Below are 56,861 nucleotides of genomic sequence, written 5' to 3'. Positions count from 1 at the left end.
ACGGGTGTACCAGCCGTGGTCGTGCGAGACGTACGCGCCGGAGCGCAGCAGCTTCAGGACGGGCCGCGACAGCTCCGGGATCGCGGCGAAGACGTCCGCGACGGCGTCGAACCAGGCGGAGCCGCCGGCGCTGACGACGATCTCCTCGACGTCCGGGGCGAACCGGCCCGCCTTGTCGAACTCGACCGCGAGGCCGGTGAGCCGGCGCAGGTAGGCGTGGACGCGGTCGGGGTCGGCGTCCGGGACCTCCGCCTCGTAGCCGGCGACACCGACGAGGCGCAGCGTGTCGGTCTGCGCGACGGCGTCCGCGACGGCGCGGCAGTCCTCGTCGGTGCGGGCGCCGGTACGGGCCCCCTCGCCGGCGCCGAGCTCCACGACCACGTCGACGACGGCCGGCCGGCCGCGCAGGGCGCGGTCCATCAACTGGACGCCGCGCACGGAGTCGACGTAGCAGACGAACCGGAAGTCGGAGTCGGCGGCGAGTTCGTCGGCCACCCAGGCCAGGGCCGCGGGGTCGACGAGCTCGTTGGCGAGGAAGATCCGCCCGATGCCGAAGGCGCGGTAGACACGGGCCTGGTGGGGCACGGCGGCGGTGATGCCCCACGCGCCGTGGTCCAACTGGCGTTGGAACAACTGGGGGGCCATGCAGGTCTTGCCGTGCGGGGCGAAGGCCAGGTGGTGGCGCTCGGCGTAGGTCTCCAGCGCCGCCAGGTTGTGGGCGAGGGCATCCGCGTCGAGCGTGAGGACGGGGGTGGTGAACCCGCCGGTGTGCAGGTTCCGGCGTTCGGCCGCGAGCTGCCCGACGGTGAGGGAGGCGCGTTCGGCGTCCGGGGGGAGACCCTTGAACCGGTGGTCGACCGGCTCGTCGGCCAGACGTCGGACTGCTTCGCTGCCCATGCGGAATCCTCTCGCGTTGCGTGTGACGCAACGTGCGTTGCGGGTGGTGCCTGTCGCTGTCTAACATCCCGGATGACGACGGGTCAACGGTGTCGGTTCCGTTCCCCTTCCGTTCCCCGCCGCGGGAGCCCGCGACGGCGGCCCGCTGCGAGAGGACACGGCGTGAGCCAATCGGTGGAGCGGGCCCTGCGGATCCTCCCCGCGCTGGCCCGGGGCCCCGCCGGCCTCGGCGAGGTCGCCGAGGACCTCGGCGTGCACAAGAGCACCGCCCTGCGACTGCTGCGCACGCTCCACGAACAGGGCTTCGTCTACCGGCAGCAGGACGGCCGCTACCGCCTCGGCGCCCGCATCTTCGCGCTCGCCGCCGAGGCCATCGAGAACCTCGACATCCGCGGGATCGCCCACCCGCACCTGGTCGAGCTGAACCGGCTCACCGGCCACACCGTGCACCTCGCCCTCCACCAGGACGACGAGGTCGTGTACGTCGACAAGGTCGACAGCCGCTACCCGGTGCGCATGTACTCCCGCATCGGCAGGCCCGTCCCGCTCACCGTCGCCGCCGTCGCCAAGCTCCTCCTCGCCGACCTGCCCGAGGCCGAACGGCGGGCGCTGGCCGGCCGGATCGAGTACCCGGCCTACACCGCCCGCTCCACCCCGGACGCGCAGGCCTTCCTGCGCGAACTGGACCTCGTGCGGGAGCAGGGCTGGGCCACCGACTTCGGCGGTCACGAGGAGTCCGTCAACTGCGTCGGCGCGCCCGTGCGCGGGCCGGACGGGCGGGTCGTCGCCGCCATGTCGCTCTCCGCCCCCACCGTGGTGGTCGGCGCCGACGCGCTGCTCGAACTGCTGCCCCTGGTGCGCCGCGGCGCCGACGCGATCAGCCGGGAGTACTCGGGCGCCGCCCGGGACCCGGACCCGGACGCCGACCGGGACCCGGACCCGGACGCCGACCGGGGCCCGGCACAGGAACCCGTACAGGACCCCGCACAGGAGGACACGCAGTGACCGACAAGATCGCCATCACCCCCGACACCCACACGACCCCGCCCGCGAGGTTCTCGCACGGCGTGCGCAAGGGGAACCTGCTCCAGGTCGCCGGCCAGGTCGGCTTCCTCCCGCACGTCGAGGGACAGCCACCGACCCCCGCCGGGCCCACCCTGCGGGCCCAGACCCTCCAGACGCTGGAGAACGTCCGTTCCGTGCTGGAGGCCGGCGGCGCGACCTGGGACGACGTGATGATGATCCGCGTCTACCTGACCGACACGGACCACTTCGGCGAGATGAACGCGCTCTACAACGCCTACTTCGAGGAGCAGGGTCTGAAGCAGGCCCCGGCCGCCCGCACCACCGTGTACGTGGGCCTGCCCGCCGGGCTGCTGATCGAGATCGACGCGCTGGCCGTCCTCGGCTGACGTCGGGCCGCCGGAGGGCCGAGGGGCGCCGACCACCGACGCGCGGGGCCGCCGCGCCGGAGGGGCGCGGGAGGGGCGCGGGAGGGGCGCCCCCCTGGCGGTGGGGCGCCCCCGTCGGGGTGGACCGGCGCTCACGTCACTGCGTGCAGTACTGCGCTTCCTTGCCGATCGAGCGGTACATGCAGTCCGCGTTCTCCAGGAGTTGGAGCACGGCGTCCTTGTTGCGCGCCGTCTCGCGGTCGATCACCTCGTCGGGCGGGTAGAAGCCGCCGCCGCCCCCGAACTCGGACGGGTACATCTCGAAGGTGTAGGAGAAGATCCGCTGGTTGCCCCACAGCCAGTCGTCGATCGTCCCGTCGGTGATGTACAGGTCGCTCGACTGCTCCGGCGTGTAGCCGTTGCTGTTGGCCATGCTCGTGCCGATCTTCTTGTACACCGCCAGGTCGTCCGCGTTCAGGCCGGGCGCGGTGTCGTTGTACGTCCACCCGAACGGCCACAGCACGAGCTCGCTGTAGGTGTGGAAGTCGATGGCGGCCTTGATCTGTTGCTTGCCGCCCACGATCCGGCTGCGGACGAAGTCGGAGACCACCTTGACCTCGGGCGCGGAGGACGCCGCGGCCCCGCGGTAGGTCTCGGAGCTCTTGCTGCCGCTGGAACCGCCGCAGCAGCCCCACTTGTAGTCCCAGTTGCGGTTCAGGTCGGTGCCCACGTACGAGGAGCCGGAGTTCGGCTGCCGGTTCTTGCGCCAGGAGCGGTAGGAGCCGGTGGCGATGTCGTACTCGCCGCCGTCCGGGTTGAGGTCGGGGATGATCCAGATCTCGCGGCCGTTGACGGCGTTGGTGACCCGGGAGTCGGTGCCGTACTTGGAGCCGAACTCCTTGAGCAGGTACAGGGCCATCTCGACCGTGAGGTGCTCACGGGCGTGCTGGTGGTGGGTGAAGAGCACCTCGGGTTCGGCCTCGTCGGTCGCGACGTTGTCACTGATCTTGATCGCGATCAGGTCCCGGCCCTGGTACGACTTCCCGATGACCCTCTTGCTCATGATCCCGGGGTACTGGGCGATGCGCTGGTCGATCTCCGCGTTCGCCTCGGCGTAGTTGTGGTACTTCGAGTCGGCGGACGGGAAGTCCATCGGGCTCGCCGCGACGCCGCGCTCGGAGCGGTCGGGCGGACCGGGCAGCGCCGTGAGCCGGTAGCCGAGCGCGCGCAGGCTCTTGGCCTGCATGGGGTCGGCGCTGACGACCACCGAGCGGGCGTCCACCTCGTCGATGGAGACGCCCGTGCGGAGCAGGGCGGTGCGCTCGACGGCCGTGGACGGCCCCTGGATCTCGTACTGGACGATCGCCTCGTCCTGGGTCGCGGTCGACGGGGTGGGTGGGGTGGACGCCGTCGCGCTCAGGCCGTAGGCGGGTGCGCCGAGGGCGAGCGCCAACAGGGCCGCCGTGACGGCGGCCCTTCGGCGGGTGTGGAGCCGCATGCGTTCTCCTGGGTGGGGAGGTGGGGGTGCCGTGCGGACGCGCACAGCGTGCTCTCATGGCATGTCCGGGTCAAGAATTCGAAACCGGCCAATGTGACCGCGGTCCACGGCCACCCCCACCCCTACCGCCTACGGCAGGCTGTGGACCTTCGGACCCACCGCGTTCGACCAGGTGCCACCCGCCTTGGCGTCCCAGTTGGTCGACCAGGTCATCGCGCCGCGCAGCCCCGGGTAGGTCTTCGACGGCTTGAACGAACCGCAGTTCGTGCCCCGGGCCAGGCAGTCCAGGGCGTTGTTCACGATGGTCGGGGAGACGTAGCCGCTGCCCGCGCCACTCGGGGACGCCGGCACGCCGATGCCCACCTGGGAGGGGTCGAGGCCGCCTTCGAGCTGGATGCAGGCCAGCGCGGTCAGGAAGTCCACCGAGCCCTGGGAGTAGACCTTGCCGTCACAGCCGTTCATCGCGCCGCTGTTGTAGTACTGCATGTTGACGACGGTCAGGATGTCCTTGACGTTCAGCGCCGTCTTGAAATAGCCGCCCTGCGTGGACTGCATGTCGATCGTCTGCGGAGCCATGGTGAGGACGAGCGAGGGGCCCGCCTTCGCCGACAGCGAGCGCAGCGCCTGCGTCATGTACGTCGGGTTGAGGCCGTTCTCCAGGTCGATGTCGATCCCGCTGAAGCCGTACTCCCGCATCAGCGCCCAGGCCGAGTCGGCGAGGTTGTTGGCGGACGCGGAGTCGTTGACCGAGATGGTGCCCTTCTCGCCGCCGATGGACAGGATGACCGACTTGCCGGCCGCCTTCTTCGCGGCGATGTCCGCCTTGAACTGCGGCACGGTGTAGCCGCCGAGGCCCGCCGAGTCGAGGTTGAAGGAGATGCCGCCGGGCGTGGTCGTGGCGTCGGCGAAAGAGACGGCGATGATGTCGTACTGCGCCGAGACGTCCGAGAGCTTCTGGACGGTCGCCCCGTTGTTGAAGTTCTGCCAGTAGCCGGTCAGGGCGTGCTTGGGGACGCCCGGGTTCGGGTTGCCGCCGCCGCCCGTGGTGGTGCCCGTCACCGCTGCGGACCGGGGCCCTTCGCCGGCCGCGTTGTACGCGCTCACCTGGAAGGAGTACGAGGTCGAGGCGGTCAGGCCCGAAATCTGGGCGGAGGCCGAGGACACCGTCTGGACGCGGACGCCGTCCTGGTGGACGTGGTAGCCGGTGGCGCCGGCCACCGCGTTCCACGAAAGAGTGAGGGCGTTCGCGCTCTGGCCGGAAACGGCGGCCCCGGCGGGGGCGCCCGGGACGCTCGGGCCAGGGTCGGTGCCGCCGCCCCCGTCCGGGCCGAAGACGCTGAACTCGTCGACGAGGAAGCCCGGCTGGCCGTACCAGCCGTGCGTGTAGACGGTCACCCGGGTGGTGCCCGGGCCGGTGGAGAAGGTGGTCGACAGCTTCTGCCAGCCGCCGCCCGAGCCGGGGGTCCAGGTGGACACGTCCTGGGTGCCGGTCCCGGTCGCGCCGAGGTACACGTACGAGCCCTGCACCTGCGTGCTCAGCGTGTACGTGGAATTCGGCTTGACCGTGACGGTCTGGCTGCACCGGGCGTTGTCCGAGCCCGCCGGGGTGGCCTTCAGGGCGCCCGCCCCGGCGAAGACGGGGGAGGACACGACGGCGCCGGTGCCGCCGGTGCACGACCAGTCGGACAGGCCGGACTCGAAGCCTCCGTTCCGGGCGACGTTGACGTCGGCGGCTTGCGCCGTACCGGCGGTGAGGGCCGTCAGGCCTCCGGCGGCGAGGGTGGCGGCGCCCAACAGGGCGAGGGAGCGTATGCGGTTCACGAAGGCTCCGGTGGGGGGAGAAGGGGATGTGGAAGGCGTGACAGGGGCAAGTGGGGGACCCCGCAGCCAAGTTGGTCCAGACCAATCCCGGTGTCAAGGGTCTTGGCAATGTGGCTTGAAATGACCTCTACGTCGCCCGTGTGCCGATCCCCGATGTCCGGATTTCTCGCCACCTGCGCCCTCTGCCCCCGGGCACAGGAATCCGCAAGGCCCTGCCCCGCCAGGGGGGACGCGGATATGGTGCTGAGGCAAGGGGGAGCTGCGCGGATCGTTTGCGGTCGCGCAGCCGTGCGCGTACGTGGGGACTGCGTGACGGGGGTGGAACGCCCGTGGCGTACAGGGTGAACGGGGGGATTCGCGTGCCGACCGCCATTGCTGTCACCAGTGTCGATCTGGTGCTGCCGGCCCCCGACCGCCACACCCCGACCGCCGCCGTCCTGCGCCCGCCCGACCAGGTCGACCTCGACGGAGCCCTCGCCGAGACCGCCGCGCTCCTGGAGCGCCACGGCCACCTCGTGGTCGTCGTGCCGCCCTGGCTGCCGCCCGCCACCATCCGCCGGCTGCACACCGTACGGGCCATTCTCGAAACCGACCGGATCGCGCTCCTCGACATCGATCTGCCGCCCCTGGGAACGGCCCTGCTGGTACGTCAGCTCCGCCAGCTCAGCGTCTGCGACTTCAGCCCCGGAGTCCTGGCCTCCGCGGCCCGCCTGCTGCCGCACTACATCTACGCGGGCGCCCTGCTCGGCAGCGTCGCCAAACTGGACCGGGTGCCGGTCGGCCTCAAGGCCCACGCCAGATCCTGGTCACCGAGCGCCCAGTTCGCCGTACTCGCCCACCCCACCCCGCACCTGGCCAGGCTGGGCGCCTCCGGATCCTCCGGCGCGCACAGCGCGGGCGGCGCCGCCGCGGGACTCCCCGCCGGCCCCGGCTTCGCGACGCACCTCACCTTCGCCCGCGGCCAACTCGCCTCCGACTGGGTGACGGCCGAACTGGCCCCCGCCTGGCAGGTGCAGGGCGTCATGGAGAACCCGCTGCCCGCCGACTCGCCCGTCTGGTGGGCCACGTCGAAGCTCGTCGAGTTCGCCGCCGCCATCCCGGACCTGTCCGTCCTGTACCAACTGGTCGCCTCCGTGCGCCGCGAGCAATGCCGATGGTGCGGCTTCGAACTCATCGGCGACCGCTGCGGCTTCTGCTCAGCCCCGCTGACGGCCCCACCGCCCACGGCCGCGACATCCCGATCCAGACCCTGACCACCGGCCCGAACGAACGAAGAACGGCGAGGTAGTACGGCCCATGAACTCACGCCAGCGCCGCGGCGTCATCCTGCTCCTCCTGTCGATCCTGTGCGCCCTCGCGGCGTTCGCCGGGGTGCTCGTGGTGATCGGCGACGTCAACTCCAAGGTCGGCGCCGAGGTCGTCGCCTACCGCGTGAAGGGCGACATCGCGCCGTACAGCGCGCTCACGGAAGGCCAGTTCGAGCAGGTCACGGTCCCCAAACGGTGGCTGTCCGAGACGGCCGTCACCGACCTCGACGGGCTCAGGAACAAGATCGCGCTCACCACGCTCAAGAAGGGTTCGCTGCTCCAGAGCGACATGTACGTCGACAAACCGCAGCTCCAGCCCGGTGAGCAGGAGATCGCCATCATGATCGACGCCGCCACGGGCGTGGCCGGCAAGATCACCTCCGGCGCCAAGGTCAACATCATCGCCACCTTCAAGGGCGTCAAGGAGACCGAACCCTCCCGATCGGTGATCATCGTCGCCAACGCCCGCGTCCTGGGCGTCGGCAAGCTCACCGCCCTCGACAAGGACAGCGACCGCAAGGGCCCCGCCGAGGCCGTCCCGATCACCTTCGCCCTGAACACCAAGGACACCCAGCGCGTCGCGTACGCCGAATCCTTCGCGGAACACGTCCGGCTGGCCCTGGTGGCCCCCGGCACCGATTCGGCGCCCGGCCCCGCCGACCGCACGTACACCCTCGACGGGGACAAGTGAGGCCCGGATGACCACCCGAATCCTCCCCGCGTCCGGCGACCCGGACGCCGCCCGCGCCATCTCCACCCTCCTCGGCCGGCTCCCGGACGCCGAGCCGGCCGCCCCGGTCCCCGATTCCACCGCGCTGCTCGACACCCTCGCCCGGCTGGCCGCCCAATCCCTCGACGACCTGCCCGAGGTGGTCCTGGTCCACGAGCGGATCGGCCCGCTGCCCGCGCTGGAACTCATCCGCGAAGTCGCCCTCCGGTTCCCCGCCGTGGGCGTGGTCCTGGTGTCCTCCGACGCCGCACCCGGGTTCTTCGCCGCCGCCATGGACTCCGGCGCGCGCGGCCTGATCGTGCTCCCCCTCGCCTACGAGGAACTCGCCGCGCGCGTCCAGGCCGCCGCCCAGTGGGCCGTCGGCGTACGCCGCCACCTGGGCCGCGGCCCGGACCTGCCCGCCGGACCCGGCGGCCGGGTGGTCACCGTCGCCGGCGCCAAGGGCGGGGTCGGCACCACCTTCACGGCCGTCCAGTTCGCCCTCGCCGCGGCCGCCTCCGGACGACGTACCGCCCTGGTCGACATGGACCTCCAGGGCGGGGACGTGGGCTCGTACCTCGACGTGCAGTTCCGCCGCTCCATCGCCGACCTCGCCGGGATCCAGGACATCTCGCCCCGGGTCCTCCAGGACGCGGTGTACGACGACCGGACCGGACTCGCGCTGCTGCTGGCCCCCGCCGACGGCGAACGCGGCGAGGAGGTCGACGAACGCGCCGCCCGACACGTCGTGACCGCCCTGCGCGGCCGCTACGAACTCGTCGTCATCGACTGCGGCACCCAGGTGACCGGCGCCAACGCGGCAGCGGTGGAAATGGCCGACATCGCCGTGCTCGTCACCACCCCGGACGTGGTCGCCGTCCGCGCGGCGAAGCGACTGGTCCGCATGTGGGAACGCCTCCAGGTCCGCAAGGCCGAGGACACCACCATGGTCGTCAACCGCTGGAGCAAGCACACCGAGATCCAACCCGCCCTCATCGAGAAGATCACCAAGACCCGCCCCACCCGCACCCCCGTCCCGGCCGCCTTCAAGGAACTCCAGGCGGTCGTCGACGCGGGCCGGGTCCAGGACCTCGACAACCGCTCCACCGTGAAACAGGCCCTGTGGACCCTGGCCGGCGAACTCGGCCTGCTCACCGCCCCCACCACCGCGGCGTCCGCCGACGGCGCCGTCCCGCCGCCGCGCTCCGCCGAACTGGCGGTCCGTCCGTCCGGGCCGCTGGCCCGGCTGCGGCGCGGCCGGGAGGGCTGACCGGTGCCCGCGCGGAGACGGGGACGGGGACGAGGACGGGTGTGCGGATCGGTGCGGGGACTGGCCCGGGGACGGGTGCGGGGACCTGTGCGGTCGTGGGGTCGGGTGCGGGGGCCCGGTCGGGACCGGGGGCAGGTGGCCGTCGAGTTCGTCGGAATGGTCCCGTTGATCCTGCTGCTCGTGGCGGCGGTGTGGGAGTGCGTGCTGATCGGGTACGCGTTCTCGCTGGCCGGCAACGCGGCGGACGAGGCGGCCCGGGTCGGGGCGGTACACGGGGACGCGGCATGCGTGACGGCGGCCGGCAAGTACATCGGGGGCGCCTGGAACATGAAGGCGGACTGCAAGGAGGCCGGCGACATCTACAAGGTCACCGTCGACCTCAACGTCCCCGTGTTCTTCCCAGGCCTCGACATCGGAGTCCCCATCACGGGCGAGGGCGGCTCCGCGCTGGAGAAGGAGGACTGACGTGAACCGGCACCCTGATCCGCATCCCGATCCGCACTGTGGCCACGGCCGTGACCCTGGCCGTGCCCCTGGTCGATTCCGTGGCCGTGACCGGGGTCAAGTGGCCCTGGAGTACATCGGGTTCATCCCGATCCTGCTCTTCGTGGCACTGTGCGGCATCCAGTTGGGCTGGGTCGCCTACGTCCACCAGCAGGCGGAGACCGCCGCCCGCACCGCCGCACGCGTCGAGGCCCGCAAACCGGGCGCCGGATCGGCCGCGGGCGCGGCGGCGGTGAAGTCGAGCCTGGGCGCCCGGGTGGCCGTGTCCACGACCTCCGACGCCGTCACCGCGACGGCGACCATCACCATCAACTCCATCGTGCCCGGACTCGACATCGACCCCGCCACCGCCACCGCCACCATGCCCAACGACGACCCGAAGGTGACCGGACCATGAGCCTGCGTTCCCGGGTCAACACCCCCGACGACCGCCACAGCCACGGCGACGACGGCCGACTGGTCTCCTCGTACCGCGCCAAGCTGCTGGAGGAGATCGACCTCGCCGAGATGTCCGCGCTCGCGCCCACCGAGCGTCGGGCCCGCCTGGAACGCGTACTCGGTCACATCATCAGCCGCGAGGGCCCCGTCCTCTCCACCGTCGAACGCACCCAACTGATCCGCCGCGTCGTCGACGAAGCCCTCGGCCTCGGCGTCCTCGAACCGCTCCTCGAAGACCCCTCGATCTCCGAGATCATGGTCAACGGCCCCGACCAGATCTTCGTCGAACGCGCCGGCCGCGTGGAGCGACTGCCGCTGCGCTTCGCCTCGCACGAACAACTGATGCAGACCATCGAGCGCATCGTCTCCACCGTCAACCGGCGCGTGGACGAGGCCAATCCGATGGTCGACGCCCGCCTGCCCAGCGGGGAGCGCGTCAACGTCATCATCCCGCCGCTCTCCCTGACCGGCGCCACCCTCACCATCCGCCGCTTCCCCCGCGCGTTCACCCTGCACGAGATGATCAGCCTCGGTTCGCTGGACGAACAGATGCTCATGCTCCTGTCGGGCCTGATCCAGGCGAAGATGAACGTGATCGTCTCCGGCGCCACCGGTACCGGCAAGACCACCCTCCTCAACGCCCTCTCCGGCCTGATCCCCGAGGGCGAACGCATCATCACCATCGAGGACTCGGCCGAACTCCAACTCCAACAGGCCCACGTGATCCGCCTCGAATCCCGCCCCCCGAACGTCGAGGGCAGCGGCCGGATCACCATCCGCGACCTCGTACGCAACTCCCTGCGTATGCGCCCCGACCGCATCATCGTCGGCGAGGTCCGCGGCGGCGAGACCCTCGACATGCTCCAGGCCATGTCCACCGGCCACGACGGCTCCCTCGCCACCGTGCACGCCAACAGCTCCGAGGACGCCCTGATGCGCCTGCAGACCCTGGCGTCCATGTCGGAGGTGGAGATCCCCTTCGAGGCGCTCCAGGACCAGATCAACAGCGCCGTCAACGTCGTCGTCCAACTGACCCGCTTCGGCGACGGCTCGCGCCGCATCACGGAGATCTCCATCCTCGACTCACACGGCCGCGAGCCGTTCCGGATCACCACCGTGTGCCGGTTCGCGGCCCAGCCGATGGCAGCGGACGGCCGTGTCCACGGCCACTTCGAGTACTACCCGCTGCCCCGCCGGATCGCGGACCGCCTCTACATGAACAACCAGCCGATTCCGCAGGCCTTCGGGGTCGCCATGTCGGACGACCAGTTGGCCACCCGGACCGCACGGACCACTCGGACCACTCGGACGACCCTGTGAACACAACCGTCTCCCTCACCCTCGGCGCCACCCTGCTGGCCGGCCTCCTCGTCGTCTGGGGCGTACACGCCTACTCCGCCGGTCGCGCCCAACACGCCGCCCTGGTCGAACGCCTCGCCGCGAGCGGCGGCCCCGAGCCCCAGGGGCGCAGACGCCGCTTCCGGGAGATCGACCGCCGGCTGCGCCGCACCCGACTGGGCCGGCGCATCGAGGTCAAGCTGGCCACCACCGGCCTGGACCTCACCCCCGGCGAGTTCTTCGTCTACATGCTGCTGTCCGTGGCCGGGGTCTGGCTGGTCTTCGCGTCGTTCCTCGCCCCGTTCTTCGGCCCGGTGGCCGCACTCATCGCCCTCTGGTCCGCCAACGCCTTCCTCAACTGGCAGCGGGCCCGCCGCACGGAGCGGTTCATCAACCAGCTCCCCGAACTGGCCCGCATCCTCGCCAACGCCACCCAGGCCGGCCTGGCCCTGCGCACCGCCATCGGCATGGCCGCCGAGGAACTGGAGGCCCCGGCCGGAGAGGAACTCGCCCGAGTCGCCGACCGGCTCGCCATCGGGCACTCCATCGAGGAGTCCCTGGGCGAGCTGACCGAACGCCTGCCCTCGCGGGAACTGGTCGTCCTCGTCTCCACCCTGGTCCTGTCGGCCCGGGCCGGCGGCGCCATCGTGGGCAGCCTGCGCAACCTCACGGTGACGCTGGAGCAACGCAAGGAGACACGGCGGGAGATCCGCACCCAGTTGTCGCAGGTGACCGTGACCGCCTACCTGGTACCGGCCATCGGGCTGGGCTCCCTGCTGCTCGTGGACATGATGATGCCGGGCGCGCTGGACCGGATGACGGGGGCGTTCATCGGGCAGACGGCCGTCCTCGTCGCGCTGGGCCTCTTCGCCCTCGGCTTCGTACTCATCCGGCGCCTGTCGAAGATCGACGTGTGAGGGGCTCCGACCGATGACCGCACTCCTTCTCGCCCTGGCCCTCGGCCTGTCCGTCTTCGGCGCCCTGTACGGGCTGCGCCTCTACCGGGCCGACGTCAAACTCCCCAGCGACCTCGCCCTGGCCCTGGAGGTCGGCGCCACCCGCACCACCGCCGTCGGCTCGCTCGTCGACCGCCTCGGCATCCGCTGGGCCCCGCTCGTCCTGCGCCTGATGGGCCGGGACCGCGTCGCCCGCAAGCGCCGCCAGATCGACATGGCCGGCAACCCGGCCGGCCTGACCATCGACCGCTACGCGGCCCGCCGGGCCGTGTACGCCGTCCTGGGCGGGCTCGGCGCCTTCTCCCTGCTCATCAACGACCAGTTCGTACCCGCGCTGCTGATGGTCGCGTTCGGTCTGTTCTGGATCGAGGTCGGCCTGTGGTCGGCGATCCGCGTGCGACGCGACCACATCGAACGCACCCTGCCCGACTTCCTGGACGTCCTCGCCGTCGTGGTGAGCGCCGGACTCGGCTTCCGGCAGGCACTGGAACGGGTGGCGGGCAAGTACGAGGGCCCGTGGTCCGACGAGATCCGCATCACCCTCCAACAGATGGACATGGGCGTCAGCCGCCGCCAGGCCTTCGACGAACTCCGCCGACGCAACGACTCCGAACAGGTCGCCCAGTTCGTGACCGCCCTCCAGCAGGGCGAGGAACTCGGGTCCCCGATCGTCGAGACCCTGATCGCCATCGCCGAGGACATGCGCCGCACGGACGCCCAGAACGCCCGCCGCCGAGCCGCCCGCGCCGTCCCGAAGGCCACCTTCTCCGTCACCATGTTCATGCTGCCGGGCACACTGATCCTGCTCGTCTGCGGATTCGTGTACGGGGCGAACATCGACTTCGGCGCGCTGTTCGGGGGCGGCTGAGCCATGACGCCCACCCGCGTACTGATCGCCGACGACAACCCCGTCATCCGCGCCGGCCTGGCCGCCCTGCTCGCCGCCACCGAGGACCTCCGGGTCGTCGCCGAGGCCCGCGACGGCCGCGAGGCCCTGAGCCTGACCCGCCTCCACACCCCGGACGTCATCCTGCTGGACGTCCGCATGCCGGGCGTCGATGGCATCTCCGCCCTCCCGCACCTGGTCACCCTGGCCTCGGTCCTGATGCTGACGTACAACCGCGAACCGAGCACGGTACGAGAAGCCCTGCTCCTGGGCGCGGGAGGCTACCTGGTCCATGGCGAGTTCACGGCGGACGACCTGACCCGCGCGGTACGCGACGTCCGCGCGGGCCGCGCCCACCTGACCACCTCGGCGGCGACCGCCCTCCTCGAAGACCTGCGCACCTCTTCGCAACCGCAACGTTCTGTGGCATCCTCGACAGACCGCATGCACAACTCGGTTGCATACAGGCTGAGTTCTCGGGAGGTGGAGATCATGGAGCTGATCGCGTCCGGGATGAACAATCAGCAGATCGCGAGTGCGTGCTTCATCAGCGAGAAGACGGTCAAGAACCACATCAACCGCATCTTCGCGAAGCTCCACACGGCCACCCGCAGCGAAGCCATAGCCCGCTGGCTGGGAACCGCCCGCCCGGGGGTGGCCGGCCATGGGTAGACAGTCTGCGCAGTGGGTCCGTAATTGGGCCCCGGGACCCTTGGTTATCGCCGGTGACTCCCCGTACGGTCCGCAAATCGACAGCGGCACCGGCCCGGGAGGAACCCCTCATGTCACACAACACGCTGCTGAAGGCCACCGTGCAGACGTCCATCCGCCTGCGCGGATGGACGGACACGGCGATGACGAGCATGCGCAAGCGCTACACGACCACGGACCGAGGCCAGACGGCCTTCGAGTACCTGGGCATCATCCTGGTCGTGGTGGTCATCATCGGAGCGTTGGTAGGCACAGGAATCGGACAAGGCATCACGAACAAGATCAAGGATCAGATTGCCGCGATTACCGCAGGAAAGTGACTGGGCGAACGAATCTTGATGACCGGGGGCAGGCCTTCCCCGTCTATATCGTTGCGATAGTCGGCCTGCTCTTCGCGGCGCTGGCCTTCTTCGTGGTCGGGATGGCTGGTGCTACTCGAAGTGACGCGCAGGGGGCAGCTGATGCGGCGGCCCTCGCCGCCGCACGCGAGGCAAGGGACGGTACTTTCGACGGCACTGATCTTTCAGCCCTCAAGCAGGCCGACTGGGAAAAGATCCTCCGGGGGGATTGGCTCCTGCCGAAGAACGCATGCGCGAAGGCTGCGGATTTCGCCACGTCGAACGGTGCCTCCACGGTGGAGTGCGATCCTCATCTTCCAGAGTTCACCGTCAAGGTGATTACCAACGCTCCAGTGGGCGATTCGGTGGTTCCCGGCAGCAGCGAGATGCTCGGCACGGCAACAGCCACTGCGGTGATCGAGTCGCGTTGCTCGCTGCGTCCCGGATCCGTCCCGACGGTAGAGCCCAGTTCGAAGCCTTCACCTGGACCGGGCGATACGGATGCGGCTACAGAGACGACCTTCGAGTGCGACGGGCGGCAGCTGAAGCTGGATCCGTCGAAGCCAGGTTCGTTGACCCAGTTGGCGAGAGGTCTCTTCACGGTACGACTGGTCAACTGACAGAGAATGAGAGACGAGGAAGCGGCGTTGATGAGCATGCGGCACGCGGTAAAGGTTCGCGGGGGAGCGGCTGTAGCGGTGGCAGCGGTCTTGGCCTTTGCTCTGGCCGGATGTGGCGGGGACGATGGGAAGTCGGGTGAAGCGCAGAGTTCGTCCGTACCCAAGAAGCCGGGGGCGGCCACACCTGAACCGTCCCGTTCAGGCAAGTCGAGTTCCGCTCCGCTCGAGGTGATTGCCACAGCGTCCGGCGAGGACGGAGTCGTCCTTGAGATCAACGAGGCCAAGCGTGATGCCGGAGGCTTCCTCACGGTGAGTGGTCAGATCAAGAATTCCGGATCGAAAGACTTCACTCATACAACTGCCTGGCGTGGGAACGAGCTCACGGGAAGCGGTGAATCAGTTGCTGGTGCGACCCTCGTCGACAAAGCAGGGAAGAAGCGCTACTACGTGTTGCGCGACACGGAAGGACGCTGTCTCTGCACCACTGGCGTGAACTCGATCGGGGCAGGAAAAGCCCTTCCTATCTTCATGCAGTTCCCAGTACCCCCAGCCACCACCACCGAGGTGGACTTCAGTCTCCCCACCTTCGCCACGGCGACCGTCAAAATCTCCGGGTGACCCCATGACCACACGACACCGCGTCTCCGCGTCCACCGCCGTCGTCGGGCTCGTCATCGCCGGCGCGCATTTCCTCGGGGCCACCAGTGCCCACGCCGACGACGTCAAGCCGTCGGTGCCGCCCGGTACTGAGCCTTCGGCTTCGGCTCCCGTGGCCATCGACTCGAACGCTCCCGGGCTCAAGATTCCGCAAGGCGGGACCCTCGCGCCCGTCAAGGTGCTCGACATCGCCGAGGTGGTCGAGGACCTCGGGGGTGAGGAGCGGCGGCAGGAGACCAATCAGACCGTCATGATGGCGCTGCAGTCCGAGGTTCTGTTCCCCGAGAACAGTGCGGTGTTCAACGCGCAGGCGGCGGCGCGGATACAGGCCATCGCCAACGAGATCAACCAGCAGAAGGCGACCCGTGTTCGAGTCTTCGGTTTCACCGATGACCAGGGCAGTTACGAGCACGGCAAGGAGCTGTCCAAGCAGCGTGCCGATGCCGTGCAGGCGGAGTTGGGCAAGACCGTGACGAACCCCGGCGTCATCTTCGACGTCCGCGGTTACAGCGAGGACTACCCGATCGCCGACAACGGCACCGAGGAAGGCCGGAAGAAGAACCGGCGCGTGGAGATCACGTTCCCGCGCGGCAGCGGTCAGTAGGGAAACGACTGGTGGAGGGGTCGTCAGTCGGCGCTCGGACGTGGGGGGTTCGCGCACCGGATCGCCTCGCATGAGGGTGGCCGCCGCCTCGCGGGCCCGGTGGGCCGCCGGGGCGGTCCGCAAGCCAGTCGAAGACGCCGAGTACCGGGTCCGGTGCTTCGCTCACCGCCGTGCGCAGGCTTGCCGTCCAGCGTCGGTCGCGGGGTTTCCAGGTAGGCCGTGACCAGGGATTCCGGATATCCCCCGCCCTGAGTCCCAGCCCCCCCGCCTCAGGGCGGGCGGCTACTGCCCGTGCGCCCGCGTGATGAGGTCCGTGGCGACCTCCAGGGCCGCCTGGCGCGTCTCCTCCGGGTTGCCCTCGACGTGCTGGAGGAACATCATCCCGGCGTGCAGCGTGAACAGGGCGCTCACGCAGCGCACCTGGTCCGTCAAGGGCCCGTCGTCCGTCCGTAGCAGTTCGACCAGGGTGAAGAGGCGCTTCTTCACGGTCTCCCCGATGCTCAGCTCCCGCATGGTCGCCTGGTTTTCCTGCATGAACCGGTACAGCGAGGCCCCGGCGGCCATCGCCTCGCTGTAGCGCCGGAGCACTTCCCGCTTGGTCTCCAGCGTGCGCGGCTGCTCCTCCGCCCACGCGATCAGCTCGTCGATCGGACGCGTCACGTCCTCGAAGAGGCTGATGATGATGTCTTCCTTGGTCTTGAAGTGGTAGTAGAGCGCCGCCTTCGTGACGTCCAGCCGCTCCGCGATCTCGCGCAGCGAGGTCTTCTCGTACCCCTGCTCGGCGAAGAGTTCCACAGCCACGTCCTGGATGCGCTGACGCGTGTTGCCACGGCGCTGCTGCGGACTGCTGCTGGTCATGGCGCTCCCCAAATTACTTACTTGACGCCCGGCTAGTTACGGGTCTACCTTCCCCAGTGTAGTCAACTAGCCGGGCGGCAAGTAAGCCCCGGGGGTCAGGGGAGTGGACGAGATGGCGGAAATGACGAAGACGGCCGATGCCTCGGAGGAGGTGAAGCCGCGCAGCGTTCGCGTCGTGCTGATGGCGCTCATGATCGCGATGCTGCTGGCCATGCTCGACAACATGATCATCGGCACCGCGATGCCGACGATCGTCGGCGAACTCGGTGGCCTGGAGCACCTCTCCTGGGTCGTCACCGCGTACACCCTGGCCACGGCCGCCTCCACCCCCATCTGGGGCAAGATCGGCGACATGTACGGCCGGAAGGGCTCCTTCCTCACCTCGATCGTGATCTTCCTGATCGGTTCCGCGCTCAGCGGCATGGCCCAGGACATGGGGCAGTTGATCGGGTTCCGTGCGATCCAGGGCCTCGGCGCCGGCGGTCTGATGGTCGGCGTCATGGCGATCATCGGCGACCTGATCCCGCCCCGTGAGCGCGGCAAGTACCAGGGCATGATGGCCGGCGTGATGGCCCTCGCCATGATCGGCGGCCCGCTGGTCGGCGGCACCATCACCGACCACATGGGCTGGCGCTGGTCCTTCTACATCAACCTTCCCCTCGGCGCCGTCGCGCTCGCGATGGTCACCGCGGTCCTGCACCTCCCCAAGAAGAAGTCCCAGGGGAAGATCGACTACCTCGGCGCGGCCCTGTTGACCATCGCCATCACCTCGACCGTGCTCGTCACCACCTGGGGTGGCACCGAGTACGCCTGGGGTTCCGGTGAGGTCATCGGCCTGATCATCCTCGGCATCGTGTCCATCGCCGCGTTCCTCTACGTCGAGACCAAGGCCGCCGAGCCGGTCATGCCGCTGCACATCTTCCGCAGCCGCAACTTCACGCTCATGTCGGTGATCGGTTTCCTCGTCGGCTTCGCGATGTTCGGCGGCGTGCTCTACCTGCCGCTGTTCCAGCAGTCGGTGCAGGGCGCCTCCGCCACCAACTCCGGCCTGCTGCTCCTGCCGATGCTGCTCTCGATGATGGTCGTCTCGCTGATCGCGGGCCGCATCACCACCAGCAGCGGCAAGTACAAGATGTTCCCGATCGTCGGCGGCGGGCTCATGGTCGTCGGGCTCTTCCTGCTCGCGACCATGGACACCGGCACCACCCGCCTGATGTCCGGCGTCTACATGGCGGTCCTCGGCGCCGGCCTCGGCTTCCTGATGCAGATCACCATGCTCGTCGCGCAGAACAGCGTCGACATGAAGGACATGGGCGTCGCGTCCTCCTCCGCCACCCTGTTCCGCACCCTCGGCGGTTCCTTCGGTGTCGCCCTGATGGGCTCGCTGTTCACCTCGCAGGTGACCGACACCATGACCGAGCGACTGGGCCCCGAGGCCGCCGCGAAGGCGGGATCGGCCCAACTGGACGCCGCGAGCCTGGCCAAGCTGCCCGAGGCCATGCGCGATGCCTACCAGCACGCGGTCGCGGCCGGCACCCACTCCGCGTTCCTGCTCGGCGCGGCCATCGCCGTACTGGGCTTCGCGGCCGCCTGGTTCGTCAAGGAGGTCCCCCTCCGCGGCGCGGGACCCGCCCAGGCCGCCGGCGGCGGCGAGGGCGGCGAGGGCAAGACCGCGCAGGCTCCCCAGGAGTCCATCGCCCACTGAGCACCGCGCGCACCCCGCGCACCCCGCGCGACGTGTGCGCCCCGTGTGACGTGCGCGACAACGTGGGAATCGAACGAGCCCGGCACCGGCGGATGAACCCATCCTCCGGTGCCGGGCTCTTCCCGTGCCCCCGCCCACCCCTGCCGTGCCCGCGACCGCCGTGACGCCCGGGTCGGGAGTCGCTTCGCGCGAGGTCGAGTGAATCCCGTCCACGGGAGGGGAGATTGAGGCGTGAGGTGATGGGTAGCAGGTTGGGACGATTCGGCCCGGTTTCAATGGGGCCGAAAATACGGACGATCGGGGACGAATGTCCCATTACTTGGAATTTATGGGGGAATTCACTGGAACCCCTCCTCGTCACCCGGCGTCTGGAAGACGAGGGGGCACCACCGGCGGCGGTCGGAGGCGCCCACGAGGTGAAGGGGAGTGGACGGACTCATGGGGTTCTTGGCACGCACGCGCAAGCAGGTCGCACAGTCCCGGTTGACCGTCGTGGCGGCCGCCGTGGCCGTCGCGGCGACCGTATGGGGAGCGACGGCGATCGTCGGACCGGACCACCACATCGGACACGAGAACGCGGCCGGTCGGACGGACGACCCCGCGGGCTCGCCCGGGTCCCCGAACGTGCCCCGGCAGCGCATGCCGGAGGGGATAGCCCACGCCTCGGAGGGCGGCGGGGACACGGTCAACGTCACCATCGACGACGGCCCCGATCCCCGATGGACGCCGCGGATCCTCGCCGTCCTCGCGGAGCACGACGTGAAGGCGACCTTCTGCATGGTCGGCCCCCAGGCCGCGGCCCACCCTGACCTGGTCAAGCAGGTCGTCGCGGGCGGGCACCGGCTCTGCGACCACACCATGTCCCACGACACGGCGATGGACAAGAAGCCCGTCGCCTACCAGAAGGCGCAGATACTCGACGCGCAACGACAGATAGAGCAAGCCGCGGGCGGGGGCGCCAAGGTGGAGTACTACCGGGCCCCGGGCGGCGCGTTCACCCCCGACAGCCGGCGCATCGCCGCCGAGGCCGGCATGCGTCCGCTCGGTTGGAACGTGGACAGCAAGGACTTCAGCAAGCCGGGCGTCGCGGCGATCGTCAACACGGTCAAGGGCGAGTTGAAGAACGGTCCGACCGTGCTCTTCCACGACGGCGGTGGCAACCGCGCGCAGACCGTCGAGGCCCTCGACAAGGTCCTGTCCTGGCTCGAAGACCAGGGCCGCCCCACCGGCTTCCCGGTCCGCACGGCCCCCTGACACGCCGTCCGGCGGCGAACGGGTGAGGGTCACCCCGCCGGCCCCACCCCCGGTGTTCCCTGGTCGCACACGCAGCCGCTACGCACACGCAGCCGCTGCGCATACGCGCACACAGCCGCACACGCAGTCGTACCCGGCCCGCACGCAGCCGCGTACGAAACCCTGCGCACGAGGCCCCGCGTACGAAGCCCCGCGCGTACCGAATCCCGCGCACGACCCGCCGGAGGACCGAACCGTGATCGCACCCGAGCAACTCACCGACCCAGCCGTCCGCGCCTTCGTCACCGCCGTGAACGCGGGCGACCGGGCGGCGTTCGACGCCGCCCTCGCCCCCGGCGCGACCATGTCGGACGACGGGTCCGACCGGGACCTCGGCGAGTGGACGGAGAAGGAGGTCTTCTCCTCGGGCGGTCACATGGCCGTCGCCTCGCAATCCGGGGACGGTCGCGCCCTCGTCGTCGACTACCGAAACGACACCTGGGGCGAGATGCGCACCGCCTGGCGGTTCGACGTCACCGCCGACGGCCGCGTCAGCCGCTTCGAGACCGGCCAGGCCTGACCCGAGGCCGATCCTGACCCGCGCCTGACCCGCGCCTGACCCGCGCCTGACCCGAGGTCGGGCCTGACCCAGCCCGGGGGCGCCGGCCACCCCGCCCTCGCCCCCCGGGCGTCACCGACCGCGCGCCACCTTCACTGCCGCCGCCGGCAGGCGCCCGTTCTCGGGGGCCAGGCCACCCGGGAAGCCGGGGCGGCGGCGCGGGCGGCCGTGGGCGAGGCCCGTGACCGGGCCCGCGAAGCCGTTCGCCTCCCAGTGTCGTTCGCCGTTCCGTCCACCGTGACGCTCATCGAGTCCCGCGTACGTGCCGCGGGGACCGTCTCCCCGCGTACAGCCGCCCCAACTGGCGTTCATCGGTTCGCATTCCGGGCGAACCACGGAATCCGTCATCTTCGGGTTCATCCCCCTTTCCCGTACGGGTGAACGCGGGCCCCGCGTCGTTCCGGCCCGCCGGAAGCCCCCGTTGGGCCGGGCATGAAGCGCACCCGCACCGCCGCTCTCGCCCTCGCCGCCGCCGTGGCCGCCCTCGCCCCCGCCGTCGGCCAGTCCGCCGCCACCGCCGCGCAGGGCACCGCGTACCTCCAGGACCCGGGCGGCGAGGAGAAGGCGATGAAGTCGATGTGGACCAAGGACGACATGCACAAGGTGGAGGGGCAGTTCCGCTTCTACCCGACGGTCCAGTACAAGACGGTCACGAAGCCGGGTCCCGACGGCGCGCCGGAGTTCGAGCGGAAGGTCGCCGACCCGAAGACGCTGGCCTGGTTGCCCTCGTACGAGTTCGCGTGGGCGGTGTCCGACTCCAAGCTCGTCAAGCGTGCGGTGACCACGAAGGACGGCAGGCACCCGATCGTCGTGCACGCAGTGCTGCGCGACGCGCGGCGGGCCAAGGCGGGCGAGGTGCGGCAGGAACTGACGGACCAGCCGGCGACGGGCCGCACGAAGGTTCCCGGCGGGAAGCGGATCGCCTGCGACACCGGGACCTACACGGTGGAGTGGTCGGTCACCCGGACCGGATACGGGACGCTCACAGGCACGTTGAACTGGGATTCCGACTGCGGTCAGTACCGCACGGCGTTCTCGCAGGACAACGGCCGGCAGAAGTAGCCGAGACGGGCCCGACAGGCGGGTAGGCGGGCAGGCGGGGCAGGCCCGAAAGGCGGGGCAGAGGGCGCCGAGGGAACAGAGGGAACAGAGAAGGGCGGAGGCGGAGGGGGGAGGGGCCGGCCGCCCCGCGCACCTTGTGGGTGCTCGTCGGGCGGCAGGGCCGCGGCCTTGGATCAAGTGCCGTGACTGCCATGGTGCCGCACGGGGTGGGATGCGGCAGGGGGCGAAAGTCCCTTTTCCCAGGGGGCTTTCCGTTCGTACGTCTCGTCGGTCAGCTCTTCCGGCCGGCCTCGGTCGCCTTCGCGGCGATGCCCTCCAGGACGCCCTTGGGGTCGCCGGACGGTTCCACGGCGCGACCGATGTTGCGCTTGATGGTGTCGCTGACGGTCACCCAGGACGGGTCGTTGACCGGGTAGAGCTGGGCGCCGCGCAAGGCGGTCAGGAACTGCACGTCGTTCTGGTCGAGGCCACCGCCGGCCGGGGTGCGGGAGGCGGACACCGTCGAGGGCAGCAGGTGGTAGCGCCCGGCGAAGTCGGACAGGTTCTTGTCCTGGTAGACGAAGTCCAGGAACTTGCCGATCTCCTCGCGCTTGCCGTTCTGGTTGAACGCCATCATCCAGTCGGCGACACCGACCGTCGGCGGCGTCTCCCCGGGGCCGAGGGTGCCCGACACCGGCATCGGGACGGCACGGACGGAGATGCCCTTGGCGCGCGCCTCGTGGGCGAGCGAGGGATAGCCGTTGAGCATGCCGACCTCTCCGCGCAGGAAGGCGGCGAACGCGTCGGCGCGGTTGAGCCGCGACGGCGGGACCGGCCCCGTCAGACCCGGAGCAACCATGAACTCCTTGATCCACTTGAAGGTCTGGATGTTCTGGTCGGAGGCCAGATTGTAGTTCCCGCTGTTGTCGGAGTAGCCGCCTCCGTTGCTCAACTCCCAGATCAGCGCCTCGGCGTGCGCCTCCTCCGGGCCGAGCGGCATGGCGTAGGGGAACTTCACGCCCTTCTCCTTGAGCGCCTTGGCGGCCGTCTTCAGGTCGTTCCACGTCTTGGGTTCGCTCGTGACGCCGGCCTTGTCGAACAGCTCCTTGTTGTAGAAGAGCAGGCGGCTGCTCGCGACGAACGGCAGACCGTACAGGGTGCTGCCGACCGAACCGGCCTCCGCGAGCGGTTGCAGGAAGTTCGCCTCGGCGGTGACCGAGAGCAGCTCGTCCGCGGAATAGAGCTTCCCCTGCGCCGCGAAGTCCGAGTAGGAGCCCATCAGGGCCATGTCCGGGGCCTTGTCGTCCCGGACCATGCGCGTGACCTCGCTGTCGATGTCCGCCCACGGGAGGAGCTGGACCTCGACTTTGACGGCGGGGTTGGCCTTGGTGAAATCGGCCGTCATCTTGTCCCAGAAGGCCTTGGAACTGTTGCCCGGGCCGTCGCCGTATTCGGCGGCGACCAGCCGTAGTGTGCCGCCGTCACCGGAGTCCCCGTCGGAACTACCGCAGCCCGCAAGAGGGATGAGGAGTCCGAGCGCGGCCGCCCCGGTCGTCGCGGTGAACATTCTTCGTCGCACGGGTCGATTCCCCTGATTTTCTTTTGAGTCCCGTTGTTACTTATGAGTCACTCCGGGCCGGGGTGTCCGTCCGCGGCCCGTTGGCCGGAATTCTCTCCTGAGGGTGGGGTGGTTGATTCCCTTGGGGTGGCGGTTGTGGTCAATGCTCCAACCGGGGCTTTTTCCCATGGTGTTTTCCGATATGTGATCCACGATTCCCACGCGCGTAGACATGCCGAAAAGCCCGTTTCCGGCCATGGAACGGGCTGTAAGGGTGGTGGCTGGGCGTAGGGGCCGTCCGGCGGTCAGGCCGTCCGGTGTCACGCGGTCCGGCGCTCAGGCCGTCCGGCGGTCCGGTGTTCACGCCGTCAGGCGGTCATTCGGTCCAGCGGTCATTCGGTCCGGCGCTCCGGCCCTCCGGTGTTCACGCCGTCCGGCCGTCGCCCCTCGGAACGGTCAGTCGGCGAAATCGCCCGCGTAGGGGTCCGGCTCGCCCGTCTCCGGGTTGCGGCCCTCCTGCCAACGACGCTGGGCCTTGCGCCAGTGGACGAAGCTCAGGTGGCCGCCGTCCCAGAAGGTGATGCTGACGGGACTCACGTCGAACTCGTCCGAGCACAGCCGGAGCAGGAACTCGGCCATGCCGTACGGATACACCGCGAAGGACTCGGCGGTGTGCCGCCCGACCACCAGGACCGGCCAGCGGTCGGGGTCGGGGTCGGTCGTCAGCCAGCACAGGATGTCCGACCCGCCCGTGACCCCCCACGCGATGATCGACTCCGGGTCCACGTCGAAGACGGCTCGGCCGCCCTCGGTCTTCCAGACCTGGCGGGCGTTGGCGGTCTCCTCGGCCATCTCGGCCGGATCCCACTGGAGTCCGGGTTTGGGAAGGGGCAACAGGATGCCGGCCTCGCCGTTGATGGACCCGGAGCCGAAGCGCCCCATGAACGCGATGAAATCGGCCGGGAACCTCGTTCCCCAGGCCGCCTCGGCGGCCCGCCAGTCGATGTCCTCGTCGGCGCCGTGCGTCGCCGGCATGATCTGCTCCAGCGCCTTGATCCGCGCGTTCTCCGTCATGCCGCTCCCCTGACACCCCAGCCCAACCGCCCCAACCTACCCCCGAGGCGGTTCACCGCCTAGCGAGAGGTGAGACGGACGTCAGGTTCCGGCTCCGTCCGGTCGCGGTTCCACCTCGACGCGGGTTCCGACCCGCAGGCCCCAGCCGGCCATCGCGCCCGCCTCGGCCTCCAGGACGTGCCGGGAGCGCGGGCGGGGCAGCCCCAGTCGGCCGGGGACCATCGTGGTCAGGGCGATCACGTCGAGGTTCCGGTCGAGGTACGCGACGTCGATCGCGAACCGCATCCGGAACGTGTGCACGCTGCCCGCCGGGGTCAACAACAGCGCCCCCGCGATCCCGTCGCGCCCGAGCAGGCCGCGGGTGCGGGCCCGGTAGGAGGCGGCGATCTCCAGCGGCACCGAAACCGGCACCGACGCGGGCACCGACACCGACGCGGGCGCCGACACCGGCACCGACACCGACACCGGCGCCGGCGTCCCGTTCGCCCCGCCGACGCGCAGGACGGCTCCGCCGTCACGCCAACGCCCCATGTGCACCCGCCCTTTCCCGTCCGCCCCGTCCGACCCGTCCGGGTGGCCAGGGTAGGGGCAATGGGCCCCCGGGCCCATGCCCCCGCGGGGGCATGGGCCTACGGTCGTCGGATGGGCCTGGTCGTGATCATCCTCGCCGCCGCGTACGGAGCGGGCGCGGGTCTGCTGCTGCCGCGCGCGGCGTACCGGCTGTCCGTGGAGCCGGGGGAGCCCTGGCGCGACTCCTGCCCCGACGGGCACCCACTGCCGGGCTGGGTGGGCCGCGCCCGCTGCCGCCTCCCCGGAACGCCGGCCGTGTCCCCGTCGGCGCCCGCGCCCGGGCACCCCGGCGCCCGACCGGGCGCCCCGACGCCCGTGCCCGCCCCCGCGGACCCCGACGCCCCGACCGCCCCCGCGGACCCCGACGCCCCGACCGCCGGCGAGGGGTCCGGCCCGCCGCCCCACCGCTACGGGGTCCACCCCGCGGGGGTCGTGTGCCTGGTCGCCGGGGTCTGCGCCCTGCTCGCGTGGGCCGTCGGGGCGCGGCCCGAGGCGGTGGCGTTCGTGGGGCTCGCGCCCGGGTTCGTCCTGCTCGGCCTGGTCGACGTCGCCGTGCACCGGCTGCCGGACCCGCTGACCCTGCCGCTCGCCGCGGCGGCGGTCGTGCTGCTGGGGTGCGCCGGGCTCCTGCCGGGCGCGGCCGGGTCCTGGCGGGCGGCGCTGCTCGGCGGGGCCGCGCTCGCGGGCTCGTATTTGGTGCTGTTCCTGATCCACCCGGCCGGAATGGGCTTCGGGGACGTCAAGCTGGCGCTGTCCCTCGGGGTCGCTCTTGGGTGGTACGGCTGGGGGGTATGGGCGGCGGGGGCGTTCCTGGGCTTCCTCTACGGAGCCGTGTACGGCCTGGGCCTGCTGCTGTGCGGCCGTGCGGGACGCCGGACGGCCTTTCCGTTCGGCCCCTTCATGGCGGCCGGCGCGCTCACCGGATTGCTGCTGGGCGGATTCGGAGCGTAATCGTTTTGCGTCAATGCACGCATCACGCTTTACGAAGGGTTATGGTGGAACCCCCCCCTCGGGCCGGTCCGTATCCCCCCCACGGACCGGCCCGTTTTTTGTTTTCCCGCACCGGTTCCTGACGGTGCGGCATCAGCGCAGGTCAGCCGCGCTGGGCCCAGATGTTGGCGCCGGGGGTGGAGACGGCGAAGGAGTCGATCTCCTTCAACTCCTGCTCCGTGAGCGGGGCACCGGCCAGCGCGGCCACGTTCTCCTCCAACTGCCTCACGCTCGACGCGCCGATCAGGGCCGACGTCATGCGCTCGTCGCGCAGCACCCAGTTCAGCGCCAACTGCGCCAACGACTGCCCGCGCCGCCCCGCGATCTCGTTCAGCCCCTTGAGTCGACGCAGGACGTCGTCCGAGAGCAGGTCCGGGTTGAGGGACTTGCCCTGGCTGGCCCGCGAGCCCTCCGGGATGCCCTTCAGGTACTTGCCCGTCAGGAGGCCCTGGGCGAGCGGGGCGAAGGAGATGCAGCCCATGCCGGCCTCCTCCAGGGTGTCCAGCAGCCCGTCCTCCTCCGTCCAGCGGTTGATCATGGAGTACGAGGGCTGGTGGATGAGCGGGCGCACGCCCATGTCGCGCAGGATCCGTGCGGCCTCGGCCGTCTGCTCGGCCGTGTACGAGGACACGCCCACGTAGAGGGCCTTGCCCTGCGAGACCGCGGACGCCAGGGCGCCCATGGTCTCCTCCAGCGGGGTCTCCGGGTCGAAGCGGTGCGAGTAGAAGATGTCGACGTAATCGACGCCCATCCGCTTCAGCGAGGCGTCCAGCGAGCCGAGCAGGTACTTGCGGCTGCCCCACTCGCCGTACGGGCCGGCGTGCATCAGGTAGCCGGCCTTGGTGGAGAGCACCAGCTCCTCGCGGTGGGACGCGAAGTCCTGCGCGAAGATCTTGCCAAAGTTGAGCTCGGCGGATCCGGGCGGCGGTCCGTAGTTGTTGGCCAGGTCGAAATGGGTGACACCGAGGTCGAAGGCCCGACGAAGGATCGCCCGCTGGGGAGCCAGGGACGTGTCGTCACCGAAGTTGTGCCAGAGGCCGAGGGAGATGGCGGGGAGCTTGAGGCCGCTGTGGCCGGTGCGCCGGTACTCCATGGAGTCGTAGCGCGAGGGCTCTGCCCGATAGGGATTGGTATCAGTCACGTTGTCCTCCCTATCACGGACTTGTGATCGACCGAGTTGGGTACCCCTTCCCACATCCCAGTAATGTGGCGGACTCGGGGGACCGCAATTCGCACGGGGGCATTGCATTCGGAGGGGCTGGAAGATCGTGAAGCTGCGCGACCTGGTGTACAGGCTCTACGCACGCCGGGTGGAAGGCCGCCTCGACCATGACGAGGCGCCCAAGCACATCGGCGTCATCCTGGACGGGAACCGGCGCTGGGCGAAGGCGTCCGGAGGGACCACGGAGCAGGGCCACCAGGCCGGGGCCGACAAGATCTCCGAGATGCTGGGCTGGTGCACCGAGACGGACGTCGAGGTCGTCACCCTGTGGATGCTCTCCACGGACAACCTGGACCGCCCCGAGGTCGAGCTGCGCCCGCTGCTCAACATCATCGAGAACACCGTGCGGGGCCTCGCCGCGGACGGCCGCTGGCGCGTCCACCACGTCGGCAACCTCGACATCCTCCCCGAGCGGACCCAGTCCGTGCTGAAGGAGGCCGAGCAGGCCACCCACGACGTCGACGGGATACTGGTCAACGTCGCGGTCGGCTACGGCGGCCGGCAGGAGATCGCCGACGCGGTCCGCTCGCTGCTGCTGGAGCACGCCGAGAAGGGCACCTCCTTCGAGGAGCTCGCCGAGGTCCTCGACATCGACCACATCGCGGAGCACCTCTACACCCGGGGTCAGCCCGACCCGGACCTGGTCATCCGCACCAGCGGCGAACAGCGGCTGTCCGGGTTCATGCTCTGGCAGAGCGCGCATTCGGAGTACTACTTCTGCGAGGTTTTCTGGCCGGCCTTCCGCAAGGTCGACTTCCTCCGGGCACTGCGCGACTACGCCGCGCGCCACCGGCGGTACGGGAGCTGATCCCCGGACGGCGGGCTCCTCGACGGGAGTTCGCCGTGACCGCGGCCCCTTCCGGTCCGGCACGTCCCCGCGCGCCCCGTCGCCCTCCTCTCAAGCCTTCACCAGGGGTTCACCGAGCGTCCGTCATATGCCATGGCATGGCCTTGCCCGTTCGAGGGCATAACCCTGGCAGGTCGACGTCCGATCCACGGGTGTCGAGTCTCAGCGGACGGCATGGGGTCGTCCGCCCGGGAGGCCCTTTGCACCAGGACGCACGTGCGGTTCGCACGGACGGAGTGGAGGGCCGGTATTCGGCCCGCGCATGGGTGCCGATGACCGGTCCGGTCTTCATGGCCCGACCTCTTCCGAGGGGGTACGTCCTTCCGTGGTGACCAGCACAAAGCGCCGCCTGCCCGACAGGCGGACCTACGTCCTCGACACCAGCGTCCTGCTGGCAGACCCCAACGCGATCTCCCGCTTCGACGAGCACGAGGTCGTGCTCCCGATCGTGGTGATCACCGAGCTGGAGGCAAAGAGGCACCATCCCGAACTCGGCTACTTCGCGCGCCAGGCCCTCCGCCTGCTCGACGACTTCCGGGTCCGGTACGGACGTCTCGACGCACCCATCCCGCTGGGCGATCTGGGCGGCACCCTGCGTGTCGAGCTCAACCACTCCGACCCGGGGGTCCTGCCCGCCGGCTTCAGGCTGGGGGACAACGACTCGCGGATCCTCGCCGTCGCCCGCAATCTCCAGGCCGAGGGCTACGACGTCACGGTGGTCTCGAAGGATCTCCCGCTGCGCATCAAGGCCTCCTCCGTGGGGCTGCTCGCCGAGGAGTACCGGGCGGAGCTCGCCATCACCGACGCCGGCTGGACCGGCATGAGCGAGCTGGCCCTCTCCGGCGAACAGGTGGACCTGCTCTTCTCGGAGGAGCGGCTCTACGTGCCGGAGGTCGCCGAGCTGCCCGTCCACACCGGACTGGTCCTCCAGTCCGAACGGGGCAAGGCACTGGGCCGGGTCACGGCCGACGGCAACGTGAAGCTCGTACGCGGCGACCGCGAGGCCTTCGGGCTGCACGGCCGCAGCGCCGAGCAGCGCATCGCCCTCGACCTGCTCCTCGACCCGGAGATCGGCATCCTGTCGATGGGCGGCCGGGCCGGCACCGGAAAGTCGGCGCTCGCGCTGTGCGCGGGCCTGGAGGCGGTGCTGGAGCGGAGGCAGCATCAGAAGGTGATGGTCTTCCGGCCGCTGTACGCGGTGGGCGGCCAGGACCTCGGCTATCTGCCCGGGGACGCCTCCGAGAAGATGAGCCCGTGGGCGCAGGCGGTGTTCGACACGCTCTCGGCGGTCGCCGGACGCGAGGTCATCGAGGAGGTGCTGAACCGCGGGATGCTCGAAGTCCTGCCGCTCACCCACATCCGCGGTCGCTCGCTGCACGACGCCTTCGTGATCGTGGACGAGGCGCAGTCGCTGGAACGCAACGTGCTGCTGACGGTGCTGTCCCGGATCGGCGCCAACTCGCGGGTCGTGCTGACCCACGACGTGGCCCAGCGGGACAACCTGCGGGTGGGCCGGTACGACGGAGTGGTCGCCGTCGTTGAGAAGCTGAAGGGCCATCCGCTCTTCGCGCACATCACGCTGACTCGTTCCGAGCGTTCGCCGATCGCCGCGCTCGTCACGGAGATGCTGGAGACCCTGTAACCGCAAAGGGGACAGAACCCCCATAGTGGGAAGTAGAGTTGGCGCCGCCCGGCAAAGGCCCAGAAGCCTAGCCGGGCGGCGCTGTGCTGCACAGGCCTTCGTCGAAAACAGCGGCCTCTCCGCAGGTGTGACCTTTCCCACGCAACGTGGAATTGCCCTGCGGCGTCGAGGTCCGGCAGAGTCTGATTTCCGTCAGGCCCCACATACGGCACACCTGTATCTCTCGTGAGATACGCGCAGCACCACAACTCCACAGTCGTCTGCCGTATGTCGCCCGAGTTTCACGCGGCAGCTCCCGCAGGGGAGTTGCCCACGGGCCCGAGCCTCCAGTGACCGCGGATTCATGGAGGCCAGTGTCCAGGGGCACTTTTGCGCCCGCGAGGTCACTGCGGACGCTGCTGGAAGGACACCGTGTGAGCCGGATCTCGGTTCGAGGGTTCGCAGTGGCTTCGGCCACCGCTGTCACCACCGTCGGCGCAGTCGTGGGCGTTGCCACCGGCGACGCCACCACGAACGACCTCGAGACCACCGCGTCGGGTGCGACTCTCCTCACTGAAATCCCGGTCGGCGAGCAGGCCCAGGTCCAGAGCGGCTCCCTGACGCAGCAGGCCGACACGATCGCCCACGCCGCCGACGCCGACGCCAAGCGTTCGGCCGAGGAGGCCGCGCGCATCGAGGCCGCCGAGACCGCCAAGGCGAAGAAGTCCGACGCCCAGGCCGCGGCGGACGCGGAGGCCAAGAAGAAGTCCGAGGCCGAGGCCGCCGCGAAGCTGAAGAAGGAGCGCGAGGAGGCCGGCGAGGTCGCCAGCCGCTCCTCGACGCGCGACGCCGGAGACTTCGACGTCCAGGGCTCCTACACGATCTCCGAGGTCAAGTCAATCGCCCGGCAGATCGTCCCGGCGGGACAGTTCCAGTGCTTCTCGGAGATCGTCGACCGGGAATCCACCTGGAACTACAAGGCCGTCAACTCGTCCTCGGGCGCCTACGGTCTGGTCCAGGCGCTGCCCGGCTCGAAGATGTCCTCGGCCGGTGCCGACTGGCGCACCAACCCCGCCACGCAGATCAAGTGGGGCCTGGGCTACATGAACGAGCGCTACGGCAGCCCGTGCGCGGCGTTGAGCTTCCACGACGCCAACGACTGGTACTAGGCACGCGCCACCGCACAACCTCCGGGAGCCCCGCACCGTCCTACGGTGCGGGGCTCCTCGCGTGTACGGTCTTCGAGGTGTGTTCACGGGCGGGGGGAAAGGAAAGACATGTCGAAGAGGGCAGGCTGGCTCGGCAGGATCGGGAGAAAGCTCAGCCAGGTGGAGGCTCGCCTCGACGAACGGCGGGCCGAGGTCGAGGCGGAGACCTCCGACGACCGACCGGCGCCCCAGGCCTCCCCGTCGCCGCTCCCGTCCCCGGGAGGCACCGGCCCCGTTCCCGACGTGTCCGGCCGGCGGGTGCGCCCCGACCCGGTGACCGTCATCCCCTGGGGCATGCGCGTCGCCGCGGAGGCCAGTTGGCGGCTGCTGCTGCTCGCCGGAATGCTCTGGGTCCTGATGAAGGTGATCAGTGAGGTCCGCCTGGTCGTCCTCGCCTTCGCCGCGGCGCTGCTCGTCACCGCCCTGCTCCAGCCCTTCGTCGTCCGGCTGCGCCGGCTCGGGCTGCCGCGGGGGCTCGCCACGGCCGTGACGGCGATCCTCGGATTCGTGGTCATCGGGCTGGTCGGCTGGTTCGTGGTCTGGCAGGTCATGGAGAACCTCGACGACCTCTCCGACCGGGTCCGCGACGGCATCAACGAACTCAAGGTCTGGGCACTGGACAGTCCGTTCCACGTGACCGAGAAGCAGATCAACGACATCGCGAAGAACCTCACCGACACCATCGGCACCAACACCGAGGAGATCACCTCCGCCGGACTGCAGGGCGTGACGGTGCTCGTCGAGGTGCTGACGGGCATGCTGCTCGCGATGTTCTCGACGCTCTTCCTGCTCTACGACGGCAAGCGGATCTGGACCTGGGTGCTCGGCCTGGTGCCGGCCGCCGCCCGTCCCGGCATGGCCGGCGCCGGTCCGCGCGCCTGGCGCACGCTGACCGCGTACGTACGGGGCACCGTCCTCGTGGCCCTCATCGACGCCGTGTTCATCGGCCTCGGCCTGTACTTCCTCGACGTCACGATGGCCGTCCCGCTGGCCGTGTTCATCTTCCTGTTCGCCTTCATCCCGCTCGTCGGAGCCGTCATCTCCGGCGCCCTCGCGGTGGTCGTGGCCCTGGTGACCCAGGGGCCGTTCATCGCGCTCATGGTGCTGGCCGTGGTGCTCGCCGTGCAGCAGATCGAGGGTCATGTGCTCCAGCCCTTCATCCTGGGCCGGGCGGTACGGGTGCACCCGCTCGCGGTGGTGCTGTCGGTGGCCGCCGGCGGGATGATCGCGGGCATCGGCGGAGCGGTGGTCGCCGTTCCGCTGGTCGCCGTCACCAACACGGTGGTCGGCTTCCTCAAGGCGTACTCGCGCGAGCAGCTCCACCCCGGCATGGCCGAGGTGGGACCCGCCCCGCACGGGGCCACCGCGCTGGACGCGTCACCGCGCACGCCGGGGGAGAAGAGCCAGGGTGAGCAGCGGGTCTGACGGCGCCGCGGCGCCGGCCGGGGGCGGGGAGAGGGGCGACGGGTGATCGGCGAGCCGGAACTGGACGGCGAGTGGCGCACGGACCGGGTGGCGCAGACGGCGGAACCCGCCGCGGAGCCCGGGGCGGCGCGCGCGTCGGGACGAGGACCGCGTTCACGGTGGCTGTGGGCGCTGGGCGGGGCGGTGCTGGCCTCGGCGGTGTGGGGCGGGACCCTGGCCGCGCAGAATCGTTCCGACACGGCTCCCCGGATCGCCTACCGGCACGTCGACGACCTCTGCCCGGAGGCGCCCCTGAAGGCACTCGGCGCGATCAACGGCACGGCCTTCGACATGACCTGGGCCGGCAACGAGACGAGTCCCGCACTCGACTGGTCCTACTGCCACGCGACGGGTGAGTACACCGAGGGCCGGCCCTGGTACGGGGTCGAGGTCATGGTCGAGCGGCACAAGAAGAGCGATCCCCGGACGGAGTTCGAGGGCGCGCCCGGACTGGACCTCCGCCGGAAGGGCTCCTCGGACGTGGAGGAGGTGCCCGGACTCGGGGAACGGGCGCTGCTCAGGCGGCACCCGGGGGCCGACTCCCAACTGGCGGTGCTGGACGGCGGTGTGGTCTTCACGCTGCGCGTGGAGTGGAACACGGACAAGGACCTCGTGGACGAGGACGCGGTCCACGCGGCGATGATCGAGGACATGCGGACGCTGACGACCCGGCTGCGCGAGTGACCGGAGAAACGACGGGGCCCCCGCGGCCGGTGACGGCTGCGGGGGCCCGTTCCACGCGGACGCGGGGTGCTACTCGGCGGCGAGGGCCGCTTCGGCGTCGAGGGTGACCGCGACGGCCTGGATCACCGAGGCGATCTTGAAGGCTTCCTGGATCGTGTCACGGTCGACACCGGCCTTGCGCAGCACCTGCTCGTGCGAGTCGAGGCACTGGCCACAGCCGTTGATCGCGGAGACCGCGAGCGACCACAGCTCGAAGTCGACCTTCTCCACACCCGGGTTGCCGATGACGTTCATCCGCAGGCCGGCGCGCAGGGTGCCGTACTCCGGGTCCGACAGCAGGTGACGGGTGCGGTAGAAGACGTTGTTCATCGCCATGATCGCGGCGGCGGACTTGGCGGCGGTGTACGCCTCCGGCGACAGGGCCGCCTTCGCCTCGGGCTCCAGCTCGCGCAGGACGCGCGGGGAGCGGGCGGCGATCGCGCAGGACAGGACCGTGCCCCACAGCTGCTGCTGCGGGAGGTCGCTGTTGCCGATGACCGAACCGAGGTTCAGCTTCAGGTCCTTGGCGAAGTCCGGTATGGCGGACTTCAGGGAGTCGAGGGACATCCGTCACTCACCGGCCAGCAGCGCGGGGGCGTCCAGGGTGCCCTCGCCCTTGTTCCAGTTGCAGGGGCACAGCTCGTCGGTCTGCAGGGCGTCGAGGACCCGCAGGACCTCCTTGGGGTTACGGCCCACGGAACCGGCGGTCACCATCGTGAACTGGATCTCGTTGTTCTGGTCGACGATGAAGACGGCGCGCTGCGCGAAGCCGTCCTCGCCCTGCACGCCACAGGCCTGCATGAGCTCGTGCTTGGAGTCGGCCAGCATCGGGAAGGGCAGGTCACGCAGGTCGGCGTGGTCCTTGCGCCAGGCGTGGTGGACGAACTCGGAGTCGCCGGAGACGCCGAGGACCTGCGCGTCGCGGTCCTGGAACTCCTCGTTCAGCTTGCCGAAGGCGGCGATCTCGGTCGGGCAGACGAAGGTGAAGTCCTTCGGCCAGAAGAACACCACGCGCCACTTGCCCTCGTAGGACTTGTGGTCGATCTGGGCGAACTCGCTGCCGGCTTCGAGCGAGACGCAAGCGGTCAGATCGTAGCTGGGGAACTTGTCACCGACAGTGAGCACGTGCTCTCCTTGCAAACGGGAAAGTGACCCTTTTGGGGGCTTTCCGAAGGGGTTGGACGGATCTCACATGCTGGCACAGCTGCATTGATTACGGAAATAGCTACTCTTGTGGCTGGTGATCGGAGGTGCCTATCAGTGGCTGTCGGTAATAGGGGACTCAAACAGGCGACGCTCGCGCAACTGCGCGCGTTCGTGGCCGTGGCGGAGCATCTGCACTTCCGGGACGCGGCCGCCGCCATCGGCATGAGCCAGCCCGCCCTGTCCGGAGCCGTCTCCGCGCTGGAGGAGGCCCTCGGGGTGCAACTGCTGGAGCGCACCACCCGCAAGGTGCTGCTCTCCTCGGCGGGGGAGCGGATCGCGGTACGGGCCCGGGGCGTGCTCGACGCCATGGGCGGGCTGCTGGAGGAGGCCGAGGCCGTACGGGCCCCGTTCACCGGCGTCCTGCGGCTCGGGGTGATCCCGACGGTGGCCCCGTACCTGCTGCCGACCGTGCTCGGGCTCTTCCACCGGCGCTACCCCCGGATGGACCTCCAGGTGCACGAGGAGCAGACGGCCTCGCTGCTGGAGGGGCTGGCCGGCGGACGGCTGGACCTGCTGCTGCTCGCGGTGCCGCTCGGGATGCCGGGGGTCAGCGAACTGCCGCTCTTCGACGAGGACTTCGTGCTCCTCGCCCCCCGCGAGCACCCGCTCGCCGGGCGCAAGGACATCCCGCGCGAGGAACTGCGCGGCCTGCAACTGCTGTTGCTCGACGAAGGTCATTGTCTGCGCGACCAGGCCCTCGACATCTGCCGGGAGGCGGGCCGCACGGCCGGCGCGGACGTCACCACCACCGCCGCCGGACTGTCCACGCTCGTACAACTGGTCGCCGGGGGACTGGGGGTGACGCTGTTGCCGCGCACTGCGCTGCGGTTGGAGACCACGCGCAACGAGTACCTCGCCACCGGGTACTTCGCCGAGCCGGCCCCCTCCCGGCGGATCGCGTTGGCCATGCGGACCGGCACCGCGCGACAGGAGGAGTTCAAGACGATCGCCGCCGCGCTGCGCGAAGCCGTACGCCCGCTCCCGGTCTGGCCGACCGACTGATCCGGGCGGTCGCGGGGGCGGGCGCACGGCCTGGGGGCCGGTCACCCCGGGCGGGTCACCCGGTGCGCGTCACTCCGTGCGCAGCCCGTCCGGGCGCATCATCCGCAGCAGTGGCGGCAGGCTGAGCAGGGTCACCACGGCGACCACGCCCGCCCCCACGCCCGCCATCGCCAGCACCGCGCCCCAGTCGATCCCGACGGGCCGGCCGGCCATCCGGATCAGTACCGAGCCCAGCCCGATGCCCACCCCGATCGCCAGCGCCAGACCGACACCGATGGGCAGGGCCGTCTGCCAGAGCACCGACAGGCTCAGCGTGGAGCGCTTGGTGCCGAAGGCCACGAGGGAGGAGAGCAGCTTCTTCCGTTCGCGCAACTGCTCCAGTTGGGAGACCAGCATGCTCGCCCCGATCAGGATCAGGACGCCGGTCGCGCCGAAGAAGAGCCCGGTGCGGATCGAGGAGTAACCGGCCACGGTGGTGGTCGACCTCAAGGTCATGGCAGTGGCGAACGGGTCGGCCTTGAAAGCGGCCGTGCGGGCCCGTTCCAACCCGTCCGGCACCGATTCGTCCAGTTGGAGGAAGATCTGCGCGGACTGGTCGAAGCCCAGGTCCCGGGGCGCCGCCGACGGGGTCGCCAGCAGGCCGGTGCGCCGGGTCCCGTTGGGGTCCTCACGGGAGAGGACGGTGCGCGCGTCGGCCGGGAAGGCCCACTTGACGGCCTCCTTGTGCTCGAACGGGCCCCCCTTGAACCCCATGACGTTGCCGGCGAGGAGCTGGTCGCCGGCCTTGGCGGTGCCCTCGGCGACGGGGCCGTCGAGCACGAAGGCGTCGCCGTCCTTGCACGCGCCGAGTTCCGCGATCTCCCTGAGCGCCTCGCAGCCACCGACGGTCACCGCGATGGTGTCGTCCGCCGGGACCCGGTGCGCGGCGTTGAACGAGGCCAGCGGCACGGTGCGGGCGATGCCGTCGGTGCCGTCGATCTCGGCGGCGAGGGCGTCCAGTCGGTGCTCGCTGCCGCTGGGCAGCAGGATCGACACGGCGGCCCGGGCCGGGTCCTGGCCGGTCTCGTTGCGGTACTCGCCCTCGACGCCCGAGAAGAGCATCTGCAGGGCGATGGCCCCGGCGACCGCCACGGCGATGCCGTTGACGAGGCGGGCGGCCGTCCCGCTGCTGATCTGGAGCCGGCGCACGGCGAGTTGCCAGGAGACCGGGCCGCCGGGCGTTCCGCCGACGACGCGTTCCAGTACCCAGGGCAGGAGCGCGGTGATCCCGACGAGCAACAGCACCACGCCGCCACTGACCTGCCACTGGTTGAACCGCCCGTGCTCGGAGCCGCGTCCCGTCAGCGGGGTGAGCAGGCCCAGTCCGCCGAGCGGCAGCAGCAGCCGCCACCAGACGCGCCGCTTGGCCGGCTTGGCCGTACGGACGACACCCAGCGGTTCGATCACCACGCCGCGCAGGGCGAACAGGGTCACCGCGACGGCCGCCGCCGGCACCGCGACCGCGACGAGGGCGGCCAACCACGGCGTCGGGTCGAGGTCGGCGGGGAAGACGCTGCGCTGCCGGAGGGTGAGGTTGCCGACCAGGCGGCGACCGATCAGGAAGAAGCCGACGCCGAAGCCCAGCCCGAACACGGATCCGGCGAGCGCCTCGCCGGCGGCGATCCGCCGCACCGCGCGGCTGTCGGCGCCGACCAGGCGGAGCGCGGCGAGCCGGCGGTCGCGTCGCTCGCCGCCGAAACGGACGGCGGCGGCGATGAGGACGGCGACCGGCGTCAGCAGGGCGACGAAGGTCAGTACGACCATGAGCATCAGCACGGGGTCGAGCTCGCGCGCGTCCGCGTCGTTCGCGAAGCCGGTGACGCGTTCCACGCGGTAGCCGTGCTCGCCGTCGGTCCGGAGCTCGTCGCTGCCCAGGTAGAAGAGGAGTTCACCGGGCCCGGTCAGGCCCGCGTCGCCGACGATCTCGCCGATCCGGCCGTCAAGGCGCTCCTTGAGGAGGGCGCCGTCGGCGGACTTCAACAGCTTGTCCAGCGCGGGGGAGACGGCCAGTTCGCCCGGGGCGGGGACTTTCTTCAGGCCCGGCGGGACGGGCGCGTCCGGTCCCTCGGCCCGGAGCAGGCTGCCTTCGATGTCCTGCCCGCGGTAGGTCTGCCGGGCGGCGGCGGTCAGGAGGGTGTCGCGGCCGGGGCCGGCCGCCGTCGGCGCGGCCGTCGTGGACCGGGCGTCGGCCCGCTCGTTGCGGGCGGTGAGCGCGCCGGGGACGGCGGTGCTGATCAGCAGCAGCGTGACACCCAGGCCCACGCCCACGCCGGTGAGCAGGGTCCGGGTCCAGCCCTCGCGGCCGCCGCCCAGGGCGAACCGCACGCCCATGGCCAGGTCGCGGTACCAGGTGCGGAGCGTGTTCATACGATGCGCTCCATGTCGCGGGACCTGCCGTCGCGGACGACGATCTCCCGGTCGGAGTACGCGGCCACGCGCGCCTCGTGCGTGACGAGGACGACGGCCGCGTTGGCGGAGCGGGCGGCCTCGGTGAGCAACTGCATCACCAACTCGCCGTTGAGGGAGTCCAGGGCGCCGGTCGGCTCGTCGGCGAAGATCACGCGCGGCCGGGTGACCAGGGCGCGGGCCACGGCCACGCGCTGGCCCTGGCCGCCGGAGATCTCGCCGGGACGCTTGGCCCCCAGGTCGTCGACCTGGAGCCGCTCCATCCAGCCGAGGGCGGTCCGCTCGGCCTCCTTGCGCTTCACGCCGGCCAGCCGCAGCGGCAGGGCGACGTTCTCCACGCAGGTGAGCTCCGGTACGAGCTGTCCGAACTGGAAGACGAAGCCGAACTCGCCGCGGCGCAGGGCGCTGCGCTCGGAGTCGTTCATCGCGGACAGCTCGCGGCCGGCGTAGGTGACGGTGCCGGAGTCGGGCGCCACGATGCCGGCGAGGCAGTGCAGCAGCGTGGACTTGCCGGAGCCGGAGGGCCCCATGACGGCGACGACCTCGCCGGGGTGGATGGAGAACTCCGCGCCGTCGAGGGCCTTGGCGGACCCGTAGGCCTTGCGCAGGTCCGTGGCGCACAGCAGGGTGCCGGCCGGGGTCATCGGCGTATCTCCTGACCGAGCTGGTCGAGCCGGGCGGCGGTGAGTTCGAGCCACCGCAGGTCCGCTTCGAGGTGGAAGAGGGCGTGGTCGCAGACGAGTTGGTCGGCGAGGTCGCCCTTGCGCTTGCGGGTGGTCAGCAGGCGCATGAGCCGCAGGTGCTCGGAGCGCTGGGCGTCCAGCAGGTCCTGCGCGCCGCGGCCCGTGAGCAGGGCCAGTACGACCTTGGTGTACAGGGTGGACTGGAGGTAGGGCTCGGGCTTCTCGGGCTGTGCGAGCCAGGTCTCGACATCGGTGATCCCTGCGTCGGTGATGGCGTACCGCTTGCGGTCGGGACCGCCGCCCGCCTCTATCCCGTCGACCTCGACGAGGCCGTTCTTGAGGAGCCGGGACATGGTCGAGTAGACCTGCCCGTAGGCGAGGGGGCGGTCGTGGCCGAACTTCTCGTCGAAGGCGCGTTTGAGGTCGTAGCCGTGCCGGGGGCCGGCTTCCAGTAGACCCAGAAGGGTGTGACCGATGGACATGGCGGCGACTATACACGGGAGGTATACGCATGGTGTATACCCCGGGTGTATAGCTCGCCGGATCGGTGTTTTGCCTGATCGGGACGGGTTCGGTGGGGAGAGTCTTGTCCGAGTCGGGGATCAGGAATCGGGATCGGGAATCGGGGATCAGGAATCGGAGGAGGTGCGGGGGCGGCCGCGCGGCGGGATCGGCGCCGCCCCGCCGGGCAGCCGGCCGGAGTCGGCCAGGGCCCGTCGGAGCAGGAACTCGATCTGCGCGTTGGCACTGCGCAGCTCCTCGCCGGCCCAGCGCGCGAGCGCGTCGTACACCTGCGGGTCCAGCCGCAGCAGGACCTGCTTGCGGGCCTGGCGCGCGGCCCGCGCCGTGCGGTCGGCGCCCCGCGCCGGCGGGGCGTCGGACGCCCCGCCGGACCTGCTGTCGGAGCCCCCGGCCGTCGCCCCGCCGGACGGAGTGCCGGGCTGCGCGGCGGGCCGGGTGCCGGGTCGGCGGCCGGGCTCTCCGCCGGGCCCGGTGCCGGGGTCGGGGTGCGTGCCGCGGATGGGGCTCACTGGTAGAGGGTGCCCGTGTTGATGACGGGCTGCGCCGCGCGATCACCGCACAGCACGACCATCAGGTTGGAGACCATGGAGGCCTTGCGTTCCGGGTCCAGGTCCACGATGTCCTCCTCGGCCAGGCGGGTCAGGGCGAGTTCCACCATGCCCACCGCGCCCTCGACGATCTGCTTTCGGGCCGCGACGACGGCGCCCGCCTGCTGGCGCTGGAGCATCGCGGAGGCGATCTCCGGAGCGTACGCGAGATGCGTGAACCGGGACTCGATGATGTGCACGCCCGCCGCCTCGACCCGGGTCGCCAGTTCCACCGCGAGTTCCTCGGTGATCTCCTCGGCGTTGCCGCGCAGCGACAGCCCGCCCTCGTCGTGCGAGTCGTAGGGGTACTCGATCGCGATGTGCCGGACCGCGGCCTCGGTCTGCGTCTCCACGAACTCCGTGAAGTCCTCGACCTCGAAGACGGCGCGCGCGGTGTCCTCCACCCGCCACACCACGACCGCCGCCAGCTCGATCGGGTTGCCGTACGCGTCGTTCACCTTCAGGACGGCCGTCTCGTGGTTGCGGACCCGGGTGGAGATCTTCCTGCGGGAGGTCAGCGGGTTGACCCAGCGCAGCCCGTCGGCCCGGATGGTCCCCCGGTAGCGGCCGAAGAGCTGGACGACCCGGGCGTCGCCCGGGGCCACCGTGTTCAGCCCGCACATGAGGATGATCGAGGCGGGGATCAGCAGCACGCCGAGCGTGATCAGTACGGCCTTGGCCGCCGTCGCGGCGACGATCGCGCCGACCGCGATGAGGCCGGCCCCGGCGGGGAGTCCGAGCAGTCCGAACAGCAGGGCCGCTCCGCCGCCGACGCTGCGCGCCGCGAACTCCCTTGTGGGGATTGCGGATGCGGTCGTCGAACGGGTGGTGTCGGTGGTGTTCCCGGTGTCGGGAGACGCCGAAGTGCTGCTCATGTAATGCCCCCGTTTGTCATGCCGTGTCCGGACCTGTTCGACCGGAACGCCTAGCAAAGTGATATCACTTTTTGCGCACACCGCAACCCTTGCGGTCTTATGTGCGTCGGTTCCATTGGCGTGGGTGCTGATTGTCACGTCCGAATTGACCGGTATTGATCAGGGTTAGTCGACCTTTGTCACAGCCTGCGGTGTTAGTTTTCTGAGCTGACGTCGGGGGGGTAATCGAGCGGAGCGGGAGCGATGGGCCGAGCAGAAGCGCGACGGGCGCAGCAGCAGCGCGGAGCGCGGAAAGCGCCGAGCGGGCGCTCCAACGGGCGCGCGGGCAAGTCGGGCCGAAAGCCGGCGGGCAAGCCCTCCGGCATACGCCGCTTCTTCACCTGGAAGAAGATCCTCGGGTACTTCTTCGGGATGATCCTGCTCATGATGGGCGGCCTCGTCATCCTCTACTTCAAGGTGGAACCGCCGGACAAGGCCAACGAGCAGGCCGAACTCCAGAGCAACACCTACGAGTACTCCGACGGCTCGATCATGACCCGCACGGGCAAGACGAACCGCGAGATCGTCGGGATCGACAAGATCCCGGAGCAGGTGCGCACCGCCTTCATAGCCATCGAGAACAAGTCCTTCTACAAGGACCAGGGCGTCGACGTGATGGGTGTCGCCCGAGGCCTGTTCAACACGGTCACCGGCAAGGGCAAGGCCGGCGGCTCGACGATCACCCAGCAGTACGTCAAGAACTACTACCTCACCCAGGACCAGTCGGCGACGCGCAAGGCCCGAGAGCTGATCATCGCTCTGAAGGTCGACCAGCGCATGAAGAAGGACGAGATCCTCGCCGGCTACCTGAACACCAACTTCTACGGCCGCAACGCCTACGGCATCCAGGCCGCGGCACAGGCCTACTACGGCGTCGACACCGACAAGCTGACGCTGGAGCAGGGCGCCTACCTCGCCGCCGTCATCCAGGCCCCCAGCCAGTACGACTGGGCGACCGCCGGACCCAACGGCAAGCGACTGGTCATGATCCGCTTCAACGCCGTCCTCGACAACATGGTCGAGATGGGCAAGCTGGACGCGGCCAAGCGCAAGACCATGAAGTTCCAGGAGCCCATCAAGCCCAAGCCGGCCCCGGGCATGGACGGCCAGAAGGGCTACTTCGTCGAGGCGGCCAAGAAGGAACTCGACCGCCAGGGCATCGACGAGGGCGCCATCGCGGCGGGCGGCTGGACGATCCGGCTGAACATCGACAAGAAGAAGCAGGCCGCGATGGAGAAGGCGGTCGCCGACGAGCTGGAGTCCAAGCTCGACCGCAAGGACACCAAGAGCCGCCCCCAGGACCAGAGCGTCCAGGCCGGCGCCACCTCGGTGGACGCCAAGACCGGCGCGATCGTGGCCATGTACGGCGGCACGGGCCTCTCCGAGAAGTACGAGAGCAACGCCCTGCGCACCGACTTCCAGCCCGGCTCGACCTTCAAGCCGATCGTGCTCGCGACGGCCCTGGAGACCGGCGCGCGGACGCAGGACGGCAAGGAGATCACCCCGAACGCCCTGTACGACGGCACCAGCAAGCGCCCCGTCGTCGGCAGCGACATCCCGTTCGCCCCGCAGAACCAGGACGAGCGCGACTACGGCGACCCGCTGCTCACGGTCCAGAAGGCCACCAACGCCTCCGTCAACTCCGTCTACGCCCAGATGATCGTGGACACCAAGCCGGAGAAGGTGAAGAAGCAGGCGCTGGCCCTCGGCATGGTCGACCGCGACGGCTGGCCCGCCGACAAGCCCGCCATGTCGCTCGGCACCATGAGCGCCAACACCGTCGAGATGGCCGGCGTCTACGCCACCCTCGGCAACCACGGCAAGAAGATCACCCCGACCATCGTGAAGTCGGCCGAGCACAAGGACTCCGACTTCAAGCCGGCCGGCGCGGTCGGCAGCCAGGTCCTCACCCGCAAGACCGCCGACACCGTCACCAAGGTGCTCACCGGCGTGGTCAACGACGGCTCCGGCGAAGTGGTCAAGAGCTCCGCCTACGAAGCCGCGGGCAAGACCGGCACCACCGAGTCCAACGTCGCCGCCTGGTTCACCGGGTACACCCCGGAGCTGGTCACCGTCGTCGCGATGTTCGGCGAGGAGCCCGGCAGCCACAAGCAGGTCACCCTGACCGGCACCGCCGGCAAGGGCCGCGCGGGCGGCTCCAGCTTCCCGGCCGAGATCTGGCGCGCCTACACGCTGGCCGCGCTCAAGGGCCAGAGCACCGACGAGTTCAGCCTGCCGGACGCGGAGATGGGCACGGTGGAAGTCCCGCCGCGCACCAGCTCCCCGTCCATCACGCCGAGCCAGTCGTCCAGCTCCCCGACCACCACCCCCAGCAAGGGCTCCACCTCGCCGAAGCCGTCGACGAGCTCGCACAAGCCGGATCCGACCAAGAGCACCACGAAGCCGTCGGACTCTCCCGATCCGACGAAGTCGAACCCGACGAAGAGCCCGGACCCGACCAGGTCCCCGCTCTTCCCGCCGGCTCCCGACCCGCAGGAGTAGGGGCAGCCGGCGCCCACGACACAGGACCGCCCCGCGGCGAGCACGCCGCGGGGCGGTCCTGTGTCGTACGGATCGGGCGCGGGGCCTCAGCCGCCGGCCCCGACCTTCGCCGCGATCCGGTCGCCGGTCGCCTTGTCGATGGTGCGCCAGTACTGCAGGGCGCGCTCCAGCACCGGGGGACTCACCCCGTCCAGCAGGTGCCCGGCGACGTTCGAGACGAGGCGCTCGCGCGCCGCGTCGTCGAAGACCTCCCGCACCATCGTGCCCGGCTGGCCCCAGTCGTCGTCCTCGGAGCGTGGCGTGTACGCCTCGCGGACCATCTCGCCGGACGTCGCCCAGCCCGCCGGCTCCCCGAAGCGGGCCGTGTCCGCGGCCGGGCCGCCGTACGAGTTCGGGGCGTACGGGCGCGCCGCCGCCGACGCCTCGAAGCGCATCGCGCCGTCCTTGGCGTACGAGGAGACCAGCGACCGGGCCCGGTTCGGCGGGAGCTGGGTGTAGTTCGCCCCGATCCGGTAGCGGTGCGTGTCCGGGTACGAGAACAGCCGGCCGAGCAGCATCTTGTCGGGCGACGGGCCGATGCCCGGGACCAGGTTCGACGGCTCGAAGGCCGCCTGCTCGACGTGGATGAAGTAGTCGTCCGGGTTCTTGTCCAGCGTCATCCGACCGACCTCGATCAGCGGGTAGTCGCCGTGCGGCCACACCTTGGTCAGGTCGAACGGGTTGAACCGGTAGCCCGGGGCGTCCTCGAAGGGCATGACCTGGACGTGCATCGTCCACGTCGGCGCGTTGCCGCCGGCGATCGCGTCGAAGAGGTCCCGCCGGTGGTAGTCGGGGTCCTCGCCCGCCAGCCGGTCCGCCTCCGCCTGCGTCAGGAACTCGTTGCCCTGGTCCGTCTTGAAGTGGTACTTCACCCAGAACTTCTCGCCGCCCGCGTTCACCCACAAGTAGGTGTGCGAGCTGAAGCCGTCCATCGTGCGGTAGTTCCTCGGGATGCCCCGGTCGCCCATCAGGATGGCCACCTGGTGCGCGGACTCCGGGGACAGGGTCCAGAAGTCCCACTGCATGTCGTGGTCGCGCAGACCGTTGTCCGGCCGGCGCTTCTGCGAGCGGATGAAGTCCTGGAACTTGCTCGGGTCACGGACGAAGAACACCGGGGTGTTGTTGCCGACCATGTCGTAGTTGCCGTGCTCGGTGTAGAACTTCAGGGCGAAACCGCGCGGGTCCCGCCAGGTGTCGGGGGAGCCCTGCTCACCCGCGACGGTCGAGAAGCGGGCCAGCATCTCGGTCCTGCGGCCCGGTTGGAAGACGTCGGCCTTGGTGAACTGGCTGACGTCGTTGGTCACCTGGAAGACGCCGTACGCGCCCGCGCCCTTGGCGTGAACCACCCGCTCGGGGACCCGTTCCCGATTGAACTGGGCCATCTTCTCGATCAGGTAGTGGTCCTGGAGCAGGATCGGGCCGTCCGGGCTCACGGTGAGCGAGTGCTCGTCGCTCTCCACCGGAATCCCGACGTTGTTCGTCGTGTACGGAATCCTCTGCGCGTCCTGGGTCACGAGCGTCCTCCCGTAGGGGTCGGTTGGGTCGCACGCATTCACCTGCCCAGTCAACGCCGATCATGCGCCCCCGGCAACGGGAGCTCGAACCACACCACCTTTCCACTGCTCAGCCGCGTCGCACCCCAGCGGCGGGCCATCCGGTTGACCAGGAACAGGCCCCGACCGCCCTCGTCGGTGTCCCGGGCCCGGCGCTGGCGCGGCAACTGCGGGGAGTCGTCGCCGACCTCGCAGCGCAGCACGTCCGTACGCAGCAGGCGCAGGGTCACCGGCCGCTCGGCGTACCGCACGGCATTGGTGACCACCTCGCTGACCAGCAGCTCCAGCGAATCGCTCAGCTCCTCCAGACCCCACCGGGTCAGCGCCCGGCGGGCGAAGCGGCGGGCCCGACCCGGCGCGGTCTCCTCCGGGTCCAGGAACCAGTACGCGACGTCACTGGGCGCGATCCCCTCGAAACGGGCCGCGAGCAGCGCGATGTCGTCGTCCCGGTCGCCCGGGCCGAGCATGTCCAGGACGTCGTCGCACAGGGCCTCCAGCGGCGGCGGGTGGTCCAGGCCCGTGAGCTGGGCGGTCGTCGCCAGCCGCTCGCGGAGCTGCTCGATGCCCGTCCACACGTCGCGCAGCCGGGACTCGACCAGCCCGTCGGTGTACAGCAGCAGGGTGGCCCCGGCCGGGGCGTCCAGCTCCACGGCCTCGAAGTCCACGCCGCCCACGCCGATCGGGGCGCCCGGCGGCACCCGCAGCACCTCGGCGCGACCGCCCAGGTGGAGCAGCACGGGCGGCGGGTGGCCGGCGTTGGCGATGGTGATCCGGTGCGAGACGGGGTCGTAGACCGCGTACAGGCAGGTCGCCATCCGGTCGGAGCCGAGCCGCTGCGCCTGCTCGTCCAGGTGGTGCAGGACCTCGGCGGGCGGCAGGTCGAGTTGCGCCAGGGTCTGCGCCGTGGTGCGCAGCTGACCCATGATCGCGGCGGAGGTCATGGAATGGCCCATGACGTCGCCGACGACCAGCGCGACCCGGCTGCCGGGCAGCGGTATGGCGTCGTACCAGTCGCCGCCGACCCGGGCCGTCTCGGCGGCGGGCAGGTAGCGGGAGGCCAGCCGGACCCCGGTGGGCTGGGGGAGGCTGTCCGGGAGCATGGTGCGCTGGAGCTCGTCGGCGATGTACGCCTCACGGCCGTACAACACCGCCTTGTCGATGCCGAGCGCGGTGTGGGTCGCCAGTTGGGCGGCGACCAGCAGGTCGTTCGTCTCGAAGGCGGGCCGGTCGGGGGTGCGCAGGAACACCGCCGCGCCGATCACGCGCCGGCGGCCCCGCAGCGGGGCCAGGATGGCCCGCTGACCGCGCGGGACGGGATGGTCGGCCCCCAACAGCTCCGGGAGCGCGTCCTTGGCTCCTGCGGCCGATCCGAAGACGGGCCGTACGCCGCGCAGCACCTCGGCGAGCGCCCCGCCCGGCCGGATCTCGCACAACTCGGCCGCCGGCAGGTCGCCCTGCGGGCCGACCAGCGTCATCTGGCTGAAGTCGAGCTCGCCGGCGGCCCCCGCGGCCCCGGCGGGATCGCCCCCGGTCAGATCGTCGAGCGGCCGGAGCCGGTCGGTGCGCCGGAGCCTTAAAACGACCGGTCCGACGGGGCGCTCGTCGCCCACCGGCAGCGGGTCGCGCAGGTAGACGAGGATCGCGTCCGAGAAGGTCGGCACGGTGGCCCGGCACAGGCCCAGCACGATCTCGTCGAGGTCGATGCCCCGCGCGATCCGGCGGGTGGCCGCGCCGACGAAGCGCAGCCGGTCGCCCTCCCTGCGGGCCGTGCCGGTTTCCGCTCCGGCGATCGGGCCGCCGCCGTGCCGGCCCGCGCCGCCGCCCACACCGTCCACCTGGACCTCGTCGGCCGGTGTGCCGTCGAGGTCGCCGGTCGGGGCGGTGGGCTCGGGGCGGCTGCCCGGCCGGGCGCCGTGCGTGGTCCGCTCCTCCGCGCCCCGGGGGCGGGGAGGAGCGGGCGCGCGGACCTGCGCCGCCTCACCGGCGGCCGCGTTGCGGGCGGCCTCGCCGTCCCGGGTCCGGGCGCCGCCCTGACCCGGCTCCCCGCCGGCCGGCCCGTCCGCCGGTGAGGCGGCCGCGGTGCGCGGCCGGGGAAGTTCGCCGGCCGAGGCGGACGCGGGGGCACCGCGCTCCGAACCCGGACCTTGCGCATGCGTGCGTACGGCCTCGGTGGCCGCGACGGCGGCCTTGCCGTGGCCGGCATCGTCCGTACCTCCGCCGGAGGCGACGGGCTGCGGGCCCTCCTGGGAGGTGGGGTACTCCGTCACGCGTGGAATTCCGTCCGTTTGCGCTCGATGTGCGCTGCACTCAATCGGTCAGTCGCGGTATACCCGCTCAGCGGCAGGGGCACCACCGCCCCGCGGTTCCGCGTCCCGCTCGTTACCTCTCGCCCAGCGTTGATCTCCGGTCAAGTCCCGTGTACGGCACGTCAATTACGGATGTACAGCCTGGCGGCAACGCCGCAGACGACCCGGCGGAGGACGATCCTACGGTTGAACCCCGGGGGCGCATCAAGGGTCTCATGAGGTCATATGCGCCGGGGTGCGGTCCCAGTCCCCGGGGAGAACCGGCACCTTCCAGGCCGGATCCGGCCTCCACTTCTCCCATCCGGAGGAGAACGGCGCCCCCCATTCCTTGATGAGCTCCACGGCCGCCAGGCCGGCAGCCTCCACCTCGCGCGCCCGCTCGGGAGCCATCAGTCCGATCCGCCGGGCCTGTGCGAACTCGTCCTCGTCCAGCCACTTCCAACTGCGATCCGGGGCCACGGCGATGTCCAGGAAATGGTCCACGGAGTCCACCCCGCCGGCCCAGCGGGTCCGCGGTTCCTCCAGGTTCACGTACCAGTTCTTGAAGCGCCAGCCCTGCTCCCAGAACAGCCACACCGACCACGGGTCCCCGGGGCGGGCCAACTTCAGCACCCCGGTGCCGGACCAGTGCGACCGGGCGGTGGTGCGCGGTGCCGTGTACCGGGTGGCGAGGGGCTCCGCGTGGATCGAGGTGCCGTCGGCCAGCACCGGCTTCACGCACTCGGTGCCGGGGGCCATCCACACGGCCAGCAACTCCTCGGTGTCCCGCACCACCGTCACGGGCCGACAGATGTGGACCCGACCCGCAGGCCCCGGGGCGTGGTCGCGGTAGCGCCAGAGGATCTGCTCGCCGGGCGCCCAGTGCGAGCCCCGGGCCCCGTCGTGCGTCCCGCCGCGCGCCACGCCGCCCCGGCGGCCTCCGATACCTGTCATGCGCAGATCTTAGGGCTGAGGTCCGTACGCGTGACGCGACGCAGGTCACGGAGGTGCCCGGGGACGGGAAACGACCGAATCCGGCCCCCGGCGGGGGGCGATTTCAGGGCCGGGTCATCCGCAGGACGTCCAGCGCCTCGTCCAGTTGGGCGAGGGTCAGCGCGCCGCGTTCGACGTAGCCCTCGTCCAGCACGACCTCCCTGATCGTCTTCCGTTCCGCCAGCGACCGCTTCGCCACCTTGGCCGCCTCCTCGTAGCCGATGTAGCGGTTGAGGGGGGTCACCACCGAGGGCGAGGATTCGGCGTACTCCCTGGCCCGCTCGGAGTTGGCGGTGATCCCGTCCACCGTCCGGTCGGCGAGCAGCCGGCTCGCGTTGCCGAGCAGGCGGATCGATTCGAGCAGGTTCCGGGCCATCACCGGGAGCATCACGTTGAGCTCGAAATTGCCGGCGGCGCCCGCGACGGCGACCGCGGTGTCGTTGCCCATCACCTGTGCGGCGACCATGAGGACGGCCTCCGGGATCACCGGATTGACCTTTCCGGGCATGATCGAGGACCCCGGTTGCAGATCCGGGAGATTGATTTCGGCCAATCCCGTGCGCGGTCCGGAGGCCATCCAGCGCAGATCGTTGGAGATCTTGGTGAGCGAGACCGCGATCGTGCGGAGCATTCCGGACGTCTCGACCAGCGCGTCCCGGGCGCCCTGGGCCTCGAAGTGGTCCCGCGCCTCGGTCAGCGGCAGTCCGGTCGCCTCGGCCACCTCCGCGATCACGGCTGCGGAGAACCCGGGCGGCGTGTTGATGCCGGTGCCCACGGCCGTTCCGCCCAGGGGGAGTTCGGCCAGTCGCGGCAGCGCGGCGCGCAACCGCTCGATGCCGTAGCGGATCTGGACGGCGTATCCGCCGAACTCCTGGCCGAGCGTGACCGGGGTGGCGTCCATCAGGTGGGTGCGGCCGGCCTTGACCACCGCGACGAACTCGGCGGACTTGCGCTCCATCGCGTCGGCGAGGTGCTCCAGGGACGGGATCAGCTCACCGATGACGGCGGCGGTCGCGGCGATGTGGATGGAGGACGGGAACACGTCGTTGGAGCTCTGCGAGGCGTTGACGTGGTCGTTCGGGTGGACCGGGCGGCCGAGGCGTTCGCCGGCGAGGGTGGCGATCACCTCGTTGGCGTTCATGTTCGACGAGGTGCCGGATCCGGTCTGGAAGACGTCCACCGGGAAGTGCTCGTCCCAGCGCCCGTCGGTGACCTCCTCGGCGGCGGACCGGACGGCCTCGGCCACGTCCGCGTCCAGGACCCCGAGCCGGGCGTTCACCACGGCGGCGGCGGCCTTGATCCGGGCGAGTGCGGCGATGTGGGCGTGTTCCAGGCGCTGTCCCGAGATCGGGAAGTTCTCCACCGCGCGCTGGGTCTGGGCCCGCCACTTCGCGTGGGCGGGGACCCGTACCTCGCCCATGGAGTCGTGCTCGATCCGGAACGCGCCGGGTGTTCCTGCGGCCTGCTGGTCCTCTGTCATTTCCATGGCCTCCTCAAAAAGTTGAGCAATTGTCTTGTTCGAACTGTTCCCAAGTCATCTACCGGCCAGTAAATACCGGGGGTAACACCGATCTCGGGGAGGCGTTCATGGCACGTGCGCGTACCAGACCCATGCTCAGATCTACCGTCGTCGCGGTCGCGGCGATGGCGGCCGCCCTCGGCGGCGTCGGCGCCGTCACCCCCCTGGCCCAGGCGGCGCCCGCCGCCGCCGTCACCCCTCTCTCGCCCGAACTGGAGGCGATCCGGGCCGCCGAGGCGACCAAGATCTACGGTGACTCTGCCATCCGCCCGCTCGCGGAGCGCAAGACCGGCCTGATCTCGCTCGGCGACAGCGAGATCTCGGGCGAGGGCGTCGGCGGCTACGACCCCGCGACCAACACCCCGAACAACCAGTGCCACCGCTCGCCGGACTCCGCGATCCACCGCACCGGCATCCCCGCCGACCTGACCTTCAACGTCGCCTGCTCCGGCGGCTACACGGGAAACATCAGGATCGGCGGCAGCAAGCAGTACGCCGACGAACTCGTGCAGAGCGACAACCTCGCCGTCAAGGCCCGCAACACGAAGATCAAAATGGTGCTGCTGGTCGCGGGGGCCAACGACGACCTCCAGTTCGGCCCCGTCATGACCGACTGCGTCACCCGCTGGGTGCTGATCCAGGGCGCCTGCGAACCCAAGTACGGCCCCGGCTGGCAGGCGCGCGTCGACGGCCTGAAGCCCAAGGTGGAGGCCACCGTCGCCGACCTCAAGACGGTCATGCGGGACGCGGGCTACGCCGACACCGACTACAAGCTCGTCGTGATGGGCTACCCCAGCCCGATCGGCCCCGACTTCAACGACAACCCGAACTTCCCCGGCAAGCTCCCCGGCGGCTGCGCCGGCTACGACTCCGACGCCACCTGGGGCCGCAATCACGCGGTACCCGCCTTCGAGAAGGGCATGCGCGCCGCCGCCCTCGCCTCCGGCGCCACCTACCTGGACAACTCCCGCCTCTTCCACGGCCACGAGGTGTGCATGGAGGACGCCTGGGCCCGCGGCCTCTACCTCGACCTCGGGGACCACTTCCCGTGGGACGAGAACACCGCCCGACAGTCCTTCCACCCCAACTACCGCGGTCACGGCGCCTTCGCCTCCTGCCTGACCCAGCTCTACACCTCGGGCCTGCGCGAGGCCTCCTGCGCCGACCCCGCGAGCACCGGCACCCCGGTCCTCCAGGCAGGAGCCTGGGACGACCTGTACAAGCCGCTGAGGAACGAGGCGACCGGCAACTGCCTGGACTCCAACGGCGGCGCGAGCGCCAACAACACCAAGGTGGTGGCCTGGGACTGCCACGGCGGCCGCAACCAGGGCTGGTGGTACGACACCGCCCGCAAGGCCCTCCACGTCGAGCTGACCCAGGACCGCTGCGTCGACGCCCCGGGCGGCAACTACGGCAACGGCACCGGCCTGATCCTGTGGAACTGCCACGGCGGCGCCAACCAGCAGTTCCTCCGCGACGGCGCCACCCTGCGCCCCGCGGCCGCGCCCGGGATGTGCCTGACCGTGGCCGCCGCCCACGAGCAACTGCGCCTGCGGGCCTGCGACGGCTCGGCGAACCAGCGCTTCGCGTAACCGCCCCGCACCACCGCCCCACCCCGCTCACCCTGACACCCGGCCGGCGCGCGCCGGCCGGGTGTCACATGTCCCGCAGCAGCTTGCGCACGTCCCGCGGCCGGTTGGTGATGAGCGTGTCCACGCCGAGCCGCACGCACAGCTCCACGTCCTCCGGCTCGTCCACGGTCCACACCCGCACCGACAACCCCTTCGCCTTCAACCGCCCCACCAGCCACGGGGAGCGGCGCACCAGCTCGATGCCCGGGCCCGCGTGCGTGGCGTACGGCGGGCGCACCGGTCGCAGCCGGCGTTCCATCAGGTACACGGCGGGCAGCCCCGGGGCCAGCCGGTGCAGCCGGGTCAGCGCGGTGCGGGAGAAGCTCATCACCTCGACGCGGCCGGCGGACCCGTCGGCCAACCCGTACTCCCGGAGCATCCGCACCAGCTCGGCCTCCAGCCGGCCGCCCGCGCGCGACGGGTGCTTCGTCTCGACGGCGAGCCCGACCGGCCGCGGCGCCGCCAGAGCCTCCCGCAACAGGTCCTCGAAGAGCAGCACCCGGGCGCCCGAGTGCCCGGCCCCCTTCCACGCCCCGAAGTCGAGGGCGAGCAGCTCCTCGTACGTCATCGCGGAGACCACCCCGCGCCCGTCGGAGGTCCGCTCCACGCGCCGGTCGTGCACACAGACCAGCCGGTGGTCGGCGGTGAGCCGGACATCGCATTCGAGCGCGTCCGCCCCGTCCTCGACGGCCTGCCGGTAGGCGGCCAGGGTGTGCTCGGGGTGCTCGTGGGAGGCCCCGCGGTGGGCGATCACACGGACGGCGCGGGGCGAGGGTGTCGCGGTCATGCGGAGATCCTTGCGAACCGGGGTGAACGGAGCGGTGCGTCCCTGTCACCCCGACGTTAACCGGACGCGCCGGCTCAGGGCCTGATCGGCGCCGGCGGCGCGGGAGTGACGTCGAACATGCCCGCACGACCGCGGCGAGGGGGCAGGGGGCCGTGCGCGGGCCCCCGGGCGCCCAGGCTCCCTTCCGCGGTCGGCGGACACGCGTGAGGGCCCCTCCGCCGATCGGCGGAAGGGCCCTCACGGGGCGTCACGAACCGGTGCGCGTCACGGTGCGGGGCACGTGACGGGGCATGTGGCGGACCGGTGTGTCACAGACCCGGACCGCGCACCGGGATGTGGGTGAACGTCGGCTCCGGGGCCGGGTTCTGGAAGAAGTCGTTGCCCTTGTCGTCCACGACGATGAACGCCGGGAAGTCCTCGACCTCGATCCGCCAGACCGCCTCCATGCCGAGCTCCTCGTACTCCAGGACCTCGACCTTCTTGATGCAGTCCTGGGCCAGCCGCGCCGCCGGGCCGCCGATCGAACCCAGGTAGAAGCCGCCGTGCGTGCCACAGGCGTCCGTCACCTGCTGCGAGCGGTTGCCCTTGGCCAGCATGACCTTGGAGCCGCCCGCCGCCTGGAACTGCTCCACGTAGGAGTCCATGCGGCCGGCTGTGGTCGGGCCGAAGGAGCCGGAGGCGTAGCCCTCGGGGGTCTTCGCGGGGCCGGCGTAGTAGACCGGGTGGTCCTTCAGGTACTGCGGCATCTCCGCGCCGGTGTCCAGCAGCTCCTTGATCTTGGCGTGCGCGATGTCGCGCGCCACGACCAGCGGTCCGGTCAGGGACAGGCGGGTCTTGACCGGGTGCCGGGTCAGCGTCGCCAGGATCTCGTCCATCGGCCGGTTCAGGTCGATCGACACCACGTCCGCCGCGTCGTCGAGGTGCTCGTCCGTCGTCTCGGGCAGGAAGCGCGCCGGGTCCGTCTCCAACCGCTCCAGGAAGACCCCCTCGGCGGTGATCTTCGCGGTGGCCTGCCGGTCGGCGGAGCAGGACACGGCGATGGCCACGGGCAGCGAGGCGCCGTGGCGCGGGAGGCGCACCACGCGCACGTCGTGGCAGAAGTACTTGCCGCCGAACTGCGCGCCGATGCCGATCTTCTGGGTCAGCTCGAAGACCTGCTGCTCCAGGGCCTCGTCACGGAAGCCGTGGCCCAGCGGGGAACCCTCGCGCGGCAGCTCGTCCAGGTAGTGCGCGGAGGCGTACTTCGCCGTCTTGAGCGCGTGCTCCGCCGACGTGCCGCCGACCACGATCGCCAGGTGGTAGGGCGGGCAGGCCGCCGTGCCCAGCGAACGGATCTTCTCCTCCAGGAACTTCATCATGGAGGCCTCGTTGAGGACCGCCTTGGTCTCCTGGTAGAGGAAGGACTTGTTGGCGCTGCCGCCGCCCTTGGCCATGAAGAGGAACTTGTACGCGCCGCCGTCCGTCGCGTACAGCTCGATCTGCGCGGGCAGGTTCGAGCCGGTGTTCTTCTCCTCCCACATGGTGAGCGGGGCCATCTGCGAGTAGCGCAGGTTCAGGCGGGTGTACGCGTCGTAGATGCCGCGCGACAGGGCCGCCTCGTCACCGCCCTCGGTGAGCACGTTCTGACCGCGCTTGCCCATGACGATCGCCGTGCCCGTGTCCTGGCACATCGGCAGGACGCCGGCCGCCGCGATGTTCGCGTTCTTCAGCAGGTCCAGCGCCACGAACTTGTCGTTCGCGGAGGCCTCGGGGTCGTCGATGATCCGGCGCAGTTGCGCGAGGTGCGCGGGACGCAGGAAGTGCTGGATGTCGTGGATCGCCTCTTCGGCGAGCTTGCGCAGCGCCTCCGGCTCGACCTTGAGGAACGTACGGCCGTCGGCCTCGAAGGTCGAGACGCCCTCCGCCGTCACCAACCGGTAGGGGGTGGTGTCCTCGCCCAGGGGCAACAGGTCGGTGTACGCAAACTCTGGCATGACGGCAGTCATTCCTCACTCGGCAGACGGCGCTGGCGACCAATTGGCAGCGCGGCTTACCAGCGTAGGACCTCCGTCCCGGACGGCGCTTGTGAGGTAAGGCTCACTGGACGGGTGACGGGGAGTATCGCGATCTATCGTGTCTCGCTATGCTGGTCCGCGTGGACCTGGAAAAGCACACCGCCGCCCCCGCCGCATCCGCTGCCGCCCCGGCCGCCGAGCTGCGCGCCTCCGACGCCGACCGGGACCGGATCGCGCAGATCCTCGCCGACGCCGTGGCCGAGGGTCGACTGACCGCCGAGGAGCACTCCGACCGTCTGGACACCCTCTACGCCGTCAAGACGGTCGGGGAACTGGACGTGCTCGTGAGGGACCTTCCCGCCGCCGCCGGCTCCGCCCCCGCGAGCGCCGCCCCCGTCGCCGCGCCGGCGTCCGGGCCGGTCGAGACGGTCGTCGCCGTGTTCAGCAGCTCCTCCCGCCGGGGCCGTTGGCGCCCGGGCGCGCACACCCGTGCCGTCTCGGTCTTCGGGGACATCACCATCGACCTCACCGAGGCCGTCTTCGAGCAGCAGGTCACCGAGATCAACGTCACCGCCGTCCTCGGCAACGTCGAGGTCCTGGTGCCGGAGAACGTCACGCTCCGTGGGTACGGCAGCGGGGTCCTCGGCAACTTCGAGGTGCACGGCCGCAGTCGCGGGGAGACCGACCCCCAGGCCCCCGTGGTGATCGTCCGGGGCTTCGCGCTGCTGGCCAACATCGAGGCCAGGCCCAAGCTCGGCGCCCGTCTCGTCGACCTCGCGGACCGGATGCGCAAGCGCCTCGACCGCTGACGGGACGGCCGGCGGCGGAGCCCCGGTCGGAACGCGGGCGGCCTCCGACCGGACCGTGAACGGACTTCGGCCGGCGTGCGCGTGGTGCGGGGGGGCGCGTTTCGGTCGAACTTCGCCGGAGCGGCCGACGCGCGGCACGCAGTGCATAGGGGGGCGTACAGCGGGTAGGGACAGGTGCATCGTCTCTCGCTCGCGTATACGTCGTCAGGAGTAGACCGTGCCGCATCCGCCGCATCAGTCCCTGCAGGTAGCCGCCGTCAAGAGTCTTCAGGCGCGTCCGACCGTCGTGCCGAGGCCGCGGGTGTCGGCAAGGGAAGAGGACGGCCCCTGGCACGCGGAGGCGGTGTGCCGCAGGGACGAGGCGGGACTGTTCTTCGCGCCCTCCAAGGAGCCCACCGCGGCCCGTCTGGCCCGCGAGGAGGCCGCCAAGCGGGTCTGCGCGCGCTGCCCCGTGATGGTCGCCTGTCGGGAGCACGCGCTGCTCCAGCCCGAGCCCTACGGAGTCTGGGGCGGACTCACCGCCGCCGAGCGGCGCGTCGTGCTGGCCCGCCGGCGCCGGCGGGCCGCCGAACTGCGCCCCGGAAGCGGCGCCGACGCGATCGCCGCCGCGGGCTGAGCCCCGGAGCGCGAGAGCTCGTACGGGGCAACGCGAGAGCTCGTACGAGGCGAACCGGCACCGGCACGCACGTACGCGAGAGGGGCGGGCCCGCCGCACACGGGACCGCCCCTCTCGTCGCGCCGTCGCGCCGGCCCGACCGCTCCTACTGGGCGCGGTCGAAGTCGATCGCGCTGTACGCGCGCAGCTTCGACAGCCGGTGGGTGGAGTCGATCTGGCGGATCGTCCCCGACTTGGACCGCATGACCAGCGAGGACGTGGTCGCGGTCGCCGAGCGGTAGTGGACACCGCGCAGCAGCTCGCCGTCCGTGATGCCGGTGGCGACGAAGAAGACGTTGTCGCCGGACACCAGGTCGTTCGTGTGCAGGACCCGGTCCAGGTCGTGGCCCGCGTCGATGGCCTTCTGGCGCTCCGCCTCGTCCTTGGGCCACAGCTTGCCCTGGATGGTGCCGCCGAGGCACTTGATGGCGCACGCCGAGATGATGCCCTCGGGAGTGCCGCCGATGCCGAGGAGCAGGTCCACGCCGGTGCCCTCGCGCACCGCCATGACCGAGCCCGCGACGTCGCCGTCGGAGATGAACTTGATCCGCGCGCCGGTCTCGCGGATCTCCTTGACGATGCCCTCATGTCGGGGGCGGTCGAGGATGACCACGGTGACGTCCTCGACGGCCATCTGCTTGGCCTTGGCGACGCGGCGGATGTTCACCGAGGCGGGGGCGTTGATGTCGACGAAGTCGGCGGCCTCGGGGCCCGTGACCAGCTTCTCCATGTAGAAGACGGCCGACGGGTCGAACATGGTGCCGCGGTCGGCGGCGGCCAGGACTGCGATGGCGTTCGGCATGCCCTTGGCGTTCAGGGTGGTGCCGTCGATCGGGTCGACGGCGATGTCGACCTCGGCGCCGGTGCCGTCGCCGACCCGCTCGCCGTTGAAGAGCATGGGGGCTTCGTCCTTCTCCCCCTCGCCGATGACGACGACGCCGTTCATCGACACGGTGGAGATGAGGGTCCGCATCGCGTTGACCGCGGCGCCGTCCGCGCCGAGCTTGTCACCGCGGCCGACCCACCGGCCCGCGGCCATGGCTGCGGCCTCGGTCACCCGGACGAGCTCCAGGGCGAGGTTGCGGTCGGGGGCTTCGGGAGAGACTTCGAGCTGGGGCGGCAGGTTGTGCTCGGACATCGGAGCGCACCTTTCTGTACGACGACGGCCGGGATGTGAGGGTGCTGGAACTCTATCGGTACGTCGACATATTGAGCAGAGCGGGTCACGAATGAGCGGAATATCGGTCAGCCGTTTGGCCTGAGCGGACGCCTTGCGGCGACGGGGCCGCCGGGCGGCTGTCACGGCGCGGGTGTCACGACGCGGGTGTCACGACCCACCCCGGGGGTGATCGCCCCGGGCGATGGGGGACCATGGAGCCGTGGCAGGCATGAAGGGCAAGCAGACGGTTTGGGACATGGTCCGATCGCTGGCGGTGATCGGTGTCGTCGTCGCGGGGATATACATGTTCATCCCGCACGACGAGAAGGCCGACCCGACACGGGTGGTCGACTACCGCGTGGAGACGGCCACGGCCCGCCGCGCGGCGCCGTACCCGGTCGCCGCGCCCGCGGGGCTCCCCGCGCAGTGGCGCGCGACCTCGGTCACCTTCGACCGCAGGGACGACAACGCCTGGCACCTGGGCTTCCTGGACCCGCAGAAGCAGTACGTGGCCGTGGAGCAGAGCACCGACACCTCGGCCAAGCGCCTCGCCAAGCTGACCCAGCAGGCGAAGGCCACCGGGGAGACCCGGCAGATCGGCGACCGGTCCTGGGAGCTGTGGGACGGCGAGAAGTACGACGCCCTCGTCCGCCAGGAGCAGGGATACGTGACCGTGGTGACCGGGACGGCCTCCTTCGACGGGCTCGGCGCGATGGTGTCGGCGCTGGAGTTCAAGCAGGGGAGTTGAGTCCAGGCCGATCCGTGCCGTGCCGTGACGCACGCGGTCGTGGGGGGGGGGGGGGGGGCGGGCCCCCCCCCCCCCCGGGGGGGGGGGGGGGGGGGCGGGGGGGGGGCCGCCCCCGCCGCGGGCGGCGGGGCCGCGGCGCCCCAGCCCGCG

Annotated in this window: 52 protein-coding genes and 1 pseudogene (1 of these 53 only partly in view); 31 read left to right on the top strand and 22 right to left on the bottom strand. The window is 70.7% G+C overall.

The genetic code is table 11. The features are described from left to right. A protein-coding gene (locus ACFYW3_RS11155) for an amino acid deaminase (RefSeq protein ID WP_351753692.1) crosses the window boundary here: on the bottom strand, positions 1 to 897 show its 5' portion. The gene continues 384 nt to the left of window position 1, outside the view; the window shows 897 of its 1,281 coding nt (coding positions 1-897); its start codon is at positions 895 to 897; the stop codon falls past the left edge of the window. Between the two features lie 162 nt (positions 898 to 1,059). On the opposite strand from ACFYW3_RS11155, the gene ACFYW3_RS11150 reads away from it, so the two are divergent. Together ACFYW3_RS11150 and ACFYW3_RS11145 are read left to right on the top strand one after the other, a co-directional pair. After that, positions 1,060 to 1,902: an IclR family transcriptional regulator gene (locus tag ACFYW3_RS11150; RefSeq protein ID WP_389386118.1), complete on the top strand. Its 843-nt coding sequence runs from the start codon at positions 1,060 to 1,062 to the stop codon at positions 1,900 to 1,902. Continuing rightward, complete coding sequence (locus ACFYW3_RS11145; protein WP_351384041.1) at positions 1,899 to 2,309, top strand: RidA family protein; 411 nt, start codon at positions 1,899 to 1,901, stop codon at positions 2,307 to 2,309. Before ACFYW3_RS11150 ends, ACFYW3_RS11145 begins: the two co-directional genes overlap by 4 nt. A 136-nt stretch (positions 2,310 to 2,445) precedes the next feature. Here the strand turns inward: ACFYW3_RS11145 and ACFYW3_RS11140 are convergent, their stop codons facing one another. Then, entirely contained in the window at positions 2,446 to 3,786 is a 1,341-nt protein-coding gene (locus ACFYW3_RS11140) for a M14 family metallopeptidase (protein WP_351753698.1), read from the bottom strand. Between the two features lie 129 nt (positions 3,787 to 3,915). Next, positions 3,916 to 5,607, bottom strand: a complete 1,692-nt coding sequence (locus ACFYW3_RS11135) for a glycoside hydrolase family 18 protein (protein WP_351753700.1) — start codon at positions 5,605 to 5,607, stop codon at positions 3,916 to 3,918. A gap of 359 nt (positions 5,608 to 5,966) precedes the next feature. Between ACFYW3_RS11135 and ACFYW3_RS11130 the strand changes: the two genes are divergently transcribed. The 13 genes from ACFYW3_RS11130 to ACFYW3_RS11070 all read left to right on the top strand — a co-directional run bounded on the left by ACFYW3_RS11130 (position 5,967) and on the right by ACFYW3_RS11070 (position 15,945). After that, positions 5,967 to 6,860 (top strand): hypothetical protein, encoded by an 894-nt coding sequence (locus tag ACFYW3_RS11130; protein WP_351753703.1) that lies wholly within the window; start codon positions 5,967 to 5,969, stop codon positions 6,858 to 6,860. Positions 6,861 to 6,903: 43 nt separating this feature from the next. Then, positions 6,904 to 7,605: a Flp pilus assembly protein CpaB gene (gene cpaB, locus ACFYW3_RS11125; RefSeq protein WP_351753706.1), complete on the top strand. Its 702-nt coding sequence runs from the start codon at positions 6,904 to 6,906 to the stop codon at positions 7,603 to 7,605. Positions 7,606 to 7,612: 7 nt separating this feature from the next. Beyond that, positions 7,613 to 8,893 carry a P-loop NTPase gene (locus tag ACFYW3_RS11120; RefSeq protein ID WP_351753708.1) on the top strand — a complete coding sequence of 427 codons (1,281 nt, stop codon included), beginning with the start codon at positions 7,613 to 7,615 and terminating at the stop codon, positions 8,891 to 8,893. A 135-nt stretch (positions 8,894 to 9,028) separates the two neighbouring features. Next, on the top strand, positions 9,029 to 9,358 hold the full coding sequence (locus ACFYW3_RS11115; protein ID WP_351753711.1) for a TadE family protein: 330 nt from the start codon (positions 9,029 to 9,031) through the stop codon (positions 9,356 to 9,358). 100 nt (positions 9,359 to 9,458) lie between these two features. After that, entirely contained in the window at positions 9,459 to 9,794 is a 336-nt protein-coding gene (locus tag ACFYW3_RS11110; RefSeq protein ID WP_351753714.1) for a TadE/TadG family type IV pilus assembly protein, read from the top strand. Continuing rightward, positions 9,791 to 11,155 carry a CpaF family protein gene (locus ACFYW3_RS11105; protein ID WP_351753716.1) on the top strand — a complete coding sequence of 455 codons (1,365 nt, stop codon included), beginning with the start codon at positions 9,791 to 9,793 and terminating at the stop codon, positions 11,153 to 11,155. The genes ACFYW3_RS11110 and ACFYW3_RS11105 overlap by 4 nt, the downstream gene beginning before the upstream one ends. Next, positions 11,152 to 12,090 (top strand): type II secretion system F family protein, encoded by a 939-nt coding sequence (locus tag ACFYW3_RS11100; RefSeq protein WP_351753719.1) that lies wholly within the window; start codon positions 11,152 to 11,154, stop codon positions 12,088 to 12,090. The genes ACFYW3_RS11105 and ACFYW3_RS11100 overlap by 4 nt, the downstream gene beginning before the upstream one ends. A gap of 13 nt (positions 12,091 to 12,103) precedes the next feature. Next, positions 12,104 to 12,997, top strand: a complete 894-nt coding sequence (locus ACFYW3_RS11095) for a DUF5936 domain-containing protein (RefSeq protein WP_351753721.1) — start codon at positions 12,104 to 12,106, stop codon at positions 12,995 to 12,997. A 3-nt stretch (positions 12,998 to 13,000) separates the two neighbouring features. Continuing rightward, complete coding sequence (locus tag ACFYW3_RS11090; protein WP_351753724.1) at positions 13,001 to 13,687, top strand: response regulator transcription factor; 687 nt, start codon at positions 13,001 to 13,003, stop codon at positions 13,685 to 13,687. A gap of 110 nt (positions 13,688 to 13,797) precedes the next feature. Next, a complete protein-coding gene (locus tag ACFYW3_RS11085; RefSeq protein WP_351753727.1) occupies positions 13,798 to 14,046 on the top strand; it encodes a hypothetical protein in 249 nt (82 codons plus the stop codon). Beyond that, the gene (locus tag ACFYW3_RS11080) at positions 14,043 to 14,684 is read left to right on the top strand and encodes a pilus assembly protein TadG-related protein (protein ID WP_389386117.1); all 642 of its coding nucleotides are present in this window, start codon (positions 14,043 to 14,045) and stop codon (positions 14,682 to 14,684) included. Before ACFYW3_RS11085 ends, ACFYW3_RS11080 begins: the two co-directional genes overlap by 4 nt. Before the next feature lie 30 nt (positions 14,685 to 14,714). Then, on the top strand, positions 14,715 to 15,302 hold the full coding sequence (locus ACFYW3_RS11075; protein ID WP_389386260.1) for a hypothetical protein: 588 nt from the start codon (positions 14,715 to 14,717) through the stop codon (positions 15,300 to 15,302). Positions 15,303 to 15,306: 4 nt separating this feature from the next. Then, positions 15,307 to 15,945: an OmpA family protein gene (locus tag ACFYW3_RS11070; RefSeq protein ID WP_389386116.1), complete on the top strand. Its 639-nt coding sequence runs from the start codon at positions 15,307 to 15,309 to the stop codon at positions 15,943 to 15,945. A gap of 282 nt (positions 15,946 to 16,227) precedes the next feature. Here the strand turns inward: ACFYW3_RS11070 and ACFYW3_RS11065 are convergent, their stop codons facing one another. Beyond that, positions 16,228 to 16,803: a helix-turn-helix domain-containing protein gene (locus ACFYW3_RS11065; protein WP_351753735.1), complete on the bottom strand. Its 576-nt coding sequence runs from the start codon at positions 16,801 to 16,803 to the stop codon at positions 16,228 to 16,230. Positions 16,804 to 16,915: 112 nt separating this feature from the next. Between ACFYW3_RS11065 and ACFYW3_RS11060 the strand changes: the two genes are divergently transcribed. The 4 genes from ACFYW3_RS11060 to ACFYW3_RS11045 all read left to right on the top strand — a co-directional run bounded on the left by ACFYW3_RS11060 (position 16,916) and on the right by ACFYW3_RS11045 (position 21,422). After that, entirely contained in the window at positions 16,916 to 18,508 is a 1,593-nt protein-coding gene (locus tag ACFYW3_RS11060) for an MDR family MFS transporter (RefSeq protein WP_389386115.1), read from the top strand. A gap of 447 nt (positions 18,509 to 18,955) precedes the next feature. After that, positions 18,956 to 19,762, top strand: a complete 807-nt coding sequence (locus ACFYW3_RS11055) for a polysaccharide deacetylase family protein (RefSeq protein WP_389386259.1) — start codon at positions 18,956 to 18,958, stop codon at positions 19,760 to 19,762. A gap of 235 nt (positions 19,763 to 19,997) precedes the next feature. Then, positions 19,998 to 20,321, top strand: a complete 324-nt coding sequence (locus ACFYW3_RS11050; RefSeq protein ID WP_351753738.1) for a nuclear transport factor 2 family protein — start codon at positions 19,998 to 20,000, stop codon at positions 20,319 to 20,321. Positions 20,322 to 20,792: 471 nt separating this feature from the next. Then, positions 20,793 to 21,422, top strand: coding sequence for a hypothetical protein (locus tag ACFYW3_RS11045; protein ID WP_389386114.1), 630 nt, complete (start codon positions 20,793 to 20,795; stop codon positions 21,420 to 21,422). A gap of 271 nt (positions 21,423 to 21,693) precedes the next feature. Here ACFYW3_RS11045 and ACFYW3_RS11040 read toward each other — a convergent pair whose 3' ends face one another. From ACFYW3_RS11040 to ACFYW3_RS11030, 3 genes are all read right to left on the bottom strand, one after another. Next, entirely contained in the window at positions 21,694 to 22,968 is a 1,275-nt protein-coding gene (locus ACFYW3_RS11040; RefSeq protein WP_389386258.1) for an extracellular solute-binding protein, read from the bottom strand. 447 nt (positions 22,969 to 23,415) lie between these two features. Beyond that, a complete protein-coding gene (locus tag ACFYW3_RS11035; protein ID WP_267799591.1) occupies positions 23,416 to 24,033 on the bottom strand; it encodes an SMI1/KNR4 family protein in 618 nt (205 codons plus the stop codon). 81 nt (positions 24,034 to 24,114) lie between these two features. Next, positions 24,115 to 24,564, bottom strand: a complete 450-nt coding sequence (locus tag ACFYW3_RS11030) for a DUF192 domain-containing protein (RefSeq protein ID WP_389386113.1) — start codon at positions 24,562 to 24,564, stop codon at positions 24,115 to 24,117. Between the two features lie 111 nt (positions 24,565 to 24,675). Here ACFYW3_RS11030 and ACFYW3_RS11025 point away from each other — a divergent pair, with 111 nt between their 5' ends. Next, positions 24,676 to 25,554, top strand: coding sequence for a prepilin peptidase (locus ACFYW3_RS11025; protein ID WP_389386112.1), 879 nt, complete (start codon positions 24,676 to 24,678; stop codon positions 25,552 to 25,554). A gap of 142 nt (positions 25,555 to 25,696) precedes the next feature. Here ACFYW3_RS11025 and mgrA read toward each other — a convergent pair whose 3' ends face one another. Beyond that, on the bottom strand, positions 25,697 to 26,734 hold the full coding sequence (gene mgrA / locus ACFYW3_RS11020) for an L-glyceraldehyde 3-phosphate reductase (protein WP_351753753.1): 1,038 nt from the start codon (positions 26,732 to 26,734) through the stop codon (positions 25,697 to 25,699). Positions 26,735 to 26,861: 127 nt separating this feature from the next. Between mgrA and ACFYW3_RS11015 the strand changes: the two genes are divergently transcribed. From ACFYW3_RS11015 to ACFYW3_RS10995, 5 genes are all read left to right on the top strand, one after another. Next, entirely contained in the window at positions 26,862 to 27,623 is a 762-nt protein-coding gene (locus ACFYW3_RS11015) for an isoprenyl transferase (RefSeq protein ID WP_351753756.1), read from the top strand. Between the two features lie 364 nt (positions 27,624 to 27,987). Next, positions 27,988 to 29,304 (top strand): PhoH family protein, encoded by a 1,317-nt coding sequence (locus tag ACFYW3_RS11010; protein WP_329442760.1) that lies wholly within the window; start codon positions 27,988 to 27,990, stop codon positions 29,302 to 29,304. Positions 29,305 to 29,717: 413 nt separating this feature from the next. After that, on the top strand, positions 29,718 to 30,452 hold the full coding sequence (locus ACFYW3_RS11005) for a transglycosylase SLT domain-containing protein (protein ID WP_351753760.1): 735 nt from the start codon (positions 29,718 to 29,720) through the stop codon (positions 30,450 to 30,452). A 108-nt stretch (positions 30,453 to 30,560) separates the two neighbouring features. After that, on the top strand, positions 30,561 to 31,916 hold the full coding sequence (locus ACFYW3_RS11000; RefSeq protein WP_389386111.1) for an AI-2E family transporter: 1,356 nt from the start codon (positions 30,561 to 30,563) through the stop codon (positions 31,914 to 31,916). 42 nt (positions 31,917 to 31,958) lie between these two features. Beyond that, a complete protein-coding gene (locus tag ACFYW3_RS10995) occupies positions 31,959 to 32,639 on the top strand; it encodes a hypothetical protein (RefSeq protein ID WP_389386110.1) in 681 nt (226 codons plus the stop codon). A gap of 69 nt (positions 32,640 to 32,708) precedes the next feature. On the opposite strand, the gene ACFYW3_RS10990 is transcribed toward ACFYW3_RS10995, so the two are convergent. After that, entirely contained in the window at positions 32,709 to 33,245 is a 537-nt protein-coding gene (locus ACFYW3_RS10990) for an alkyl hydroperoxide reductase (RefSeq protein ID WP_053677037.1), read from the bottom strand. Positions 33,246 to 33,248: 3 nt separating this feature from the next. Continuing rightward, the gene (locus ACFYW3_RS10985) at positions 33,249 to 33,803 is read right to left on the bottom strand and encodes a peroxiredoxin (RefSeq protein ID WP_053677038.1); all 555 of its coding nucleotides are present in this window, start codon (positions 33,801 to 33,803) and stop codon (positions 33,249 to 33,251) included. 135 nt (positions 33,804 to 33,938) lie between these two features. On the opposite strand from ACFYW3_RS10985, the gene ACFYW3_RS10980 reads away from it, so the two are divergent. Next, positions 33,939 to 34,886, top strand: a complete 948-nt coding sequence (locus ACFYW3_RS10980; protein WP_389386109.1) for a hydrogen peroxide-inducible genes activator — start codon at positions 33,939 to 33,941, stop codon at positions 34,884 to 34,886. A gap of 69 nt (positions 34,887 to 34,955) precedes the next feature. Here ACFYW3_RS10980 and ACFYW3_RS10975 read toward each other — a convergent pair whose 3' ends face one another. The 5 genes and pseudogenes from ACFYW3_RS10975 to ACFYW3_RS10955 form a co-directional block, all read right to left on the bottom strand. After that, complete coding sequence (locus ACFYW3_RS10975; protein WP_389386108.1) at positions 34,956 to 37,292, bottom strand: ABC transporter permease; 2,337 nt, start codon at positions 37,290 to 37,292, stop codon at positions 34,956 to 34,958. Continuing rightward, entirely contained in the window at positions 37,289 to 37,975 is a 687-nt protein-coding gene (locus ACFYW3_RS10970) for an ABC transporter ATP-binding protein (protein ID WP_351753771.1), read from the bottom strand. The genes ACFYW3_RS10975 and ACFYW3_RS10970 overlap by 4 nt, the downstream gene beginning before the upstream one ends. Continuing rightward, positions 37,972 to 38,496, bottom strand: a complete 525-nt coding sequence (locus ACFYW3_RS10965; RefSeq protein ID WP_053677042.1) for a PadR family transcriptional regulator — start codon at positions 38,494 to 38,496, stop codon at positions 37,972 to 37,974. Before ACFYW3_RS10965 ends, ACFYW3_RS10970 begins: the two co-directional genes overlap by 4 nt. A gap of 147 nt (positions 38,497 to 38,643) precedes the next feature. Further along, a pseudogene (locus ACFYW3_RS10960) lies at positions 38,644 to 38,847 on the bottom strand (AT hook motif protein); the annotation flags it as partial. 194 nt (positions 38,848 to 39,041) lie between these two features. Continuing rightward, entirely contained in the window at positions 39,042 to 39,998 is a 957-nt protein-coding gene (locus ACFYW3_RS10955) for an SPFH domain-containing protein (protein ID WP_389386107.1), read from the bottom strand. A 243-nt stretch (positions 39,999 to 40,241) separates the two neighbouring features. Between ACFYW3_RS10955 and ACFYW3_RS10950 the strand changes: the two genes are divergently transcribed. Then, the gene (locus ACFYW3_RS10950; protein ID WP_389386106.1) at positions 40,242 to 42,539 is read left to right on the top strand and encodes a transglycosylase domain-containing protein; all 2,298 of its coding nucleotides are present in this window, start codon (positions 40,242 to 40,244) and stop codon (positions 42,537 to 42,539) included. Positions 42,540 to 42,625: 86 nt separating this feature from the next. Here ACFYW3_RS10950 and ACFYW3_RS10945 read toward each other — a convergent pair whose 3' ends face one another. The 4 genes from ACFYW3_RS10945 to ACFYW3_RS10930 all read right to left on the bottom strand — a co-directional run bounded on the left by ACFYW3_RS10945 (position 42,626) and on the right by ACFYW3_RS10930 (position 48,889). Next, positions 42,626 to 44,092 (bottom strand): catalase, encoded by a 1,467-nt coding sequence (locus tag ACFYW3_RS10945; RefSeq protein ID WP_351763772.1) that lies wholly within the window; start codon positions 44,090 to 44,092, stop codon positions 42,626 to 42,628. Positions 44,093 to 44,142: 50 nt separating this feature from the next. Further along, a complete protein-coding gene (locus ACFYW3_RS10940; protein WP_389386105.1) occupies positions 44,143 to 46,398 on the bottom strand; it encodes a SpoIIE family protein phosphatase in 2,256 nt (751 codons plus the stop codon). 252 nt (positions 46,399 to 46,650) lie between these two features. After that, positions 46,651 to 47,370, bottom strand: coding sequence for a DUF402 domain-containing protein (locus ACFYW3_RS10935; protein WP_351763358.1), 720 nt, complete (start codon positions 47,368 to 47,370; stop codon positions 46,651 to 46,653). Between the two features lie 103 nt (positions 47,371 to 47,473). Further along, positions 47,474 to 48,889 carry a class II fumarate hydratase gene (locus ACFYW3_RS10930; RefSeq protein ID WP_389386104.1) on the bottom strand — a complete coding sequence of 472 codons (1,416 nt, stop codon included), beginning with the start codon at positions 48,887 to 48,889 and terminating at the stop codon, positions 47,474 to 47,476. A gap of 131 nt (positions 48,890 to 49,020) precedes the next feature. Between ACFYW3_RS10930 and ACFYW3_RS10925 the strand changes: the two genes are divergently transcribed. Then, positions 49,021 to 50,520, top strand: a complete 1,500-nt coding sequence (locus ACFYW3_RS10925; RefSeq protein WP_389386103.1) for a ricin-type beta-trefoil lectin domain protein — start codon at positions 49,021 to 49,023, stop codon at positions 50,518 to 50,520. Between the two features lie 64 nt (positions 50,521 to 50,584). On the opposite strand, the gene ACFYW3_RS10920 is transcribed toward ACFYW3_RS10925, so the two are convergent. Together ACFYW3_RS10920 and ACFYW3_RS10915 are read right to left on the bottom strand one after the other, a co-directional pair. Then, positions 50,585 to 51,346, bottom strand: a complete 762-nt coding sequence (locus ACFYW3_RS10920) for a glycerophosphodiester phosphodiesterase (protein ID WP_389386102.1) — start codon at positions 51,344 to 51,346, stop codon at positions 50,585 to 50,587. A 308-nt stretch (positions 51,347 to 51,654) separates the two neighbouring features. Next, the gene (locus ACFYW3_RS10915; RefSeq protein ID WP_389386101.1) at positions 51,655 to 53,319 is read right to left on the bottom strand and encodes a fumarate hydratase; all 1,665 of its coding nucleotides are present in this window, start codon (positions 53,317 to 53,319) and stop codon (positions 51,655 to 51,657) included. A gap of 161 nt (positions 53,320 to 53,480) precedes the next feature. Between ACFYW3_RS10915 and ACFYW3_RS10910 the strand changes: the two genes are divergently transcribed. Beyond that, complete coding sequence (locus ACFYW3_RS10910) at positions 53,481 to 54,149, top strand: DUF1707 domain-containing protein (protein ID WP_351763352.1); 669 nt, start codon at positions 53,481 to 53,483, stop codon at positions 54,147 to 54,149. Positions 54,150 to 54,366: 217 nt separating this feature from the next. Then, a complete protein-coding gene (locus ACFYW3_RS10905) occupies positions 54,367 to 54,765 on the top strand; it encodes a WhiB family transcriptional regulator (protein WP_389386100.1) in 399 nt (132 codons plus the stop codon). A gap of 145 nt (positions 54,766 to 54,910) precedes the next feature. Here the strand turns inward: ACFYW3_RS10905 and glpX are convergent, their stop codons facing one another. Then, on the bottom strand, positions 54,911 to 55,942 hold the full coding sequence (gene glpX, locus ACFYW3_RS10900) for a class II fructose-bisphosphatase (protein ID WP_351763350.1): 1,032 nt from the start codon (positions 55,940 to 55,942) through the stop codon (positions 54,911 to 54,913). A gap of 250 nt (positions 55,943 to 56,192) precedes the next feature. Here glpX and ACFYW3_RS10895 point away from each other — a divergent pair, with 250 nt between their 5' ends. Continuing rightward, the gene (locus ACFYW3_RS10895; protein WP_389386257.1) at positions 56,193 to 56,711 is read left to right on the top strand and encodes a DUF4245 domain-containing protein; all 519 of its coding nucleotides are present in this window, start codon (positions 56,193 to 56,195) and stop codon (positions 56,709 to 56,711) included. Positions 56,712 to 56,861: the final 150 nt, after the last annotated feature.

The organism is Streptomyces sp. NPDC002602 (assembly GCF_042889445.1).
Taxonomy (GTDB): Bacteria; Actinomycetota; Actinomycetes; order Streptomycetales; family Streptomycetaceae; genus Streptomyces.
The sequence above is the reverse complement of the archived record's forward strand: the minus strand, read 5'-3'. Positions and strand labels throughout refer to the sequence as shown.

What these genes read in the sequence shown, in the direction of transcription:
- ACFYW3_RS10915 (WP_389386101.1), bottom strand. Translation starts at nt 53,319, where the DNA reads ATGCCAGAGTTTGCGTACACCGACCTGTTGCCCCTGGGCGAGGACACC.
- ACFYW3_RS11060 (WP_389386115.1), top strand. Translation starts at nt 16,916, where the DNA reads ATGGCGGAAATGACGAAGACGGCCGATGCCTCGGAGGAGGTGAAGCCG.
- ACFYW3_RS10930 (WP_389386104.1), bottom strand. Translation starts at nt 48,889, where the DNA reads ATGACAGAGGACCAGCAGGCCGCAGGAACACCCGGCGCGTTCCGGATC.
- ACFYW3_RS10955 (WP_389386107.1), bottom strand. Translation starts at nt 39,998, where the DNA reads ATGAGCAGCACTTCGGCGTCTCCCGACACCGGGAACACCACCGACACC.
- ACFYW3_RS11140 (WP_351753698.1), bottom strand. Translation starts at nt 3,786, where the DNA reads ATGCGGCTCCACACCCGCCGAAGGGCCGCCGTCACGGCGGCCCTGTTG.
- ACFYW3_RS11085 (WP_351753727.1), top strand. Translation starts at nt 13,798, where the DNA reads ATGTCACACAACACGCTGCTGAAGGCCACCGTGCAGACGTCCATCCGC.
- ACFYW3_RS11065 (WP_351753735.1), bottom strand. Translation starts at nt 16,803, where the DNA reads ATGACCAGCAGCAGTCCGCAGCAGCGCCGTGGCAACACGCGTCAGCGC.
- ACFYW3_RS10950 (WP_389386106.1), top strand. Translation starts at nt 40,242, where the DNA reads ATGGGCCGAGCAGAAGCGCGACGGGCGCAGCAGCAGCGCGGAGCGCGG.
- glpX (WP_351763350.1), bottom strand. Translation starts at nt 55,942, where the DNA reads ATGTCCGAGCACAACCTGCCGCCCCAGCTCGAAGTCTCTCCCGAAGCC.
- ACFYW3_RS10975 (WP_389386108.1), bottom strand. Translation starts at nt 37,292, where the DNA reads ATGAACACGCTCCGCACCTGGTACCGCGACCTGGCCATGGGCGTGCGG.
- ACFYW3_RS11000 (WP_389386111.1), top strand. Translation starts at nt 30,561, where the DNA reads ATGTCGAAGAGGGCAGGCTGGCTCGGCAGGATCGGGAGAAAGCTCAGC.
- ACFYW3_RS11070 (WP_389386116.1), top strand. Translation starts at nt 15,307, where the DNA reads ATGACCACACGACACCGCGTCTCCGCGTCCACCGCCGTCGTCGGGCTC.
- ACFYW3_RS10925 (WP_389386103.1), top strand. Translation starts at nt 49,021, where the DNA reads ATGCTCAGATCTACCGTCGTCGCGGTCGCGGCGATGGCGGCCGCCCTC.
- ACFYW3_RS10970 (WP_351753771.1), bottom strand. Translation starts at nt 37,975, where the DNA reads ATGACCCCGGCCGGCACCCTGCTGTGCGCCACGGACCTGCGCAAGGCC.
- ACFYW3_RS10935 (WP_351763358.1), bottom strand. Translation starts at nt 47,370, where the DNA reads ATGACAGGTATCGGAGGCCGCCGGGGCGGCGTGGCGCGCGGCGGGACG.
- cpaB (WP_351753706.1), top strand. Translation starts at nt 6,904, where the DNA reads ATGAACTCACGCCAGCGCCGCGGCGTCATCCTGCTCCTCCTGTCGATC.
- ACFYW3_RS11045 (WP_389386114.1), top strand. Translation starts at nt 20,793, where the DNA reads ATGAAGCGCACCCGCACCGCCGCTCTCGCCCTCGCCGCCGCCGTGGCC.
- ACFYW3_RS10895 (WP_389386257.1), top strand. Translation starts at nt 56,193, where the DNA reads ATGAAGGGCAAGCAGACGGTTTGGGACATGGTCCGATCGCTGGCGGTG.
- ACFYW3_RS10965 (WP_053677042.1), bottom strand. Translation starts at nt 38,496, where the DNA reads ATGTCCATCGGTCACACCCTTCTGGGTCTACTGGAAGCCGGCCCCCGG.
- ACFYW3_RS11075 (WP_389386260.1), top strand. Translation starts at nt 14,715, where the DNA reads ATGAGCATGCGGCACGCGGTAAAGGTTCGCGGGGGAGCGGCTGTAGCG.
- ACFYW3_RS10990 (WP_053677037.1), bottom strand. Translation starts at nt 33,245, where the DNA reads ATGTCCCTCGACTCCCTGAAGTCCGCCATACCGGACTTCGCCAAGGAC.
- ACFYW3_RS11120 (WP_351753708.1), top strand. Translation starts at nt 7,613, where the DNA reads ATGACCACCCGAATCCTCCCCGCGTCCGGCGACCCGGACGCCGCCCGC.
- ACFYW3_RS11105 (WP_351753716.1), top strand. Translation starts at nt 9,791, where the DNA reads ATGAGCCTGCGTTCCCGGGTCAACACCCCCGACGACCGCCACAGCCAC.
- ACFYW3_RS10920 (WP_389386102.1), bottom strand. Translation starts at nt 51,346, where the DNA reads ATGACCGCGACACCCTCGCCCCGCGCCGTCCGTGTGATCGCCCACCGC.
- ACFYW3_RS11095 (WP_351753721.1), top strand. Translation starts at nt 12,104, where the DNA reads ATGACCGCACTCCTTCTCGCCCTGGCCCTCGGCCTGTCCGTCTTCGGC.
- ACFYW3_RS11035 (WP_267799591.1), bottom strand. Translation starts at nt 24,033, where the DNA reads ATGACGGAGAACGCGCGGATCAAGGCGCTGGAGCAGATCATGCCGGCG.
- ACFYW3_RS11040 (WP_389386258.1), bottom strand. Translation starts at nt 22,968, where the DNA reads ATGTTCACCGCGACGACCGGGGCGGCCGCGCTCGGACTCCTCATCCCT.
- ACFYW3_RS11030 (WP_389386113.1), bottom strand. Translation starts at nt 24,564, where the DNA reads ATGGGGCGTTGGCGTGACGGCGGAGCCGTCCTGCGCGTCGGCGGGGCG.
- ACFYW3_RS11025 (WP_389386112.1), top strand. Translation starts at nt 24,676, where the DNA reads ATGGGCCTGGTCGTGATCATCCTCGCCGCCGCGTACGGAGCGGGCGCG.
- ACFYW3_RS11090 (WP_351753724.1), top strand. Translation starts at nt 13,001, where the DNA reads ATGACGCCCACCCGCGTACTGATCGCCGACGACAACCCCGTCATCCGC.